33 protein-coding genes and 3 pseudogenes (1 of these 36 running past the window's edge) are annotated in these 41,728 nt (G+C 42.7%); 25 read left to right on the top strand and 11 right to left on the bottom strand.

What is annotated here, in order from left to right:
- Positions 1-732, bottom strand: the 5' portion of a protein-coding gene (locus AACR75_RS09100) for an iron-containing alcohol dehydrogenase (protein WP_026029117.1). Its footprint begins 417 nt before the window's first position; the window shows 732 of its 1,149 coding nt (coding positions 1-732); the start codon lies at positions 730-732; its stop codon lies beyond the left edge, outside the window.
- Positions 733-897: 165 nt separating this feature from the next.
- Here AACR75_RS09100 and AACR75_RS09105 point away from each other — a divergent pair, with 165 nt between their 5' ends.
- Together AACR75_RS09105 and AACR75_RS09110 are read left to right on the top strand one after the other, a co-directional pair.
- On the top strand, positions 898-1,779 hold the full coding sequence (locus AACR75_RS09105) for an AraC family transcriptional regulator (RefSeq protein WP_047689683.1): 882 nt from the start codon (positions 898-900) through the stop codon (positions 1,777-1,779).
- 356 nt (positions 1,780-2,135) lie between these two features.
- Entirely contained in the window at positions 2,136-5,276 is a 3,141-nt protein-coding gene (locus tag AACR75_RS09110; protein WP_047689685.1) for a chitinase C-terminal domain-containing protein, read from the top strand.
- 112 nt (positions 5,277-5,388) lie between these two features.
- On the opposite strand, the gene glgC is transcribed toward AACR75_RS09110, so the two are convergent.
- From glgC to AACR75_RS09130, 4 genes are all read right to left on the bottom strand, one after another.
- On the bottom strand, positions 5,389-6,603 hold the full coding sequence (glgC, locus tag AACR75_RS09115) for a glucose-1-phosphate adenylyltransferase (RefSeq protein ID WP_013867890.1): 1,215 nt from the start codon (positions 6,601-6,603) through the stop codon (positions 5,389-5,391).
- A 168-nt stretch (positions 6,604-6,771) separates the two neighbouring features.
- Entirely contained in the window at positions 6,772-8,682 is a 1,911-nt protein-coding gene (locus AACR75_RS09120; RefSeq protein ID WP_047689687.1) for a sensor domain-containing diguanylate cyclase, read from the bottom strand.
- A 186-nt stretch (positions 8,683-8,868) separates the two neighbouring features.
- Complete coding sequence (locus AACR75_RS09125) at positions 8,869-9,393, bottom strand: hypothetical protein (protein WP_047689689.1); 525 nt, start codon at positions 9,391-9,393, stop codon at positions 8,869-8,871.
- 136 nt (positions 9,394-9,529) lie between these two features.
- Entirely contained in the window at positions 9,530-9,901 is a 372-nt protein-coding gene (locus AACR75_RS09130) for a YgiW/YdeI family stress tolerance OB fold protein (protein WP_047689691.1), read from the bottom strand.
- 157 nt (positions 9,902-10,058) lie between these two features.
- Here AACR75_RS09130 and AACR75_RS09135 point away from each other — a divergent pair, with 157 nt between their 5' ends.
- From AACR75_RS09135 to modC, 4 genes are read left to right on the top strand one after another with little or no spacing between them, the layout of a single operon-like run.
- On the top strand, positions 10,059-11,534 hold the full coding sequence (locus tag AACR75_RS09135; RefSeq protein WP_047689695.1) for a cobyric acid synthase: 1,476 nt from the start codon (positions 10,059-10,061) through the stop codon (positions 11,532-11,534).
- Position 11,535: 1 nt separating this feature from the next.
- Entirely contained in the window at positions 11,536-12,309 is a 774-nt protein-coding gene (gene modA / locus AACR75_RS09140; protein WP_047689698.1) for a molybdate ABC transporter substrate-binding protein, read from the top strand.
- Complete coding sequence (gene modB / locus AACR75_RS09145; RefSeq protein WP_017046414.1) at positions 12,299-12,988, top strand: molybdate ABC transporter permease subunit; 690 nt, start codon at positions 12,299-12,301, stop codon at positions 12,986-12,988. Before modA ends, modB begins: the two co-directional genes overlap by 11 nt.
- A complete protein-coding gene (gene modC, locus AACR75_RS09150; RefSeq protein WP_040122869.1) occupies positions 12,988-14,094 on the top strand; it encodes a molybdenum ABC transporter ATP-binding protein ModC in 1,107 nt (368 codons plus the stop codon). The genes modB and modC overlap by 1 nt, the downstream gene beginning before the upstream one ends.
- Positions 14,095-14,211: 117 nt before the next feature.
- Here the strand turns inward: modC and AACR75_RS09155 are convergent, their stop codons facing one another.
- The gene (locus AACR75_RS09155; RefSeq protein WP_017046416.1) at positions 14,212-14,649 is read right to left on the bottom strand and encodes a DUF3069 domain-containing protein; all 438 of its coding nucleotides are present in this window, start codon (positions 14,647-14,649) and stop codon (positions 14,212-14,214) included.
- Between the two features lie 138 nt (positions 14,650-14,787).
- Here AACR75_RS09155 and AACR75_RS09160 point away from each other — a divergent pair, with 138 nt between their 5' ends.
- From AACR75_RS09160 to AACR75_RS09200, 10 genes and pseudogenes are all read left to right on the top strand, one after another.
- Positions 14,788-15,762, top strand: coding sequence for a diguanylate cyclase domain-containing protein (locus tag AACR75_RS09160; RefSeq protein ID WP_047689701.1), 975 nt, complete (start codon positions 14,788-14,790; stop codon positions 15,760-15,762).
- A gap of 164 nt (positions 15,763-15,926) precedes the next feature.
- A complete protein-coding gene (locus AACR75_RS09165; RefSeq protein ID WP_047689703.1) occupies positions 15,927-16,232 on the top strand; it encodes an Hpt domain-containing protein in 306 nt (101 codons plus the stop codon).
- Positions 16,233-16,236: 4 nt separating this feature from the next.
- The gene (locus AACR75_RS09170) at positions 16,237-17,412 is read left to right on the top strand and encodes an HDOD domain-containing protein (protein ID WP_019282210.1); all 1,176 of its coding nucleotides are present in this window, start codon (positions 16,237-16,239) and stop codon (positions 17,410-17,412) included.
- A gap of 36 nt (positions 17,413-17,448) precedes the next feature.
- Positions 17,449-17,814, top strand: coding sequence for a response regulator (locus tag AACR75_RS09175; protein WP_019282209.1), 366 nt, complete (start codon positions 17,449-17,451; stop codon positions 17,812-17,814).
- Positions 17,811-18,392 carry a chemotaxis protein CheC gene (locus tag AACR75_RS09180; protein WP_013867877.1) on the top strand — a complete coding sequence of 194 codons (582 nt, stop codon included), beginning with the start codon at positions 17,811-17,813 and terminating at the stop codon, positions 18,390-18,392. The genes AACR75_RS09175 and AACR75_RS09180 overlap by 4 nt, the downstream gene beginning before the upstream one ends.
- 9 nt (positions 18,393-18,401) lie before the next feature.
- Positions 18,402-19,044, top strand: a pseudogene (locus AACR75_RS18590) (PAS domain-containing protein); the annotation flags it as partial.
- 65 nt (positions 19,045-19,109) lie between these two features.
- Positions 19,110-19,709: pseudogene (locus AACR75_RS18595) on the top strand (sensor histidine kinase); the annotation flags it as partial.
- Positions 19,710-19,735: 26 nt separating this feature from the next.
- Positions 19,736-21,067, top strand: coding sequence for a sensor histidine kinase (locus AACR75_RS09190; protein WP_047689708.1), 1,332 nt, complete (start codon positions 19,736-19,738; stop codon positions 21,065-21,067).
- Between the two features lie 4 nt (positions 21,068-21,071).
- On the top strand, positions 21,072-22,730 hold the full coding sequence (locus AACR75_RS09195; protein WP_013867874.1) for an EAL domain-containing protein: 1,659 nt from the start codon (positions 21,072-21,074) through the stop codon (positions 22,728-22,730).
- Entirely contained in the window at positions 22,706-24,061 is a 1,356-nt protein-coding gene (locus tag AACR75_RS09200) for an HD domain-containing phosphohydrolase (RefSeq protein WP_047689711.1), read from the top strand. The genes AACR75_RS09195 and AACR75_RS09200 overlap by 25 nt, the downstream gene beginning before the upstream one ends.
- Before the next feature lie 41 nt (positions 24,062-24,102).
- Here AACR75_RS09200 and AACR75_RS09205 read toward each other — a convergent pair whose 3' ends face one another.
- Together AACR75_RS09205 and AACR75_RS09210 are read right to left on the bottom strand one after the other, a co-directional pair.
- Entirely contained in the window at positions 24,103-25,806 is a 1,704-nt protein-coding gene (locus AACR75_RS09205) for an FAD-dependent oxidoreductase (RefSeq protein WP_047689713.1), read from the bottom strand.
- Positions 25,807-25,858: 52 nt separating this feature from the next.
- Positions 25,859-26,044, bottom strand: coding sequence for a YgaP family membrane protein (locus tag AACR75_RS09210; protein WP_017042380.1), 186 nt, complete (start codon positions 26,042-26,044; stop codon positions 25,859-25,861).
- Between the two features lie 132 nt (positions 26,045-26,176).
- Here AACR75_RS09210 and AACR75_RS09215 point away from each other — a divergent pair, with 132 nt between their 5' ends.
- The 5 genes from AACR75_RS09215 to AACR75_RS09235 are packed head-to-tail and all read left to right on the top strand — an operon-like array spanning position 26,177 to position 31,658.
- Positions 26,177-26,506 carry an ArsR/SmtB family transcription factor gene (locus AACR75_RS09215; RefSeq protein ID WP_013867870.1) on the top strand — a complete coding sequence of 110 codons (330 nt, stop codon included), beginning with the start codon at positions 26,177-26,179 and terminating at the stop codon, positions 26,504-26,506.
- 30 nt (positions 26,507-26,536) lie between these two features.
- On the top strand, positions 26,537-26,956 hold the full coding sequence (locus tag AACR75_RS09220; protein ID WP_013867869.1) for a YeeE/YedE family protein: 420 nt from the start codon (positions 26,537-26,539) through the stop codon (positions 26,954-26,956).
- A 10-nt stretch (positions 26,957-26,966) separates the two neighbouring features.
- Positions 26,967-27,425 (top strand): YeeE/YedE family protein, encoded by a 459-nt coding sequence (locus AACR75_RS09225; RefSeq protein WP_047689716.1) that lies wholly within the window; start codon positions 26,967-26,969, stop codon positions 27,423-27,425.
- Positions 27,426-27,481: 56 nt separating this feature from the next.
- Positions 27,482-28,501: an efflux RND transporter periplasmic adaptor subunit gene (locus AACR75_RS09230; RefSeq protein ID WP_443089065.1), complete on the top strand. Its 1,020-nt coding sequence runs from the start codon at positions 27,482-27,484 to the stop codon at positions 28,499-28,501.
- A 1-nt stretch (position 28,502) separates the two neighbouring features.
- Entirely contained in the window at positions 28,503-31,658 is a 3,156-nt protein-coding gene (locus tag AACR75_RS09235; protein ID WP_047689722.1) for an efflux RND transporter permease subunit, read from the top strand.
- A gap of 353 nt (positions 31,659-32,011) precedes the next feature.
- On the opposite strand, the gene AACR75_RS09240 is transcribed toward AACR75_RS09235, so the two are convergent.
- From AACR75_RS09240 to AACR75_RS09250, 3 genes are read right to left on the bottom strand one after another with little or no spacing between them, the layout of a single operon-like run.
- Complete coding sequence (locus AACR75_RS09240; RefSeq protein WP_269413194.1) at positions 32,012-32,848, bottom strand: lysophospholipid acyltransferase family protein; 837 nt, start codon at positions 32,846-32,848, stop codon at positions 32,012-32,014.
- Entirely contained in the window at positions 32,835-33,065 is a 231-nt protein-coding gene (locus tag AACR75_RS09245; RefSeq protein ID WP_047689730.1) for an acyl carrier protein, read from the bottom strand. The genes AACR75_RS09240 and AACR75_RS09245 overlap by 14 nt, the downstream gene beginning before the upstream one ends.
- Complete coding sequence (locus AACR75_RS09250; RefSeq protein WP_047689732.1) at positions 33,062-34,645, bottom strand: AMP-binding protein; 1,584 nt, start codon at positions 34,643-34,645, stop codon at positions 33,062-33,064. Before AACR75_RS09250 ends, AACR75_RS09245 begins: the two co-directional genes overlap by 4 nt.
- Before the next feature lie 550 nt (positions 34,646-35,195).
- Between AACR75_RS09250 and nrdD (AACR75_RS09255) the strand changes: the two are divergent.
- The 4 genes and pseudogenes from nrdD (AACR75_RS09255) to AACR75_RS09270 form a co-directional block, all read left to right on the top strand.
- Positions 35,196-36,053 (top strand): annotated as a pseudogene (gene nrdD, locus AACR75_RS09255) (anaerobic ribonucleoside-triphosphate reductase); the annotation flags it as partial.
- A 249-nt stretch (positions 36,054-36,302) separates the two neighbouring features.
- Positions 36,303-38,444: an anaerobic ribonucleoside-triphosphate reductase gene (gene nrdD / locus AACR75_RS09260; protein ID WP_156117107.1), complete on the top strand. Its 2,142-nt coding sequence runs from the start codon at positions 36,303-36,305 to the stop codon at positions 38,442-38,444.
- A 6-nt stretch (positions 38,445-38,450) separates the two neighbouring features.
- On the top strand, positions 38,451-38,918 hold the full coding sequence (gene nrdG, locus AACR75_RS09265) for an anaerobic ribonucleoside-triphosphate reductase-activating protein (protein WP_040122821.1): 468 nt from the start codon (positions 38,451-38,453) through the stop codon (positions 38,916-38,918).
- A 388-nt stretch (positions 38,919-39,306) separates the two neighbouring features.
- Positions 39,307-41,616 (top strand): P-loop ATPase, Sll1717 family, encoded by a 2,310-nt coding sequence (locus AACR75_RS09270; RefSeq protein WP_047689734.1) that lies wholly within the window; start codon positions 39,307-39,309, stop codon positions 41,614-41,616.
- The last annotated feature ends 112 nt before the right edge of the window (positions 41,617-41,728 follow it).

Genomic DNA, 41,728 nt, shown 5'->3' on the forward strand with positions numbered 1-41,728 from the left:
GTTTGCTGTCCACATCAGGTTTGCTCGCCATCCATCATTATCACGCTGGTCATATTGTTGACCCAATACCAGCAAGTTTTTAAGTAAAGTTTCGGCATAGCCGTCTTGAACCATTGCATTGGTTGGCAAGGTTAAATATTGCTCACAGACGTGTACCCAAGCATCAACAATACCGTTGATCAACTGGCGCTCAGGCAGTGATTTCATTACATCTGGATCAAGCACTGCGAACTTAGGCTGTACCGCTGGAGCCATAAAGGCCAATTTGTCTTGTGTTTGTGCTTTGGTAATGACCGCACCCATGTTGGATTCAGAACCGGTTGCTGGCAGAGTCAGAATTGCACCGATAGGCGTAGCTTCAGTAACTTGATGTTTACCCACCATGATGTCCCAGCCATCCCCATCATACTTAGCCGCCGCGGCAACGTATTTTGAACCATCGATAACCGAACCACCACCCACGGCAAGAATAAAGTCGATGTCCTGTTCTTTGACGATAGCAACCGCTTTATCTAAGGTTTCTTTGGTTGGGTTTGCTTCTACACCTGAAAACTCGACCCATTGGTGGTCAGTGAGTGCACTCACGACTTGGTCATAAACACCATTTTTTTTGATCGAACCGCCACCGTAGATCACCAGTACTTTTTGGTCAGTTGGAATCGCCTGACTGATCGCCGAGATTTGGCCTTGGCCGAAGTGAATTAGAGTAGGGTTAACATAAGTAAATTTCATTATTCTCACCTTTGCTTATAGAAAAGGAGGCGGCGCCTCCAAGGCAGTGTTTTACGATGTGCATATTAGTATTAATTATCCAGTCAATATAGACCAATTTCTCGAAATTAATTGCCTAATTCTCTAATTGTCGTATTCTTCCTTCAGTTTTGATAAGGGGGCATTATGAGTAAACTGGCGCAACTGATGCAGCAATACATTGAAAAACAATCTTTAGATCATTTGGAAGGTATTCACCAAACGGCAGTGCCGAGCGTATTGTTTTATCGCAGCAGCCGCGGTAATGGTAGACAACCCCTTGTGTATCAATCCGGTATCATATTGTTGGGGCAAGGACATAAACGCATTCATATTGGTAGCCAACCCGTAAATTATGGCCCTAATGATTACTTGGTTGTTGGGGTACCTTTACCACTTGAGTGCGAAGCTTTTGCGTCAGAAAGTGAACCGTTATTGGGCTTGACTATTAATATCGATCACTCACTTCTCCTTAAACAGGTTGATCGACTTGAGGCTTCTGGTTTTTTATCTGATTGCATAGACAAATCAAAATGCGGGCTGAAATCAGTAGAAATGGGCGCAAAGATGCAAGCAAGTGCGATTCGTTTGATGTCTGCATTGGTTGATGATCTTGAAGCTAAAGTGCTTGGCGAAAGCTTAGTCGAGGAGATTGTGTTTCGGGCATTAACCAGCGAGCACGGTTATGTGCTTTTTGATCTCGCTCATCAAGAAGGGCACTACGCCCGGATAGCCAAAGCGTTGAGTAAAGTACATCAAGAATATGATCAGTCCATTACCGTTCAGTTGCTCGCCGAAGAAGCCAATATGAGTGTTTCGGCGTTTCACCACGCCTTTAGGCTGGTGACGTTAGAATCTCCTTTACAATATTTAAAAAAAGTCAGGCTTAACAGAGCGAAAGAGCTGATTCGTGTGGAAGGCAAGCGTGTGAACGATGCCGCTCGCTTAGTTGGTTATGCCAGCGCATCTCAGTTTAGTCGAGAATATAAGCGACATTTTAATGAAACCCCAAGAGGAGTACAGCGTTAGAAATCGCGCATAAAGTTAAACTCTACATTTTTGTAACAATTAGTGTTGTTGCATATTTTTTGCTCTTTTTGATAGTGTGTAAGTTAAATAACCGGCAGGCAGTCCGTACATTGTTCTGATTTCGGCGCTTTTTTTAGAATCGGAAAATTAACCAATAATTAGTTGTTGATGCAAAATAACGATGCCTCTTTTGCAGAAATAGTGCAACTTGTTGCGAGTGATTTTTGATATTTGAACAAATTGAGGTGCTTATTTATCGCTCTGTTCTACAGTTGTTTCACGTGAGAATTAAAGTCTGGTTTCTTCTTGATACGAGGCTTTTTACAGTGAAACAATAACTTAAGGAATGAGCAGCTATGCATTTAAACAACAGGACAGTGGCAAAGGGTGTTTTTACACTGAGCACTTTAACGGCCTCTTGCTTGATGGCTTTTAACAGCTATGCAGCCGTTGATTGCACGATACTAAGCCCTTGGGAATCGTCAAAAGTTTATACTGGCGGTAACAAGGTTCAGCACAGTGGTACCGCCTACCAAGCCAACTATTGGACTCAAGGTAACGATCCAGCCAACTTTTCTGGTGATTATGCCCAGTGGAAAGTGTTGGATGTTTGCGCCACTTCCGGTGGTGAGAACCAGCTACCGACCGCGAATCTCTCTTCACCTTCCGCAGCAGATGTGATTGCTGTCGGTGATACCGTAATATTAAGTGCGAACGCAACCGATAGTGACGGCAGCGTTGCTCGAGTCGAGTTTTCTGTCGATGGTGCAATTGTGGGTATAGTCACCACGGCACCTTATAAAGCCACGTGGGTCGCAACCGCTGGTCAGCATGAATTCAGTGTTGTAGCCATCGATGATAAAGGTGATGCCAGCGTGAAAAGTGCAACGACCTTAACGGTGAAAGAGGCACAACAACCAGGCAATCAGGCTCCAACCGTTGATATTACGCTTTCTGCGGCTTCCGTTGATGTGGGGGCTTTAGTCACCTTAACCGCAAACGCTGCTGATACTGATGGAAGCGTCGATAAAGTTGATTTCTTTGTTGCGGGAACGCTGGTTGGAACGGCTGTTAGTGCTCCGTATGCCTTAGAATACACCGCGACAAAAGCGGGTAACTTGGCGGTGTTTGCACGCGCCACTGATAACCTTGGTGCGACGACAGATTCCACGTTAGCGACTTTAACAGTCAATGGCGCGCCAATAGCTAATAATTGTCGTCCTGATGGTTTATATCAAACCGAAGGTGTGAATGTACCTTATTGCACCGTTTACGATGCGGAAGGTCGTGAGATCATGGGGGCGGATCATCCACGTCGTGTGATCGGTTATTTCACCAGTTGGCGTGCGGGTGATGATCCGCAATCGGCTTACCTTGTAAAAGACATCCCGTGGGAGCAGCTCACGCACATTAACTATGCCTTCGTCAGCATAGGTTCCGATGGCAAAGTGAATGTGGGCGATGTGAACGATGCCAATAATGCGGCAGTGGGCAAAGAGTGGCCAGGGGTTGAGATTGATCCTGCATTAGGCTTTAAAGGACATTTTGGTGCGTTGGCAACAGCGAAGAAAAAATTTGATGTTAAGACCTTAATTTCTATCGGAGGCTGGGCTGAAACTGGCGGGCACTTTGATACGGCTGGCAACCGTGTCGCCGATGGTGGGTTTTATACGATGACAACCAACGCGGATGGCTCTATCAACCACGCTGGTATTGAAAAATTTGCAACATCGGCTGTTGAAATGATTCGTAAATATCAATTCGATGGTGTCGATATCGACTATGAATATCCAACCTCAATGGCGGGCGCAGGTAATCCAGATGATAAAGCGATTATGGAACCTCGCCGTGCTTATTTATGGGCGTCGTACCAAGAGTTAATGAAGGTACTACGTCAGAAGCTTGATCAAGCATCGGCACAAGATGGCCACCATTACATGCTGACGATTGCAGCACCATCTTCTGGTTATCTATTGCGTGGTATGGAGACGTTTGATGTCACTCAGTATCTTGATTATGTGAACATCATGTCTTATGACTTACACGGCGCATGGAATGATCACGTGGGTCACAACGCGGCTTTGTATGACACTGGTAAAGATTCAGAGTTAGCACAGTGGAACGTATATGGTACGGCTCAATACGGTGGTATTGGTTATCTCAACACTGACTGGGCTTATCATTATTTCCGCGGTTCTATGCCCGCAGGGCGTATCAACATCGGCGTTCCTTACTACACGCGCGGCTGGCAAGGTGTCACGGGTGGAGAGAATGGTTTATGGGGGCGAGCGGCATTACCTAACCAAGCGGAATGTGCTCCGGGCACTGGTGAGGGTGAGAAAAACAACTGTGGCCACGGCGCGGTGGGTATTGACAACATGTGGCACGACACCGATCCGAAAGGAAACGAGATGGGCGCAGGTTCAAACCCAATGTGGCATGCCAAAAACCTAGAGAAGGGAATTTGGGGCTCTTACGCCCAAGCTTATAACCTTGATCCAGTGAATGAGCCTGCCGATCAACTTGTCGGTCTTTACCAACGTCACTACGACAGCGTTGCTGTCGCGCCTTGGCTGTGGAATGCCGATAAAGGGGTGTTCTTATCAACTGAAGATAAAGAGTCTATCAACACCAAAGCCGATTATGTCATCGATAAAGAGATCGGCGGCATCATGTTTTGGGAGTTAGCAGGCGATTATAACTGTTATGTATTGGACGCTAATGGTCAACGCACTCAAGTGGATTCAACAGAGCAAGCTTGTGCAAGCGGAAATGGCGAATACCACATGGGTAATACCATGACGAAAGCAATTTATGACAAGTTTAAGTCGGCAACGCCTTATGGCAACACGCTTGCAACAGGAACGATTGCCAGTGAAACCGTAGACATCGCGGTCTCCGTTGGTGGATTTAAGGTGGGTGATCAAAACTACCCAATCAATCCGAAAATCAGCTTTACTAACAACACAGGTCAAGAGATCCCAGGTGGTACTGAGTTCCAGTTTGATATCCCCGTATCTGCACCGGATAATGCTAAAGACCAATCTGGTGGTGGTTTGAAGGTGATTGCTTCTGGCCATACTCGCGCCAACAACGTCGGTGGTTTAGACGGCGTCATGCACCGCGTAGCGTTTAGCTTACCTAATTGGAAAGCTCTGCCCGCAGGCGGCGTGTATGAGTTGGATATGGTTTACTACCTCCCTATTTCTGGGCCTGCAAATTACAGCGTAAACATTAATGGTGTCGATTACGCCTTCAAGTTTGAACAACCGGATCTTCCACTTGCTGACCTATCTTCTGGTGGCAGTGACGGTGGAGATACTGGCGGTACCACGAATCCTAGCAATGTCATTACTTGGGTTCCCGGATCCACACAGGTGAAAACTGGCGATGTTGTGACTTACAACGGGAAATGTTTTATTGCCAAAAACAACCCCGGCGTTTGGGAGTCACCGACTCAGTCAAATTGGTTTTGGGATGCAACAACGTGCCCATAACTAAGCGTGATTAATCGGTATGTTTTGAACTCAGTGTAGAGTAAGAAGCCTTAGCGTGTGCTAAGGCTTCATTTTAATGAGGGATAAATTAAGTGGGCAAAAAAATATAAGTTTAGAATTGATAACTTTCGGGTACCACAACAATGCCATTTTCTGAGATACGGAAACGCTGGGCATCTTCAACTGGGTTTAAGCCAATTTGAGTATGTGGAGGGATTTTTACATGTTTATCAATAATACACCTCATGAGCTGACACCCTGCGCCGACTTCAACATCATCAAATAAAATGCTATCGACCACTGTTGCACCATCATCAATTCTGACGTTTGAAGAAATAATAGAGTGTTGTACAGAACCTCCAGAGTTAATCACACCGTTTGAAATAATCGAATTAATGAATATACCTTCGTTACCTGTTGCAGAAGAAACCGTGCGCGCAGGTGGGTATTGCGCTTCGTAGGTACGAATGGCCCAGTTTTTTTGGTATAAGTTCATTGGTGGAACGGGTTCGAGTAAATCCATGTTAGCGTTATAAAAAGAATCAAGTGTTCCGACATCACGCCAGTAACAATCTTTAGCGACTCGCCCCCGGTCACCGCAAAACTCATACGCATAAACAGCATGGCTTTCAATCAATTTGGGAATGATGTCATTGCCAAAGTCGTGACTCGAGTTTTCCAGCTCAGCATCATTAATCAAAGCACTTTTTAATACTTCCATATCAAAAATGTAGATCCCCATAGAAACTAAGCTGCGATGAGGATTATTGGGCATGGAGGGTGGGTCACTTGGTTTTTCGATGAATGAGGTGATCTTGAAGTCATTATCCACATTCATCACGCCAAAGGCAGAAGCTTGTTCTCTTGGGACATCCATGCAGGCGATAGTCAGTGCAGCATTTTTTTGCTTATGAGCTTCGAGCATAGAAGCATAGTCCATCCGGTAGATATGATCACCAGATAAAACAACGACGTGTTTGGCATCACTGCGTGAAAGTAGCCACATATTGTGGTAGATAGCGTCCGCCGTTCCTTCGTACCATTTTCCGCCTTTTCTCATCTGCGGGGGGATCACAGAAATGAATTCGCCGAGTTCTGGATTGAAAATAGACCAGCCATCACGTAAATGTTTTTGTAATGAATGAGATTTATATTGAGTCAGGACCAAAATCTTTCGCAGCCCTGAGTGTAGGCAGTTGGTGAGTGTAAAATCAATGATTCGATATTTTCCACCAAAGGGTACAGCCGGTTTTGCTCTGTCATCGGTTAGCGGAGATAGCCGCGAACCGACGCCACCGGCTAACACAACGGTTAGTGTTTCTTGCATCTTATTTCTCCCTAAATATGTGCAATCTATTTACCATATTAGAGAGTAGTACAAGTTTTAAGCCAAAAGTAAAAATGATAGCGAACAATACGTTACAAACTAAGTTTGCGATAATTGCACGAAAATAAACCCATTTTATTTCTCGATGCACTTAAATGGTGCTAATTGTTAAGCAAATTCTTCCATCTCGACACTGGTCAATACCGAGACAAGATTACGCCCCGAAGCTTTTGACTCATACAATGCAATATCGGCCCGTTTATACACTTCTTCTGGTTTTTCTGTAATGTCAGTGATGCCACCGCTGATCGACACTTCTAAACGATGATTTAAGTGAACGGCTACTCGTAAACGGTGCATGACCAACTCAGCTTCTGCCAGTGGTGTATGAGGCATAATGATGGCAAACTCTTCGCCTCCGATGCGAGCTAAAAAGTCCGTTTCTCTTAGGTGCTCACTTAATTGTGTTGCGACAGAACGAATGATTTTATCGCCTTCTGCATGGCCTAATTTATCATTAATACGTTTAAAATGGTCGATATCAATAATCGCTAAGCACGACTGCACTTGAGCTTGGTAACGTTTTACGCGTAAGCATTCTGAACGCATTTCTTGATCAAATTTCCTGCGGTTCCAAATGTTGGTGAGTGCATCTTTCTCGCTGAGCTCACGCAGGCGATTTTCTAGCTCTTTGCGATGACTAATATCAACAAAGGAGGCCACATAAAACTGAATAATTCCGTCTGAATCACGGATGGTTTGAATACGTAAGATCTCGGTTTGCATTGAGCCATCTTTACGCTTATTAATGACTTCACCTTCCCATAGCCCTTCGTCTTGCAGCACTTTCCACATATTCATGTAAAAAGCTTGATTGTGCTTACCGGAGGAAAAAACGGAAGGTTGTTTACCTCTTACCTCGGCTAAGGTGTAGCCGCTGATCCGGGTAAACTCATTGTTTACTTTGATAATGCGGTTATTACGATCGGTAATCACCATAGCGGACATACCATTCATCGCCGCCCTAGCCAGTTTGCTCTCGATACTGTTTTTATCGTGGTTTGCGTTCCAACGAATAAAACCGGCGGCAATCGTCATTACTAATAGCGCGATGCCAACCGCTTGAAAGCCAATTTTTAGCTCTGTGGCAGAAAGCAATTTATTGAGGGCATCACCATTTAATGACTGAATTAGGTAAATTGGCTCCATTTCTGGGAATATGGATTGCAAAGGAACTTGAGTAAAACTATACCAGCAGTTGTTATCCCATACCGTGCCAGAAGCTTGCTCTTGCATACTTTTCCATAGTATAGGGGCGACACTGTTAATATTCAGCATGTGGTATTTCGACGGGTTTTCTTGTTGAGATAAGATCTCATTTTCATGATGAATATACTGCCCCTTGAAACTGATGATGTCTGGGCGACTCAGTGAATTTAACCTCTGGTTAAATTTTTTGTACAACTGGGTTAAATTAAGATTTGCTACAAAATAGCCTTGCCTTTTTCCATCAAAATCTATTGGTGCAATAATCCTAAATACTGCGGTTATCTGGGAAGTAGTACCATAATTTTCTTCTTCTCTTTCACTATCAACACCGAAGATCCCAATTTGGTTTGGGGAAAGGTTTTGCGCATACTGAAAATAGTCTCGGTGCAATTTGTTTTTTAGTTGTGATCTTGGTACTGCTTCTGTTGATCCATTACTCTGATTCACGCGAATTAATTCGTTACCCGCTATATCAAAAAGCCTGAGCCGAGAATAAAGGGTTTGAATACGAGCTGCTAATAACCAAAACGCCTGTACCGCTTCGATATTTTCGGTGGAGGGAAGACGTAATGCGCTGTACAACATGGTGTTGTTTGACAATATTTGAGTTGAATTGTAAACGTCATTAAACGCAGTAAGCAGTTCGTGCTTATTGTATTCGAGTTGAGCATGGCTTTTTTGTTCGATCATTTGCACAGTTTGTTCATGAGCTTTGTCGAATTCTTTGACGAAATAAAGAAAGGGTACAACCCCAAGCACGACACTAACAAATAGCCATTGAGCTAAGTATTTATAGAAAGAGCGAAACATAGCGGCACATATAAGTTATTGAGTGCATAGTATATCGCTGATATATGAGAAGTCGCTTCCAAATATCTGATATCGCGGAGTACATCAAATTTGTGGGGTAATTCTATTGATATAAAGAGTAAAAAGAAGCGCACACCAAGTAGTTAAGAAGCATTATGCGCTTAAGCCTGAAGGCCGTTTTACGTTTTAGAATTGAAAACGAACATTCATGACGATCTGTGAGCCGTAAACGCCGTTGTTTTTGGTTTCAGCTCCTAACGATAATTGTTCGGTAGAGTGAAAAAGTAATCCAGCGCAAAATACCGAGTGTTCATCGTTCTTACCCAGTTTAATATTGGCTTCAATTTGGCTCGATAACCAGATCCGGCTACCAATATTAAACTCCAACTGGGTTTCACTTTTGCCACCCTGTTCATCGGTAGGTCTAATGTGGTGAATAAGCACTTGTCCGTAGACATCAGCAAATTGGCTTATTGGGCCGTTAAAACCAATTCCGCCAGCGGTATCCCAATCTCCGTCAAATCTCGAATCGTAATGAACGATCAGGTGTGTATTATCGGTTAAATAAGTACTAAATTCTGCACCTGAGGATTCAGGGCTGATAGCGGTTCTGACTTCAAAGAAGTTATAATTAAAATTGTTAGCTTGCGCAGAGAAAGAAAGAACGCATGACAAACCGACTAGGCCTAGTGAGTACGCTTTTTTATACATGTACGCTTCGTCCTGAAAAGATGAAAATTAAGCTGAATAAGATACAGCAATGGCCTGCAAATTACAGGCCATTTTCACAAAAAAATCCATCTTATTTTTTGTGTTTTACCATCAAGAGAGCAATAAACAATAATGATTATAGAACTTGGATCTGATCCACTTCGATTTCAGGTGTCAGTCCTCCTTCATATTCGCCATAAAGGCGAACCTTAGTCTCAGCATTGAGTGGCGTTGTGAAGTGGATATCATCATCCAGTTCTACTTGAATCTCACCGTTGCCATCACTGAATACGAATGTGTCTTTTCTGATTTGACGAATCAACTTTCCTTCAACCACAACATGCTTTTCTGTAAACATATTGGTGTCTTTTAGCAACGATTCCACAGACGTAAGTTCGATAGGACCATTGTAATTGATGGTATTACTGTTTTGGTTATGGTTACCTGCAAAAGCGAAAACAGGAGCAATAATCATCGAAGCTGCTAGGGCTAGTGTTGTACGTTTCATTTTTAATTCCTCTATGGGTTTGTTGTTTTGATGAAGCGATTTAAACACTAAGATGTTGAACACACTCTGAGCGGAACATTAATATTCCATTCATTTTATTGAGTGAGTAGCAGCTGTGACGGTATGATTACCAGCAAACGCCTATCGTAGAGTTAATATGGAATCAACATTAAGGTCATTGATGGTGCAGGGCACCACTTCCGACGCTGGAAAAAGTGTACTAGTTGCAGGCTTATGCCGAGTGTTAGCACGTCGAGGAATAAAAGTAGCCCCTTTTAAGCCGCAAAACATGGCGCTCAATAGTGCGGTGACGGCCGATGGTGGCGAAATCGGGAGAGCGCAAGCTGTTCAGGCTCAAGCGTGTGGCGTTGAGCCATCGGTACACATGAACCCTGTATTACTCAAGCCAAATTCAGACACGGGTGCGCAGGTTATCCTGCAAGGCAGAGCGCTCTCTAATATGGAAGCAACGGGTTATCACGATTATAAGAAAGTCGCGATGAATACTGTGCTTGATTCCTACGCTCGGTTACAAGCCGAGTATCAAAGTGTCATGATTGAAGGGGCGGGAAGCCCGGCTGAAATCAACCTACGCGAAAATGACATTGCTAACATGGGGTTTGCTGAAGCGGCCGATGTACCTGTGATTATCATTGCCGATATTGATAGAGGCGGTGTATTTGCTCATCTGTATGGCACGTTAGCACTGCTTTCTGAATCGGAACAGCTGCGTGTAAAAGGGTTTGTGATTAACCGCTTTCGAGGTGATATTGCGTTACTGCAATCTGGCCTTGATTGGTTAGAAGCAAAAACGGGTAAACCCGTCATTGGTGTGCTGCCTTATTTACATGGCTTTGATTTAGAAGCTGAAGATGCGATCACTCAAGCGCAAACCCTCAGCAGCAACAGTAAATTGAATATTGTGGTGCCAGTGTTGACTCGCATTAGTAACCATACTGATTTTGATGCGTTGCGTTTAAATCCTGATGTTGACTTACGTTATGTGGGAAAGGGTGAACGGATCGAAAATGCGGATCTGATTCTGCTTCCGGGCAGTAAATCTGTAAGGGACGATCTTGCGTATCTTCGCTCGCAAGGTTGGGATCAGGATATCAAACGTCACTTGCGTTTCGGAGGCAAAGTGATGGGCATTTGTGGTGGTTACCAAATGTTAGGTCGGGTAATTCGCGATCCACTCGGTGTTGAAGGTGAAACGGGCGAAAGTGAAGGACTGGGGTTGTTGAACGTCAGTACAGAACTCACCGCTGAAAAAACGCTCAGGAATGTTCAAGGCGAGCTTATTTTACCGCAAGGTAAAGCGAAGGTCTCAGGCTACGAGATCCACGTTGGACGCACAACGCTCGATGATGCATCATCCTCAGCAATCATCACGTTAGACAATGGCAACCGTGACGGTTTATTAAGTGATTGCCAGCAAGTGTTGGGGACTTACATGCACGGAATTTTTGATAGTTTTCCTGCAACTGAGCTTATCTGTCGCTGGGCTGGTGCCGCTGATATAAGTTATTACGATCATGTGGCGCAAAAAGAACAAGCCATTAACCGCATTGCGGATGCGATTGAAGAGCATTTGAACTTGGCCTTATTATGGCCAGAATTAACGGAGCGTTAACATGAGAAAAATACTGCTCTCTATCGTCGCCATGCTGTGCTGTACGGCGGTTTATGCACAAGAGAAAATCACTGTTTATGCAGCGTCATCCATGACGAATGCGGTTAATGAATTGATTGCGGCTTACCAGCCGAAACAACCGTTAGATATTGTGCCCGTTTATGCGGGTTCATCCGCGCTTGCTCGTCAAATTGAGCAAGGTGCACCAGCGGATATTTTTATTTCAGCCAATGATAACTGGGTTACTCACTTGCTTAACAAGAACATTGTGACGAGCGATAAGGTCACATTGTTGGCTGGAAATCAGCTGGTGCTTATCGCCCCTCAATCGTCGAAGCTCAATTCGCTGGTGGTAAATGATGTTGCGGCATGGCTTGACGCCTTGAACGGTTCACGTTTAGCGATAGGTAACACAATGGCAGTGCCTGTGGGAATGTATGCCAAAGAGGCACTAGAAAAGTTAAAAGTGTGGTCGTCGCTCGCCCCTATGCTGGCTCAAACCAATAACGTACGTTTAGCGCTTGCGCTAGTGGAACGTCAAGAAGCCGCACTTGGTATTGTATATAAGACGGATGCATTGATGAGCCATAAGGTCAAAGTGGTACACGAATTTGATTCAAGCCTACACAGCGCCATCCATTATCCTTTAGTGCAGCTAACTGAGCGTGATACGGTGAATCAATTCATGCTTTTTTTACGCAGCGATCAAGCAAAAAGTATCTTACAGAACTACGGTTTTAGCGTGATGATAGGAACGGATTCCTTTGCTTTCTGAGTACGAATGGGTTGCACTGCAACTGAGCTTAAAAGTCGCGATTTATACCGTGCTTTGGCTCTTACCGCTGGGAATGTTTTTTGCGTGGCTACTCGCCAGAAAGCAGTTTTGGGGTAAAAGTATACTGGATAGTCTAGTGCATTTGCCGCTCGTATTACCGCCAGTGGTTGTGGGGTATCTTCTGCTGATCACCATGGGTAAACAAGGCGTAATTGGACAGTGGCTTGATAATATGTTTGGCTTGCGTTTCAGCTTCAGTTGGCGTGGAGCCGTGTTGGCGTGTGTCATCATTGCACTGCCCTTGATGGTTCGTGCGATTCGTTTAAGCCTTGAAAGCGTCGATCCTAAGTTAGAGCAAGCGGCTCGAACCTTAGGCGCTTCACCACTCAAAGTTTTTTTGACCATTACATTACCCTTAACGATACCCGGGCTGATCACTGGCGCGATGCTCTCTTTTGCTCGCAGCCTAGGTGAGTTTGGAGCCACCATTAGCTTTGTGTCCAATATTCCCGGTGAAACACAAACGCTTCCTCTTGCGATGTATAACTTTTTAGAAACGCCAGGAGCCGAAATGGAAGCGATGCGTTTGTGTATTATCTCCATCGCGATTGCCTTGGCTTCGTTATTCATTTCTGAAGTGATTAGCCGCCGAATGACGCGGCGCTTAGGGACTCAATGATGAGTGGGTTAAAGATTCAATTTGAAAAACAGTTAGGTGATATCAAGCTTAATGCGGATTTGGTTTTACCAAGCCGTGGTATTTGTGCGGTTTTCGGGCGTTCAGGGGCGGGGAAAACCTCCTTCATCAATATTATCAGTGGATTGGTGAAGCCTGAACTTGGTGAAATCGAGATCAATGGCCGCATCCTTTTTAGCCAACGAAAAAAGATTAACTTGCCTGTTGAAAAGCGCAATGTTGGTTACGTTTTTCAAGATGCTCGATTGTTTCCACATTACACCGTTCATGGCAATTTAAACTATGGTGTCAAAAAAAAGGATGCCGACCACTTCGCCGCCATCGTAAAATTATTGGCTTTAGCGCCATTACTTACACGTTATCCGCCTGATTTATCTGGTGGGGAGAAACAGCGAGTAGCGATTGGCCGAGCCTTACTATCCAAGCCAGATATTTTATTGATGGATGAGCCGTTGGCATCGCTCGATATGCCGCGCAAACGTGAAGTGATGCCTTTTTTGGAAGAGCTGGCTCATAGCGTACATATTCCCATTCTCTATGTGACGCACAGCATGAATGAAATTTTGCGTCTGGCTAATCATTTAGTTGTGTTAGAGCAGGGCGCTGTGCTGATAAGCGGTGAGCTAGAGCAAGTGTGGTCTTCAAATTATATGCGTCCTTGGCAATCATTTGCCGACCAAAGTAGTCTGTTTTCTGCCCACATCTGCCAGCACAACAAAGATTATGCGCTCACACAGGTCTCGCTTGCAGATGATGTCAAACTTTGGGTGCAATATGTGGAAGGCGAGGTAGGCTCTGCACTGCGATTACAGATCCGTGCAAATGATGTTTCGGTGGCGCTTGATAAGCCAAACCGGACGTCAATTCGTAATATTCTGCCTGCGCAGATTTGCCAGCTTGAAAAGCAGCCTCTAGGTACTGATAAACAGAGTGTGGGGATAAAACTCAAGTTAGGCGAAGGGTGTTACCTGTGGGCTACGGTAACCAAATGGGCGGCCGATGAGCTACAACTGGATGTTGGTGATTCGCTGTATGTGCAAATTAAAGGCGTGAGCGTGTCGCAGCGTGATATCGTCTTAACGCATTAATGTTTTTCATTATTAATGTATTGATTCAATAACCTAAGTCTCTCTTATCTCGAGTTCAGGTTCAATAGAAAAAGCCGTCATATAAAATTGACGGCTTTATGCTCAATGGTGTGCGTTTTATTTTGCAAACACGTCTTTAAAGTCGCGTTTTAGAATCGGGTCGCGGCGTGCTTTTTTGATCTGTTTAACCATATCTTTCACACAGTTATGCAGCACTTGATCAAGAAGCTCTGCTCGGTACTCTTCTTTATCTTGGTCTGTCATCTCTTTCGGTAAATTCAATGTTGGGAACTCCTCCATGACATTGACACCAGCAAAAGCTTGGCTAACAGAGATCAACGCATGAAACTGTTCAAAATTATCCAACACATTTTGCGCACTGGCTGGTAGAGAGTTCCAAGACTCTCGTACCGCTTCTTCAGAGACTTCATGTATAGACACGACCATGTAGTACATCTCTTGTGGCACTTGATCAAATTCAATTACTTGGCGCAATTCTGGCGAGATGGCGTCTAAGTCCACTACAGGTTGTTCGGTTTGCTTTACTTCAGACATGAAGATATCTCTTTAGGGGAAAAGCTACATGCTAAAAATTTATAGCGAAAAGTCAATATTGTGCGCAAAATTAAACAAAGAAAGTGAATAAATCTATGTTATACGTAAGCATATGATTGAAATTTAAAGGGGTTACAGATGGTAAGTTCGGGCTCTTCTATGAGGATCTTACTGGTCGATGATGTACAACTGGATCGAATGCAACTCACCATTCGTCTTAAACAGCTCGGTCATCACGTGGAAGCGGTTGCCAGTGGACAAGCGGCACTGGATATTTATCGAAAATTTGATCCAGAATTGATTTTGATGGATATTTCGATGCCCGGAATGAATGGTTTTGAATTGTCGAAAAAAATACGTTTACAACACCATGAATGGGTGCCGATTATCTTTTTAAGTGGACATGATGAACCATCGATGATTGCTAAAGCGATAGAGGCAGGTGGGGATGACTACTTAACCAAGCCAGTTGATAAGCTTGTGCTTAATTCCAAATTACTCGCGATGCAGCGTATTGCCAGCATGCGTCGAGAGCTGAAGCGAGCGACAGTCAAATTGGAAGAACTCAATCGAGTTTTGCAGCAGCAAGCGAATGAAGATGGTTTAACGCAGCTCTTCAATCGCCGATTTATGGACGATAAACTTAAAGAGATGATCAGCTGGCATGGGCGGCACAAATTTCCAATGAGCCTCATTTTGATCGATGTGGACTATTTCAAACGGTTTAACGATAACTACGGCCATATAGAAGGAGATAACTGCTTGATTAGCATTGCGCAAACGGTGAATCAGTTATTTGTGCGCACTGGTGAGTATGTAGGGCGATATGGCGGTGAAGAGTTTTTAGTGCTGCTGGGCAATGCCAATTATGAACAAACACTGATTGCCGCTGAGCGAATCCAACAATCAATGATCAAGGCACACTATCCTCATCAATACAGCGAAATTGCTGATCATGTCACCTTATCTCAAGGTGTCATCTCGTTAACGCCGAATGGTACTGAGTCTATCGCTAATATTTACAATCTGGCCGACGAAGCCTTGTACCAAGCAAAGCATCAAGGTAGAAATTGCTTTATTTCTTACGATGTTACCAATGCAGTATTAAGCTAATACATACACTTCACTCGCTCTTTTTTGTTAGCACTTAAGCAATATGGTCTACACTAGTACTAACGCTTTGGATTAGAAGTCAGGATGCATATATCAACTTTTTTGGCTTATGGGTGCACTTTATGGACAGATTGCAGTATTTTTCACCAGAGAGGGTGGCGGATATGGTTGGTGAAGAGAATGTGAATGAGATGCTGTGCAGCTATCGAAAAAGCCTGTTGGAAGCTTTGAACAAACTTAGCAGTGCGCTTTGTTGCAACCAAGTTGAGGTGATTCACCACATTTCACACACCATGAAATCGTCATCTCGGTTTGTCGGAGCGGATGTATTAGCATCTGAATTCCAGAAACTTGAAGCCGCAACTGATAATCTAACCAATGTTACTCAAGGCACCGAGTTTTCAATCAGTTCGATCAATGATCAAAGTAAGCTGTTGTTGGACGAAATCAACCAATATATGAATAAATAAAACGATGAAGCTAAGTGAGAATCAAATGGAAAAAGTACATTTGAAAGTCATGTGCATAGATGATGATGTTTTTATGCTTAAAGCCATTGCTCGTTTGATCAGGCGTATTCGTCCAGAATGGGAAATTATACTCGTTTCAGAGCCACTAGATTGGTTGTCAGAATGGAATAAGCATAATTGCCAACCGCCAGCCATTATCATTTCAGATTTACTCATGCCGCATAAATGTGGCGATGAGCTTTTAAAAGAGGTAAAGCAGTCTTACCCGCAAGTAGTGAGAGCTCTTTTAACTGGGAATACGCAGGAGAATTTGCCTCAAAAAGCGCATGCGTATTCCCACTTCGTACTGCCTAAGCCATTCACACAAGAGGACTTTGAACGCTTATTTGAATGTACCGAACGTCTTTATCAAATGCCGTTTAACAGTGAGTGTCGAACTAAACTCGGAAGCTTGAAAGATCTTCCGGTGTTACCCAATTCGATACATCGTTTACAACAAACTATCGCCTCTCCTACTTGTGATCTTCAATCGATCGCAGACACCATTAGCCATGAGCCTGTATTAGTCGCACGAGTGTTTCAAATTGCCAATTCTTCTTACTTAGGTTTTCGTCGAACTACAGATTCACTATCGGAAGCTGTTGGACGTTTAGGCGCGACTTTAGTGGAGAGCATCGCCATATCGTTATTGAGCCATCACGCTAACAGCTTAGTTTCAAAAAAGGCCCACCAAGATATTTCAGAACAGGCGCTGAGGGTGAGCTATATATCCCGTTTACTGGCTAAAAACTTGGGGTACTCCCTACAAGATAAAGATCGGGTGTTTGTCTCAAGCTTGCTTACCGCAATCGGAAAATTGATTTTGATGGAGGAAGGCGCTGATATCCATAATGTTGATTCTTTCTTGGAGCTTCAACAAGAATATGCTGATTACTACATAGTAACGGCATATATGCTGATGATATGGGGATACGGTTCAGAGATTGGAGAGATCGTTCTTAATCAAAGTAAGAGTGATTTTTTTTCAGATGACAAATCTGTTGTACTTGGCAGTATTGTGGGGCTTGCAAATCGTATAGAAGCATGTAAGGAAAATGAGAGCTACCAAACACTGATTGACGGTGTACCAAGTTCCATTGCAAGCGTATTAGTTGAGCTAAAACCCATATTTATTGAGTAATTATATAATTACTTTTTTTGGTTAGAGGGAGCGAGCATGGCAATTAAAATTACAATAGCAGACGATTCAAAGATGTCGAGAAAAGCGGTAATGAGGGCGATTCCTGAAGAGTGGGATGTAGAAATCAACGAAGCCCAAAATGGCAAAGAAGCCCTAGTCAATTACCAAAATGGGTGCGCTGAAGTGATGTTTTTAGATTTGACGATGCCAGAAATGGATGGCTTCCAAGTCCTTGAATATTTGCATAGCATTGATGCTAAAAGTATTGTCATTGTCATTAGTGCCGATATTCAACCTTTTGCTCAGCAGCGCGTAAGAGAACTCGGTGCAGTCACCTTTTTGCAAAAACCACTTGACCCAGCACAGCTAAAACAAACATTGCACGAGGTAGGACTATTATGACAATGGCACTTTCAGAAGACCATAAAGACGCCCTGCAAGAATTTATGAATATCTCAATGGGCAGAGCAGCAAATAAACTTGCTACCTTGCTTAATTTGCACGTCACTATATCTGTACCCAGTATTGGAGTGGCAACGGATGAGGATTTAGCGCAACTGCAATCTTATGAAACCGATTATTACTACACTCGGCAGTCTTTTTTTGGTGGCATGGATGGTGAGTTAGTGACCTTAATGAGCAGAAAAGGCTGTGAACAGATAGTGAGCGATCTAAAACAATCAACAGGTGATGCTCAAGATGTCGTGAGCCTAGAAGAGAGCATTTTAGATATCTCGAATATTTTATCTGGTGCAAGTCTAAAGGGTCTATGTCAGCAAATAGACATAAAAACTAAAATTCAGTCTCCAGTGCTGTTTTATCCGTCAACACAGCCGCTCCCCATTTCTCAGTGGAAGCTATCTTTAATTATGGAAATCTCTTTTTTAGTCGAAAAAGCGTCATTCTCTGCTAAAACCATCATCTGTTTTGCAGACAACGAATTGGATAAGGTACTCATTCACCTCGATGAGTTGATGTAGGAGTTTGGAATGGGAAAAAGCCGCTTACTGCTTTCTGATCTGCTGGATCAACTCTCTTTTGCGTTGTGCATAGTACGGCAGGATTACATTATCGTGAAAGCGAATGACTATTTCCAATCCCGAGTCATTTTTGATGGTGATGTGATGCAAGGAAAGAACATACTTGAACTATTTCCCCATTCCGCAGACTACCTTAAACGAAAAATTGATACGGCATTGGTGATTGAAACTTCAAGCTTTAGTAGCTGGGAGCAAAAGCCTCATCTACTGCCCTTTAAAAGCTCCCGCCCTGTATCGGGCGAAGAAGATCAGATGTATCAAGATTTGGAGATCATCCCTATTCATAGTGAAGATGGGACCATCGAGCATGTTTGTATATGTGTCTATGATGTAACGATACAAGCTAGCCAGCAGCAGGAACTTAAACGCATTTCTTATCAATTAGAGCAAGAACATCAAGCGCAAAAAGTGTTAATTAAAAAACTCGAAGATGCTCAAGGACAACTACTGCAATCAGAGAAAATGGCCTCTATTGGGCAGCTTTCGGCAGGCATTGCTCATGAGATCAATAATCCAGTGGGTTTTATCACATCCAATATTCAAACACTTAGTGACTATTTTCAAACGCTAGCCGCCGTTTTAGAAGGGATAAAACAACAGGTTTCACAAGCAAATAATACCGTTTTAGCGGCAAAGTGTGAGTCATTACTACAAGAGAAACAGATTGATTTTATTTTAGAAGATACGGCTGATTTGATTTCAGAATCACTAGAAGGTTCATCTCGAGTAATGGCCATTGTGAAAAATTTAAAAGAGTTTTCACACGTTGATGGTTCTGAATGGAGCTACGCAAATTTGGAAAACTGTATCGAATCAACGCTGAAAATCATCAATAACGAAATCAAATACAACATTACTTTAGAGAAAATATATCAAGAAAACGTGCCTGAAGTGTATTGCCAGCCAATGCAGATTAACCAAGTCCTTCTTAATATTCTTGTCAATGCAAGTCAGGCGATTGTCGGAGAAGGCACCATCACCATCTCATTAGCTAAGCTAAATGAGAAACAGGTTGAAATTCGCATTAAAGATACGGGAAGCGGTATTCCTGATGCGATTAAAGATCGCATCTTTGAACCCTTCTTTACCACCAAAGCGGTTGGGTCCGGCACAGGATTAGGTTTATCAGTTTCGTACGGGATCATCAATGGTCATAAAGGCACCATTGCAGTTCATAGCGAAGTGAATAAAGGTACTGAATTCATCATTACGTTGCCGATAGACGCAATCGAATTGGCTACACTAGCAATAGAGTGAAAATTATCGTTATTTGATTAGGGAGTATGCATGTGAGTAAAACCCAGCAACAGGAAGAGAATAGACGCTTTCAAGAAGAACACAGCTTGGACTCAACATTTCACTACGTCGTACTTTCTTTGCTAGGAGTTATGTTTTCAAATCAATCACAAGAAGACAAGTTAGATCAGTTTATTACTCATGTTCAGCCTTTATTCCCTAATGCACATATCGTGCTATTTTCTTACAATTCTGAGCAGAGGCTCAAGATACTGCGTTCTAGTTTCCCAATCACCGATGCAATGAAGTCAGGCACATACCCGGCCTTAGCCGATACGGAGTTTAGTTACTTCCCTGATTTAGCTAATGATGCGGGGAAATTCTCAGACTATCACAATGACTTTCCTGTTTGGAAAAGTGGCGTTACCTTTTCCGTCTCCTCACTGACGCGGCGCTATAGCCTGTTTCTTGCGCGAACAACGCTGAATGCTTTTGACTTAAGTGAATTAGAAAAAATCCGAGAAGGCATGTTACTGGTTGAGATGGCCTTAAAATTACTGTCGTCTATGCGGGAGAGTAGTAGTGATCTTCAACGAAATGAGCAAGATGCAAAAAGGGTTTCTTTAGGTAAATTGGCCGCCGGTGTTGCGCATGAAATCAATAATCCACTCGGCTTTGTGATGAGTAATTTCAACACGTTAAGTTCCTATCTTGCCCAAGTGAAGGCACACCCAGAGATCCAGCAGATCAACGACCGTCAGTTGGCAGAAATACTTGATGATAGCGAGTCTATCATTGTGGAAAGTTTAGAGGGGCTTTCGCGTATTAAAAACATTGTAGCGAGCTTGAATGTGTATTATCACGAGTCCAAATTATCAGTTGGAATGGTCGATTTAAGAGACGTGGTTAGCTCTGCGACTAATATGGTGTTGGGTGAAATGAAGCTGAAAGCACGCTTAAATTATGAACCTCCTCAAATACCATTTTATGTTCTAGGGCAAACCCATAAGCTCCAACAAGTACTGATTAATTTGTTAGTCAATGCGTTACAGTCATTCTCTCATACTGATGGTGAAGTCAATGTCGCCTTGTATATGGAAAACAGCTTATTAATCGAGAATAAATCTAGTATCTGTCTATCGGTATGCGATAACGGTAAAGGCATTTGTTCGGAAGATTTAGTGTACGTTTTTGATCCTTTTTTTACCACCAAGCGTATCGGTGATGGCGCAGGACTTGGATTATCTGTTGCGAAAGAAATCATAGAAGAGCACCTCGGGAAAATTGAAATTCAGTCGACGATAGGTCAAGGAACCTGCGTCTATATTCGTTTACCGCTTTATGTTGCACCTCATCATTCGATGAAAGGATTGGGGTAATTGTATGTTTCGATATAAAGAAATTCTGCTTGTAGATGATGAGCCAGCGGTACTTAAAGCTTTAACTCGTGAATTCAAACCGCATTTTTCTGTGGTTCATTGTGCGAGTAGCGGCCTTGAGGCTCTGACTATTTTAGAGCGGCACCCTATCGAAATTGTGATTTCTGATTATCGAATGCCTAATATGGATGGGACAGAGCTGGTCGTCAATATTCGCAATAAGTATCCTCATGTTGTAACCATTATTCTATCTGGTCAAGCTGACATCAAAGGTTTGTCTCGTGCTTTGAACGAAGGGAAATTGCATCGTTTTCTCCAAAAACCATGGGATAGAGAGGAGCTGATTGAAACCATACGTTTGAGTTTATTGGAGCGTGAAGCATTGCTAGGTAGTGATGTGCTGACGAACTTAAAAAACCGGCGTACGTTAGATGAACAGATTATCGAATTGAAAAAACATGGTGACTCCTCATACGCTTTGGTCATGGTGAATATTGCTAATCTAGACGAAATTAACCATCAATACGGCGGAGCGCTTGGTAATCAATTTATTAAAACGCTGGCGTGGCATCTGAGTGATGGTAATACAGAGCCGGAAACCATATATCGCTACAAAGATAAGCTGTTTATGTGCATTCCATACAGCCCCAAAGGTTATCAAGTTGTGATGCGCCTATGTTCGCGACTCTCTCAGCCTGTTGAAGTCGACACACATCTTATTAAAACCAGATACACGGTTTTGCTCTGTGATGTCAAATCGTTGCATCAAGTCGATGATATATCTATTGCTGACCTTAATGAACGCTCGCGAGTGCGTTTGCACCATCAACTGCCAATTTACTGGCTCGATAATGATCCTCAATCCCGAGAGTTATTGGCGCTATTTTCTGTATTAAACGATATCGATAGACGCTATTTCTGCGCGTTTTATCAGCCGCAACTGTCGACGGTAACTGGTGATGTTTGTGGATTTGAAGCATTAGCTAGGCGCAAAACAGTTGAGAATGAGTGGCAATATCCAGCCAGTTTCTTACCCATAATTGAGCAGTATGGTTTAACTAAAGTGTTGACCGAAAAAATATTGGAAGACGTACTGATGTTCATCAAACAACATCAGAAACTAATTAAAGATCGAAATATCAGTGTTAATGTGCCTGGGAACATGTTGATAAATGGGCAATTTTACGAATTATTGACTAAGCTAACTACAAAGCTCAGTTGCGGTTTGAATAACTTGTCAATAGAGATAACGGAGCATGACTTTATTGAGGATTTTATTCAGGCGAAACAAGAACTCAGTAAACTGAAAGGGTTGGGATTGAGCTGTGCACTGGATGATTTTGGAACTGGATATGCGGGCTATGAATATCTGTGCGAAATGCCTTTCGATGTACTTAAAATTGATGGACGATTTGTTCAAGCAATTGGCAAATCAGCGTCCAATGAAGTTATTCTGAGGGCAATGATAGACAGTGCTGAATCACTTGAAATGGGAGTGATCGCCGAATGGGTTGATACTCAGGAGCAAGCGGATAAATTGAAAACCTTGGGCTGTTCCATTATCCAGGGGCATTTGGTGAGTCAGGCATTATCATCAGACGACGTGGTCAGTTATTTGTCTAGAATGGAGGAGGAACGATGGAAAATGTCGCACAAAAAATAGAGATTGGTGGTGATAGACTTAGCCTTCTGCTGCTAGATGATGAGAGCGAAATTCTAAAATCACTAACGAGGGTTTTGCGTACAGATTATGACATAGTTTCTTTTAATAGCGGAAAGGAAGCCTTGGAATATTTAGAGCAACATGAGGTCTCTATTATTATCTCTGATATGCGGATGCCAGAGATGGATGGTGCCGATTTTCTCGCAAAATCAAAAGAATTATATCCTGAGACGATTCGTATCCTGCTTACTGGATATAGTGATATTCAGTCAACCGTCAGGGCAGTAAATTCCGGCGGAATTCATACCTATATTGGCAAACCATGGGATAACGAAAACCTAAAATTGATCGTTTCAAAAGCAGCGGAGTTTTATCGTCTGACAAAAGAGCGAGAACATTTGGCTATCGAGTTAGAAAAACGCAATAGCGAGCTCGAAGTGGTGAATCTAGCCTTGGAGGACAATAATCGTAAGCTGGCTGAATTTAATCAAGATTTAGAGCAGAAGGTAAAAGAGAGAACGTTAGAGCTGCAATCATCTAATAAAAAGTTAGAACATTTATTGATAAGTCGTAACAAGACGTTTAAAGATATACTAGGTATGGTTACTGCGATCATTCAATATCGAACGGGACACCCAGCCGATCACGCAGAGCGTATTGCCAACCAAGCGAAGGTAGTAGCGCAGCGGTTAAAACTACCTGAAAGCCAAGTCAGTCATGTCTATTTGTGTGGTTTGATGCACCAAATAGGATTAATCGGTGCGAAAGATAAAGAACTTGAAAAGTTGATTGTTGATCCAGAAACCTCAATTCCTCAGAGTCCTAACGCCAATTCTGTATTAGGCGCCGAGATTTTAGGCCGAATTAAGCGCTTTGAACCACTAGTTGAGATCATTCGCCACCAAGATGAGTTGTATGACGGTACTGGTAAGCCAGGCCATTTACATGGTGAAGAAATACCTTTGTGTTCACGTATTATTAAAGTGGTTAAAGATTATGACTACTATATTGCATCACCAAATAATCCACGTCGTATGCATACCAAAAGTGCGCAGAGTTATATAAAAGAGCAGGCTGGAACCTTGTATGACCCCACTGTCGTGGATGCTTTTTTAATGGTAGTAACTTCGTTAAAACACTTGGAGGATGGCCTAGAATTGTGCATTGGTTTGAGTGAAGTGAAACCGGGTATGAAAATTAAGCGTGATTTGTACTTACCCAATGGAAACTTAATGTTGACCGCTGGCAATCAAATTAACTCAGCTTTGTTGGCGAAATTAAAAGAGCTTGAAGAACAGACTAATATGCCAATCGCGGTTTACATCGGTTAATTTAAAAAGAGTGCCGCATCAGCAGCACTCAATTGAATCTTTTATTGTTTTGCAAACAGATAAGTACGGAACCCACCAATCAAGTTACGTGCTTTAAAGCCATTATTGGCCAGTTGGCGGTAGGCTACATTACCGCGCAACCCGACTTGGCAATAAATGATGATCTCTTTGTCTTTGGGCAGTTCATCCATACGTTGACGAAGTTGGTCAACCGGAATATTGATGTCGCCTTTGAGATGATTACCATTTTCACGTTCACTTGGATTACGTACATCCAAAATAATATGCGTGTCATTTAGCGAATCGATTTGATCAAAATGAATGGCTTTTGCATCGCCTTTCATTATATTTGTCGCGACAAAAGCTGCTTGGTTAATCACATCTTTCGCGCTGCCGTATGGTGGCGCGTAAGTCAGCTCTAAGTGTTGTAGTTGTTCTACTGTCATACCTGCACGTTGAGCGACAGCCATCACGTCGATACGCTTGTCGATGCCATCTTTACCCACCGCTTGTGCCCCGAAGATTTTGCCTGATTTTGGATCGAACAGCATTTTGAACGACACCACTTCAGCGCCCGGATAGTAGCTCGCATGGCTGGCTGTGTGAACGTACACTTTTTCGTAATCAACGCCGTCACGTTTTAGTTGCTTCTCATTTTTGCCTGTGGATGCCACGGCTAAGTCGAATATTTTACAGATTGCGGTTCCTTGTGTTCCTTGATAGGTTTCGTTACGACCAAGCATGTTATCAGCTGCCATGCGACCTTGGCGATTGGCAGGACCTGCGAGTGGAACCAGCGTTTGTTTGCCTGTAACAAAATCCTTTTCTTCGATCGCATCGCCGACAGCGTAAATCGCTGGATCGCTGGTCTGCATCTGTTCGTTCACCCAAATACCACCAAGTTCACCGAGTTGTAAGCCCGCTTCAGCAGCCAGTTTGGTTTCTGGACGCACACCAATCGCCATAATCAGGATGTCAGTGGTGAGTATTTCACCATTGCTGAGCACAAGATCCAGTTCACCTTCGATGTGTTTGTGCTCCAGAGTTTCACCCGATTCTGTGCTAGGTAACGTCGTCGCTGGTTTATATTCGACCGATTTCAAGGCAACCCCTAAACGTAAATCGATGCCTTTAGCGCGAATTTCCGCATGAGCAAAGCCCGCCATTTCACTATCGACAGGTGTCATTACCTGATCAGCCATTTCGATCAGCGTGGTTTTGATACCAAGGTGATGGAACGCTTCCATCATTTCCAAACCGATAAAACCACCGCCGACGACAGTTGCATGCTCAGGTTTATTCATTTGCAGCGTCTGGATGATTTTATCCATATCTGGAATGTTGCGCAGCGAATGGGTCAGTGGGTTTTGAATCCCAGGAATCGACGGGACAATAGGACCCGCTCCAGGGGAAAGCAGCAAAAAATCATAACTTTCTTGGTACTCTGACTGATCCAGCAGATTGCGTACAGTGATGGTTTTCGCTGCACGATTAATGCGCAGCACTTCATTCATAGTGCGCACATCTACATTAAAACGCGCTAAAAAGCTTTCCGGTGTTTGTAGCAGCAAATTGCTGCGCTCTTTGATGTCACCGCCGATGTGATATGGCAAGCCACAGTTAGCAAATGAAACGAAGGGGCCCCGCTCAAACATAATGATTTCAGCTTCTTCGCTGAGTCGACGAGCACGAGCCGCTGCGGATGCACCACCCGCGACACCACCAATAATCACAATCTTAGTCATAAATTACTCCAGTAAAATTAAACAAAAGCGGCATGGTAAGGTAAGTAAATCCTCAGTGCAGGCCAAGCTTTTTCAAGAAAAAGGCCGCTGGACAAATCCCTGTGAAAGCGCTTTGAATTAAGTTCACTCCAACAAATACCGTTAGCCAAATAAAGTTTGAATGGACAAACACAGTTAAAACGATCGACAGCAGTACCATGCTGCCCGCCAATATTCTTACCCCATTTTCAATCGTCATGTTGTTACCCTCCGTTGTAAATTAAAGTCACTATAAATTTATTGATTAGCAATGTCTAATGTTAATTTATCTAATTTTGAATAAGCTAAATAAGCGTTGACTAAATCTCATTCATTAGTATTATCTAATTAAATGCAATGCGAAGGGGGAATGATGGAGATCACATCAGTCAATGTGGAGCAAATGAAAACAAATGCGATAGAGGTTTCAGAGTTGCTTAAAACGATGGCCCACCCTGAGCGTTTGATGGTGCTTTGCCAGTTAATTAATGGTGAGGTGGGCGTTGGAGAATTGCAGCAAAGCTCGATGTTAAGTCAATCAGCCTTTTCGCAACATTTAACCGTGCTTCGTAAGCAAAATATGATCAAAGCAAGAAAGGAGTCACAGCAAGTCTTCTATTCGCTATCGGATCCGCGGGTTGTACAGCTTATTCAAAGTTTGCAGACCGTTTTTTGTAATTAGTTCATTTGTCATAGGTTAAAAGGATAAATAATGTTGTTTTCTATTCCTTGGGAATCGTTGTTAGGTGGTGTTTTACTAGGGATATCGACTTCACTCATGTTGCTGTTTAACGGCAAAATTGCTGGGATAAGTGGGGTGTTAACGGGATTGATGACGCCTAAAACGCGTGATTTTGCATGGCGTTTGTTATTTGCACTTGGCATGGTAACCGGTGGTGCTATTGCCGTTTGGTTTTTAAATGCACAAGTGCCGCAAACTTTTAACTTTAATAACGGTGTTTTGGCGCTTGCTGGCCTATTAGTTGGGGTAGGCACTCGATTAGGAAATGGTTGCACCAGTGGCCATGGTATCTGTGGTGTTGGCCGACTATCCACTCGCTCTATTGCGGCGACAGGTACCTTCATGGGCGTTGCTGCCATTACTGTGTTTGTACGCCTTCATCTTCTATAAGTGAGTCAAAATGAATCAGATGTTGTTTAGATTAACCTCGTTAGTGGCAGGTATTTTGTTTGGTGCGGGTATGGTTATCTCAGGAATGGCCAATCCAGCCAAAGTCGTAGGTTTTTTGGATGTGGCTGGTGCTTGGGATCCAAGCTTAATGTTTGTGATGGGAGGTGCATTGGCCGTTTTTATGCCGACCTATTTCATCGTTATTAAAGCAAGACAGCAGCCTATAAACGCAGAAAAATTCTGTTTAGCGACGACTCGCAGTGTTGATACCCGGCTTATCTCTGGTGCTGCGATTTTTGGGTTAGGTTGGGGATTAGTGGGCATCTGTCCAGGGCCAGCACTATCAAGCCTTGCACTGGGTAATATTGAGGTATGGCTATTCTTTATCTCAATGATGGTTGGGCTTGGTGCAACTAATTTGTTGATCTGCATTAAGAATAATAAACAACAGCAAACGCAAACGGTTTAATCTAACTAGAATTCAATAAGCAAGTGGAATCGTAACGATCAACATGAGGGATGGGTATGAAAAGGCGAATTTGGATTGCGTGTATTGCCTTAATCACGAGCGGCTATTGGGCCGTTGGCTATGCTGATGATCGTTATATCGTGACCTATGAGCTGATACCACAGCAGATTGCATTTGAAGGTGTTGTCCAGCCAGTTAACAAAGGGACAGTTGCGGCTCAAACCTCTGGTCGAGTCGTTGGTGTGTATGTCGACGTTAACGATTTTGTTAAAAAGGGCGACGTGCTATTAGAAATCAGCGCTATTCAGCAATCGGCTTCTTTAGACGCATCTCAAGCTCAGTTAACCAGTGCAGAGGCTCGAAATCGTGAAGCTCAAGCTCAACTAAAGCGTTATCGACTGCTGTTTCCTAAAGGTGCGATTTCACAAGACCAAATGGATGGCGCTGAAGCTCAAGCTCGAAGTGCTGCTGCGGCCGTCAAGGCGGCAAAAGCCGCAGTCGTGCAGGCGAAGGAGTCACTTGGATACACCAATATTACCGCCCCTTATGATGGTGTCGTGACGGAGCGACATGTAGAGCTGGGTGAAACGGTGGCTCCGGGTACTGCGCTGCTCAGTGGTTTCTCATTCAATGAGTTGCGTGTTGAAACGGCCATTCCGCAGCGCTATCAGCCTGCAGTCACCAATGTTGCTCAATTCCAAGTCATTATGCCTACGGGCGATAAAATAACCCCAATCGATTACAGCTTATTCAGTTATGCCGACCCTCAATCACATACATTCAAAATCCGTCTTGAACTGCCTCGTGTAGATCAAACTAACAAGCTCGGGCAAGTGATGCCAGGAATGTGGGTCAAGACAGAGTTTAATTATGGTCAACGTGAGGTGATGCTCATTCCTGTTGCCGCTGTGATTCGCCGAGCAGAACTGAGTGCCGTATATCGCATCGTTGATGATAAACGACTGCTAAATCCAGTGCGATTAGGGCAAACCTATGGTGAATATGTGGAAGTATTATCTGGCTTGGAACAAGGTGATACGGTCGCAAGCCGTGTATTTACACAAGTAGGTGAGTGATATGGATAATCGTTTAGGCGTCTCAGGACGTATTGCCAAAGCTTTTCAGACTTCAGCGATGACGCCGTTGCTCGCGATTGTTGGGTTACTGATGGGCGTTTTTGCGGTAATGGTTACCCCTAAAGAAGAAGAGCCGCAAATCGATGTGACCTTTGCCGATGTGTATATTCCTTTTCCCGGAGCTTCTCCGGCGGAAGTGGAAAGTTTAGTGACGAACCCAGCAGAGCAGATCATCTCTGAAATTGAGGGAATTGATAAAATTTACTCTTTTTCACAACCCGATGGTGCGATGATTGTGGCTATCTTTGATGTCGGCGTTCCTAGAAACGACGCCGTGGTTCGTATTTATAATAAACTCTATTCCAATAAAGATTGGATGCCAAAAGGCGTTGGGGTGGGCGAGCCGATCATTAAACCTAAAGGCATTGAAGATGTGCCTATCGTCAGCATTACGTTATCCGATAAAACGGGTACTTTGGACAACCAGCAGTTAACGCAAGTGGCCCATGGTTTAGAAACAGAGCTCAAACGCATTGATGGTACACGAGATATTTATACGATAGGTCGCCACCCTACTATTGTTGATGTACGTTTAGACCCCGTTAAAATGAACAGCTTTGGCATCACGTTAGATCAACTGAATCAGCATCTTCCTGCGGCGAACCACAGCTCTCCAATGTTGAAACTAACGCATGAAAATCAGCAGTTTCCCGTCCAAATTGGTCAGTTTTTAACAAAAGTTGAAGAAGTAAAGCAATTGGTGATTGGGCTGCATAACCAGGCACCGGTATATTTAGCGGATGTCGCTACGGTTCAATTGGGTGTTGATACATCAACCCAACAAGTTTGGACCAGTGATAAGCAAGGTATTTATCCAGCAGTTACTTTAGCCATCGCTAAAAAAGGAGGCGAAAACGCCGTTCGTGTAGCTGAGATGCTTGAAGCTCGAGTTGCAGAACTTGAAAATCAGTTAATTCCACACGGAATCAGTGTTGAAATCACGCGTGACTACGGGAAAACCGCCGCCGATAAAAGCAATACATTGATCGGCAAATTGATTTTTGCAACCACTGCAGTCGTTATTTTGGTAGTTATTGCGATGGGATGGCGTGAGGCTATCGTGGTCGGTATGGCTATTGTTGTTACCTTGATGATGACACTGTTTGCATCATGGGCATGGGGTTTTACACTCAACCGGGTCTCGCTTTTTGCGTTAATTTTCTCTATTGGCATTTTAGTGGACGATGCCATTGTTGTTGTGGAAAATATTCACCGTCATATGGCGTTAGGTAAGCGCAAACTGGCGGATCTCATTCCTACGGCGGTTGATGAAGTGGGTGGACCCACAATCCTTGCTACCTTAACCGTGATTGCCGCACTGTTGCCAATGGCCTTTGTCTCTGGGCTTATGGGCCCGTATATGAGCCCAATTCCCATCAATGCTTCGATGGGAATGCTGATTTCATTGGCGGTTGCATTTGTCTTTTCACCTTGGTTAGCGGCCAAGTTTCTTAAGCCTTCATCGCATCAAGCACAATCTCAATCAACTCAAGGCATCTTTCACCGAATCATGAATCCTTTCGTGGTCTCGGCTGCACAAAGACGTAACCGCTTTTTCTTGATGCTTGCGGTATTTGCGCTTATTGCTGGCTCCCTATTACTGCCAATCACAAAGGCCGTGGTTTTAAAAATGCTGCCTTTCGATAATAAATCAGAGTTTCAAGTGGTATTGGATATGCCTGAAGGGGCGTCGCTTGAGAAAACGCAACGCGTTTTATTTGAACTTGGCACGGTGTTAAATAGCGTGCCTGAAGTCAGTGGGTATCAGATTTACGCAGGTACAGCCGCACCGATCAACTTCAATGGCCTTGTGCGTCATTATTTTATGCGCAATCAAGCCAACCAAGGCGATATTCAGGTGAACCTGTTAGGGCGAAAAGAGCGCGATAAAGATAGTCATACGATTGCAAGTGAGGTACGCCCTAAGCTTAATGAGGTTGCCAGCCGATTTGGCGGTAAAGTCAAAGTCGTTGAAGTTCCACCGGGGCCACCCGTTTGGTCACCTATTTTAGCGGAAGTTTATGGTCCGACACATGACATTCGGGCACAAGCGGCAAGGATGCTACGCGGGATCTTCCACGAAACAGCGGATATTGTCGATATCGATATGTATCTACCGGAAGTGCATCAAAAATGGCAAGTAGTGATTGATCGCAGCAAAGCGTCACACTATCAAGTACCTTATGCTTCGATAGTCGATGCTTTGGCGACGGCAGTCGGTGGAAAGCCGATCACCTATTTGCACAGTGAGCACAGCAAGTACCCAATCCCCATTCAAGTGCAAGCTAGTGAAAACGTCAAAGTCCGATTAGATCAAGTGTTGAACATGAAAGTAGGGAGCACTGCGGGCAGTGCATATCCATTGTCTGATTTAGTCACTATTCGCCAAACTCAAATGGATGACTACATTGTGCATAAAAACCTGTTACCAATGGTGATGGTGGTGGCGGATATGACGGGTGAAACAGACAGCCCCTTATACGGTATGTTTGAAATGGCGTTCAACATCAATGCACTTGGTCTACCTGTGGAACAGTATTATATCCACCAACCTACAGGGTTAAATGGTGTCGAAATATTCTGGGATGGTGAATGGACGATCACTTATGAAACATTCCGCGACATGGGCATTGCCTACGCGGTTGGGATGATCCTTATTTACTTACTGGTTGTCGCGCAGTTTAAGTCCTACCTTGTTCCGTTGATCATTATGGCTCCAATTCCACTGACGATTATTGGCGTCATGCCCGGCCATGCGTTACTTGGTGCTCAGTTCACCGCCACGTCGATGATTGGGATGATAGCACTCGCGGGGATTATTGTGCGTAACTCCATCTTGCTGGTTGATTTCATTAATCAGCAGGTTGAAGAAGGTGTGGCATTTTCCGAAGCGGTTATTCAGTCTGCGGCTGTTCGTGCTAAACCCATCATGCTTACCGCTTTAGCGGCCATGATCGGGGCGGTATTCATTTTAGATGATCCCATTTTTAATGGCTTAGCCATTAGCCTGATTTTTGGTATCTTTGTTTCTACCGTCTTAACTTTATTGGTTATTCCTGTTTTGTACTACGCTGTCATGCATCGACGTTTTAGCTAACGATTACAGTGAAACTCGACACTAGCAAGAAAGGCGTTGAATATTCAGCGACTTTCTATTGGAGCTTCTTCAGATTATTTATCACCTTCCTACTTGAAGCTCTATCGGTGTTGGCTGCGTCGTTCATCCTGCTTACATAGTAATATCTATACTCATAGTGTTTCATTTGCATGTCTACCTGCAACTCCAAGTTTTTTGGCTATAGTCGGATTAAGTTATTGAGCAACTGGATATATCGAGAGACTGTTTACCCAAAATATTTTTCCCCTGTCGTCATTGGTGTTGCTTTGACGATTCTTTTTATTTACATTTTGATGTTAAGGCGAGCTGTTAGATATAAATAAAAAAGAGTCTTACTTCCATCTTCTATATTGCCATATCCATTGGGCAGGATGTGTCCTAATAACAATTTCCATTGCACTTGCTAGTTTCTGAGCATCTTTTACTATTTTTTCACTTAAGGTACCTTCATGTTCAAGCTTAAAGGAAGAGAAATGCATTTTCTGTATATTTCCTGATGTTAAAGCATAGTGAAAATATATAGGGCACCCTAGTTTGTGAGCTAGAAAAAAAGGAGTCGGTGCGAGTTCTGTTTTTTGACCAAACCATTCGACGGGGACACCTTTAGTACGCATATCCATATGCAGTACAATCCAGTAGCCTTGTTTGATTTGCTCCAGTAATGCAATCAACAGGTTATCTTGGCGCAAAAGATGTGGAATTTTAGCTAAGTGAGCAGCCTGAGTGATCATGATATTTTCATCGATACGATCGCCAGACTTACCTGCACCAAAAATAGTTTTTGTTCGAATGCCTTTCTGGTTAAGTAACCAAGTTACTCCATCATAAACCCCCATGTGTGGACACATAATGATGCCTCCAGTCGTCGCACTAGCAATGTGGCTAAAAGCGGATTGGTCAATAATTTCATAAGCATAATGAGCGTGGTGACAAAACCCAACCAGATTTTTGAGGGAAATAAGAGCAGCCTCTTCAGCAATTATTTTTTGTTGTTGATCATTCAGAGCGGGTAATGCGTATGATAGCCCTTGTTGGGCTATGTGCATTTTTTTTCTCGCTAATATTCTTGCACCTAAATGACAAAGTGCTACTTTAAAAGAGAGAGGCAGATAGAAAATAACAGTGACGAGGTGTTTTAATATCAAGTGGCGCATTTTAATTCTCGGCATATTGAGTAAACCATTCAATAACTTCGTTTACACTGGCTTTTTGATCGAAGGTGATATCCATTAAATCAACGAAAATATTAAACTGATTTTCTACTTGGGCGATAAGATCAATAAAAGCAAAAGAATCTATTTCATCAAAAAATCGAGTTAATTTACGCTCATTTATTTCTGACTTATCTATGCCAAGCTTATCAATAATAAATTGTTCAATATTCATAATATTTGTGTCTCTAGCTGTTTTTGTAATGCTTTTATGTCTGTTTTGCCATTGATGTTGAGAGGTAATTTATCGAGTATGTACCACTCTTTCGGAACAAAAATTGGATTTAATCTCTTTTTACATTCCGAGATCCATTGATTGGGTTGCCATTGCTCTGGTTTACTGACAAAGGCGACGGTGCCGCTAGCATAACCTGACGGGCTCAATGGCCAAGGAACAATGGCAATACTGTGTGATTGTGTTACCTGACGGGCGATGGTTTCTATTTCTCCTAATTCCACACGTTGCCCTGCAATTTTAACTTGGTGATCCAGTCGTCCTAGATGAATGAGGTGAGAATCGCGTATTGAAACTAGGTCGCCGGTACGATACCAACGTATACCGTCTTTTAAAAAATAAGCTTTAGCGGTATTGGTTTTATCGTTGAGATAACCTTCGGTTAATTGTGGACCTGATAGACATAATTCACCGGTAGTGTTCGCCAGCGTATTAGTGATGCGGTGCCATTGTTGTTCTTCATCAATGATGGCAAGTTGATGATCGGAAAAGCTATTTCCGATAGGAACGCTATTGAAGTGCAAATCATCACATGATTGGTATAGATGAGAGGTTACTGCTACGGTACATTCGGTTGGACCATAGAGATTAATCACCGCACACCCCGTCGCCATTTCCCACCGATAAGCCAATTCAGGGAGAAGCGCTTGCCCGCAGAAAAAGCTTAGCCTTAGTGAAGGCATTGAGTGTTCGACGAGATTATCTCGCTGCAAGCAGAGCTCAATGACTGTTGGGACCGATAACCAAGCGGTTAATTGGTGATGGCGAATGAATCCGACAGGGTTTAATTTAACCAATTCAGGAAGGCTATATAAGCAAGCACCGGACATCATCGCACAAAAAATATCATGCACTGAGAGATCAAAACTTAAGTCAGAGAATTGAGCAACACGATCATCACTTGTCATGGGCCATCTGTGGTAAATATTCCCCAAATAGCTGTGCAGATTATCGTAGTTGACCGCTATTCGTTTTGGTTTTCCTGTGGAACCCGAAGTTTGCATAATATAGGCGTAACGGCTTCCGTCTGGAGCGGTCAATTGCGTTTTCCAAAATGAAAAGTCATCTTCTGTTGAGTCGATAGTATAGAACTCATGATCGGGGTATCGCGCACTTATCTCACGGACATCAACTCCAGATAAACAAAATATCTGATAATGGATAGGGGCTATTTCAAGAATGTCAGAAAGACGGTGTAATTGGTGTTTATCAATCACTAGAGCGGTGCAACCTGTCTCTTCAAGAGTTTCTATGATTTGTTTCGAGGCCAGCCGTTGGTTCAATGGGATATACGTTTTACCGCCTAAATAGCATCCCCAAATAGCGGCGTATGCGCTGAGGTCGCGCTGCGACAAAATAGCAATATTAGTAATGGAAAGTGACTGCCACTGTTTATTTAAAGCGCAAGCAATTGCGGTCATTTGTTGGTACGTGTAGCTGCACTTATCCACCCAAAGAGCAGGTTTATGGAGATGGTTCTGGATTGCATTAAGCACAATTGAACGTATATCAAATAACATAAGGCACTATTTTTACTTAAAATATTGAACGTCTGAATGGGTGTAATCATAGAGGGTTATTGAGTAAATTGATTGTAATGAATTGTCTGATCGGTGTAAGTGTTTGTCAGTTTCAACGCATGAAACCGGGGCTTATATAGTGCAGGCTAGCGAAAAATCACGCTCCTTAGCGGGCAATGATCCCTTAATTGATGAGTTAATACTTGCCATTTAGGGCGGTTCTGCTGCTAATCGACACATACCTTTTGATTTTAACATCGCAATCCCTCACTGATCGAATGTGAAGGCTTAGCCCATCAGGTTTGGTGAAATTTCAAGAGGAAAAATCAAAAATTTGCAATTTTCATCGTTTCTTTTCTAAGTGAGATCTACTACTCCAAGATCGCATTGATCTTGTTCAATGCTCGGTTTTTATTGATCCAAATCAATACCCTAAGTTGGGAGTTTTCGTTAAATGCACCACAATATATTGTGTCAGTCGGATAATAAACTGCTCTATATAGTGTATTTGTGGATAACTCTGTGAGTATGCTAGGGGTAAGGAGAAATGGTGAAACCTATCGTAATCAAACGTGACGGATCGAGAGCCCCGTTCAACCGTGATCGCATTCAATCTGCCGTGGAAAGTGCAGCTGAACATATTGATAAAGAGATCGCTATTTACGCACTCAATGTGGCGTTGGCGGTAGAACTGAAGCTCAAAGATTACGATGAAGTCCATATCGCCGAGATTCAAACCTTAGTAGAGAACGAGCTAATGCAAGGGCCCTATAAAGCATTAGCTCGTTCATACATCGAGTACCGACACGATCGTGATATCGCGCGTGAAAAGCAAAGTGCCTTGACGCAAGAGATTGAAGGCCTTATCGAAGAAAGTAATGCCGATCTGCTCAATGAAAATGCGAATAAAGACGGCAAAGTTATCCCAACGCAGCGTGACTTACTGGCTGGTATTGTGGCGAAACACTACGCTAAAACCCGCATTTTACCACGTGATATTGTGCAAGCGCATGAAGAGGGTGATATCCACTATCATGACTTGGATTACGCTCCCTTTTTCCCAATGTTTAACTGCATGCTGATTGATTTAAAAGGCATGCTCACTCATGGCTTTAAGATGGGTAATGCGGAAATTGATACGCCAAAATCAATTTCAACCGCCACCGCAGTGACCGCGCAAATTATCGCTCAGGTTGCGAGTCATATTTACGGCGGCACCACCATCAACCGTATCGATGAAGTGCTTGAACCTTATGTGACAGCCAGTTACGACAAACATTTAGAAATAGCAAAAGAGTGGGATATTCATCATCCCGAAGCCTTTGCTATGTCCCGTACAGAAAAAGAGTGCTACGACGCATTCCAGTCACTTGAATATGAAGTCAACACTTTGCATACCGCGAATGGGCATTATGTAGTAAAGAACTTTATGAAACTACTATGTGTGTGTGCGTACTGCTTCTCTCAAGGAAACTTTTCACTTGCACTACAAGCCTCTAAACTAGTGGATTCAATGACACTACAGAATTCATTTCACCTTGTTGAACTGGCTGTTTTTTCACGAGAGCACTCTCGTGATTTTGCGAAAAAGCAAAACCTTCAAAAACAAGCCTTCCAAATTGCAGCTTAAAAACTAAAACTATAAGGAGAAATGAACATGATTATGAAGCAACACGAATCAGTAGTTGTGGTTAAACGTGACGGTGCAAAAGCAACCTTTAACGCACAACTAATTAAGAATGCTGTTCAATCAGCAGCAAAAAGCATCAACTGCCCTAAGCGCGACCTTGGCGATATTGTTGCCGCTAACGTATGCGAGAAGATGAATGGCAGAACCGAGATCGAGATTTGTGATATCCAGTCTCTAGTAGAAAAAGAACTAATGCATGTCGATGAAGATGTAGCTCGTGCTTACATTGAGTATCGCCATGACCGTGATATACAACGTGAAAAAGCAAGTGCATTAAGTGCTGAAATTTCTGGTTTGGTAGAGCAAAGCAACGCTGACCTACTGAATGAAAATGCAAATAAGGACAGCAAGGTAATTCCGACACAGCGCGATCTTCTTGCTGGTATCATCTCTAAGCATTACGCAAAGCACCATATGCTACCGCGTGACATCGTACAAGCACATGAGAATGGTGAAATCCATTATCATGATCTGGATTACTCTCCATTCTTCCCGATGTTCAACTGCATGATTGTAGATCTAGAGAACATGCTGAAGAACGGTTTCCGCATGGGTAACGCAGAAATCGACACACCTAAGTCAATCCAAACAGCTACAGCAGTTACTGCCCAAATAGTAGCGCAAGTAGCTAGCCATACTTATGGTGGCACTACATTGAACCGATTAGATGAGGTACTAGCACCTTACGTTACTGTAAGTTATGAGAAGCACCTAGCTACTGCGAAAGAGTGGGATGTGAAGAATCCTGAAGAATATGCATGTAAGCTGACTGAGAAAGAAGTCTATGATGCATTTCAATCTCTAGAATATGAGATCAACACGTTATTCTCAAGTAATGGGCAGACGCCATTTTTGTCGGTGAACTTTGGATTGGGTACAAGTTGGGAATCCAAGCTGATCCAAAGGTCTATTTTTATAAATAGAATCAAAGGATTGGGGAAAAATAAGAAGACTGCTGTTTTCCCTAAACTACTATATACGATCAAAGATGGTATTAACTTAAAAAGAGAAGATCCAAACTATGACATTAAGCAACTTGCGCTTGAGTGTGCCTCAAAACGCATGTACCCAGATATTCTTAACTATGACAAAGTTGTTGAAGTGACTGGCTCATTTAAGGCTCCTATGGGTTGTCGCAGTTTCCTCGGTCTTTATGTGGATGAGAATGGAAATGAGATTCATGAAGGACGTAACAACCTGGGCGTAGTTAGCCTAAACTTGCCACGTATTGCGATAGAAGCTAATGGTGATGAAGCTAGGTTCTATGAAATCTTGGAAGAGCGAACCGAACTTGTTCGTCGAGCACTTGAGACACGTATTGATCGCCTTCGTGGGGTCAAAGCTCGCGTTGCACCTATTTTGTACACGGAAGGAGCACTAGGTATTCGCTTAAATCCTGATGATGAAGTCCTGGATATCTTTAAGAATGGCCGAGCGTCTATCTCAATGGGTTACATTGGTATTCACGAGACTATCAATGCACTATATGCCAAAAATGGCGAACATATCTTTGATAATGAATCTCTGCGCCAGAAAGGCATCGAGATTGTTAAATTTATGAAGAGCAAAGTTGATGGCTGGAAAGAAGAGAGTGTGTGGGGCTATAGCTTATACAGCACTCCCTCAGAAAATCTATGTACTCGATTCTGTTCACTAGACACCAAAGAATTCGGTGTATTGGACGGAGTCACTGATAAAGGTTACTACACAAACAGTTTCCACCTTGATGTGCAAAAGAAAGTTAATCCATATGACAAGATAGATTTCGAAATGCCATACCCTGAACTTGCAAGTGGTGGTTTCATTTGTTACGGCGAGTTCCCTAATATGCAACGTAACATCGAAGCTCTGGAGGACGTATGGGATTATAGCTACGAAAGAGTTCCATATTATGGCACCAACACGCCAATTGATGAGTGTTACGAGTGTGGCTTCTCTGGAGAATTCACATGCACCAGCAAAGGTTTTACTTGTCCTAAATGTGGTAACCATGACCCTAAGAAGGTTTCAGTTACGCGTCGCGTGTGTGGTTACTTGGGTTCTCCTGACGCTCGACCATTTAACTCTGGTAAGCAAGAAGAAGTTCTTCGACGTGTGAAACATATGTAGGTTCAAATGAACTACCATAAATATCAGCAAGTTGATGTTGTAAATGGCGAAGGCACACGTTGCACCCTGTTTGTCGCAGGGTGTGAACACAATTGCCGAGGCTGCTACAACAAGTCAACGCTAAATCCAAATTCAGGTCATCCATTTACCAAAGAAATGGAAGATCAGATAATTGCAGACCTCAAAGATACTCGTATTAAGAGGCGTGGGTTGTCACTATCTGGTGGTGACCCTCTGCATCCTGCAAATGTAAACAGTATCTACAAGTTAGTTCTAAGAGTGAAAGAGGAATGCCCTGACAAAGATATTTGGATGTGGACTGGATACACTATTGATGAGTTGTCCTCAGAGCAAAGGTCTATCATAGAGCATGTTGATGTTCTAATTGATGGTAGGTTTGAGCAAGATAAGTATGATCCTGAACTGCTATGGCGCGGAAGCTCGAATCAAATCATACATAAGTTTAATATTTAGTGCCATAATTCTGAAATGTAGTTGTAGGCTCCCCCCGACTTCAGAAAATTAAGGGGGGCAGCAGTTTGATTTCTCCCTTTCATAAATCAATGTTTTTACTGAAATAGTAAAGCACTGAATCAATTTTCTCCACGATCTAGCTTACAAGGCTGTTTACCAAACTTTGCCTATGTAGGCAAAACTGACTTTAGAGACTTCCTCCGAAGATAGACCAGTATCATTAATGTCTAATCCTTGCGAGCTATTTTTATATGCAGCTTGCTTCTTTGTTATTTTGCCGTTGACCATAATCACACAACAAATCGCCTAGTGTTGAGTTTCATATAAATCGAGCGCAATATGAACTCTATACCTTGCATCTTCAAAAAGCTCTATAAGGAAATCGTTTGTGAGCAATAATAAATCGGGATTTTATGCATACGCTTCATCGCCAGCAGAAATTGGCCAAACGGTAGAGTTGGCTGTAAAAACCTCTAGTTCACAAATAGAAACTTGGCGAGCACTAGATATACCAGGCCACTTTATCTCGGAGAAAGTTTTGGAGGGCATTGATGCTTGTGAATTCCTTGTTGCAGACATCTCAGTACTAAATTTCAACGTTACATATGAGATTGGTTATGCAATAGGCAAAGGTAAGCGTGTACTTTTGACAAAAAACAAGAGTATTAAAGAGGGAAGCCCTTCAATAAAAGAGGTGGGTATTTTTGACACACTTGGGTATCAAGAGTATCAGAATTCTTCCGAGTTAAGTGGATTCCTCAATTCAGCAATTCCAGATCGCCCACTTAGTTTCTCCAAAAAAATTAATATTAAGTCTCCAGTATATCTACTAGAAGGAATGCATAAGACTGATTGGGCTACACGTATAGTATCTCGGATTAAGAAGGCGAGATTTCTGTTTAGATCGTTTGATCCGAATGAACAGCCTAGATTATCTGCAAATGATGCCATAAACCAAGTTTCTCAGTCTCACGGGATAGTTGTGCCGCTTTTGTCCAGTTCAGCAGTTGGTTTTGAAGTTCACAATATGAGAGGAGCTTTCATTGCTGGTTTGGCAGATGGTATGTCCAAAGCTCTATGTATACTTCAGCATGAGGATGAGCCAGTTCCTTTGGACTATCGTGACTTTGTATCAATGTCCTATCATCCAGATGATATAAATGATCATATTGCTGATTTTGCAGGTAAAGTCGCTGAAGCATTTCAGCAAGATGTGAGGGTTGTTACACCTCATAATGATACATTCCTTCAGTCAGTTGATTTAGGGGCTACCTCGGCAGAAAATGAGATGCGTTCTCTAGAAAGTTACTACTTAAAAACTGACCAGTTCCTCAAGTCTTTAAGAGGTGAAGCAAATATAGTTGTAGGGCGAAAAGGTTCTGGTAAATCTGCAATTTTTTTGCAAGTAAGGGATAGAGAAAGAAATAAAAAAGGGAATATTGTTTTAGATCTAAAACCAGACGGATACAAACTGATCAAATTCAAAGAACTTATTCTATCTTTTCTCGAAGAAGGAACTTTTCAACATACAATAATGGCTTTTTGGGAGTATGTATTACTTTTAGAAATATGCTACAAAATCCTAGAAAAAGATCGAGAACAGCACACTCGGGACCACACATTGTATGACTCGTACAGGACTTTAGCTGACTTGTACCATGCAGACGGATACGAAACAGAAGGTGACTTCTCAGAGAGGATGAGTTCGTTGATGGAGAAGATATCTACGGAGTATAGATCCAAGCATGGAGATCAAACTAATGTTAGATTAAACACTTCTAAGCTAACAGAAATGCTCTACTGTCATGATGTAAAACACTTATCTAACCAATTAATCGAGTATATGAGTCGGAAAGAAGTTTGCTGGCTTCTTTTTGACAATCTTGATAAGGGTTGGCCTACATCAGGACTTGAACATGAGGATTTGTTAATTATTAGGGCATTAATTGATGCTACTAAAAAGATAGAGCGACAGTTTGGAAAGTCGAATGTAAATGTAAATACAATTTTATTTTTAAGGAATGATGTTTATGAATTGCTTGTCAAGGAGACATCAGACCGAGGAAAAGAGGCTCGAGTTCTTCTTGATTGGACTGATCCTGATTTATTGAGGGAACTAATTAGATTGAGAATTGCATCCAACAACATTTCTGGAGATGAATCGTTTCATTCGTTATGGCCCAAAATATGTGTAAGTCACTATGCAGGAGAAGAAAGCTCTCAATATCTTATTGAACGATCTTTGATGAGGCCTAGATTTTTATTAAATCTCATAAGCCAATGCAAGAGTTATGCGATTAACCTTAACCATGACCGAATCCTAGAAGAGGATATAGAAAAAGGGCTAACTGCATACTCTACAGACCTTCTAACGGATATTGGCTATGAGATAAAAGATGTCGAAAGCAGTATTGATGATGTTCTATATGCATTCATTGGAGGAAAGTCAAGAATTAGTAGGAAAGATATTTTTTCGACTTTAGATGAGTTTGGTGTTGATGATAAATTATTCAATAGAATATTTGAACTCTTACTCTGGTATGGTTTTATCGGTTTAGATATTAATGGCGAAACTAAATATATTTACGATTTCAATTACAGCATGCAATTAATGGCTGGGATGATAAAAAAGAAGGGTGATATTGATTATCATATAAACCCTGCCTTCTGGCCTGCGCTAATGATTGAAGAGGCTTGATGGACCCTGTAAATAATTCTGTGTAACTGTCGGGGTTACATGTATTGAGTGAGTCGGTCTTCGAACATAATCATAAAGCGGTTTAGAGCTTGTCGCCAGTTTCTGATCGGCA

It is taken from the genome of Vibrio sp. ZOR0018 (assembly GCF_963865925.1).
GTDB lineage: Bacteria > Pseudomonadota > Gammaproteobacteria > Enterobacterales > Vibrionaceae > Vibrio > Vibrio anguillarum.

Bases quoted from the DNA above. Each gene is read 5' to 3' on its own strand.
- AACR75_RS09125 (WP_047689689.1), bottom strand. From the start codon at position 9,393: ATGTATAAAAAAGCGTACTCACTAGGCCTAGTCGGTTTGTCATGCGTT.
- nrdG (WP_040122821.1), top strand. From the start codon at position 38,451: ATGAACTACCATAAATATCAGCAAGTTGATGTTGTAAATGGCGAAGGC.
- AACR75_RS09250 (WP_047689732.1), bottom strand. From the start codon at position 34,645: ATGTTATTTGATATACGTTCAATTGTGCTTAATGCAATCCAGAACCAT.
- AACR75_RS09160 (WP_047689701.1), top strand. From the start codon at position 14,788: ATGGTAAGTTCGGGCTCTTCTATGAGGATCTTACTGGTCGATGATGTA.
- AACR75_RS09120 (WP_047689687.1), bottom strand. From the start codon at position 8,682: ATGTTTCGCTCTTTCTATAAATACTTAGCTCAATGGCTATTTGTTAGT.
- AACR75_RS09130 (WP_047689691.1), bottom strand. From the start codon at position 9,901: ATGAAACGTACAACACTAGCCCTAGCAGCTTCGATGATTATTGCTCCT.
- AACR75_RS09165 (WP_047689703.1), top strand. From the start codon at position 15,927: ATGGTTGGTGAAGAGAATGTGAATGAGATGCTGTGCAGCTATCGAAAA.
- AACR75_RS09210 (WP_017042380.1), bottom strand. From the start codon at position 26,044: ATGACGATTGAAAATGGGGTAAGAATATTGGCGGGCAGCATGGTACTG.
- modA (WP_047689698.1), top strand. From the start codon at position 11,536: ATGAGAAAAATACTGCTCTCTATCGTCGCCATGCTGTGCTGTACGGCG.
- AACR75_RS09230 (WP_443089065.1), top strand. From the start codon at position 27,482: ATGAAAAGGCGAATTTGGATTGCGTGTATTGCCTTAATCACGAGCGGC.
- AACR75_RS09205 (WP_047689713.1), bottom strand. From the start codon at position 25,806: ATGACTAAGATTGTGATTATTGGTGGTGTCGCGGGTGGTGCATCCGCA.
- AACR75_RS09190 (WP_047689708.1), top strand. From the start codon at position 19,736: ATGCATGTGAGTAAAACCCAGCAACAGGAAGAGAATAGACGCTTTCAA.
- AACR75_RS09195 (WP_013867874.1), top strand. From the start codon at position 21,072: ATGTTTCGATATAAAGAAATTCTGCTTGTAGATGATGAGCCAGCGGTA.
- AACR75_RS09235 (WP_047689722.1), top strand. From the start codon at position 28,503: ATGGATAATCGTTTAGGCGTCTCAGGACGTATTGCCAAAGCTTTTCAG.
- AACR75_RS09225 (WP_047689716.1), top strand. From the start codon at position 26,967: ATGAATCAGATGTTGTTTAGATTAACCTCGTTAGTGGCAGGTATTTTG.
- AACR75_RS09110 (WP_047689685.1), top strand. From the start codon at position 2,136: ATGCATTTAAACAACAGGACAGTGGCAAAGGGTGTTTTTACACTGAGC.
- AACR75_RS09170 (WP_019282210.1), top strand. From the start codon at position 16,237: ATGAAGCTAAGTGAGAATCAAATGGAAAAAGTACATTTGAAAGTCATG.
- AACR75_RS09175 (WP_019282209.1), top strand. From the start codon at position 17,449: ATGGCAATTAAAATTACAATAGCAGACGATTCAAAGATGTCGAGAAAA.
- AACR75_RS09240 (WP_269413194.1), bottom strand. From the start codon at position 32,848: ATGCCGAGAATTAAAATGCGCCACTTGATATTAAAACACCTCGTCACT.
- AACR75_RS09215 (WP_013867870.1), top strand. From the start codon at position 26,177: ATGCAATGCGAAGGGGGAATGATGGAGATCACATCAGTCAATGTGGAG.
- AACR75_RS09155 (WP_017046416.1), bottom strand. From the start codon at position 14,649: ATGTCTGAAGTAAAGCAAACCGAACAACCTGTAGTGGACTTAGACGCC.
- glgC (WP_013867890.1), bottom strand. From the start codon at position 6,603: ATGCAAGAAACACTAACCGTTGTGTTAGCCGGTGGCGTCGGTTCGCGG.
- modC (WP_040122869.1), top strand. From the start codon at position 12,988: ATGAGTGGGTTAAAGATTCAATTTGAAAAACAGTTAGGTGATATCAAG.
- AACR75_RS09180 (WP_013867877.1), top strand. From the start codon at position 17,811: ATGACAATGGCACTTTCAGAAGACCATAAAGACGCCCTGCAAGAATTT.
- AACR75_RS09220 (WP_013867869.1), top strand. From the start codon at position 26,537: ATGTTGTTTTCTATTCCTTGGGAATCGTTGTTAGGTGGTGTTTTACTA.
- AACR75_RS09135 (WP_047689695.1), top strand. From the start codon at position 10,059: ATGGAATCAACATTAAGGTCATTGATGGTGCAGGGCACCACTTCCGAC.
- AACR75_RS09200 (WP_047689711.1), top strand. From the start codon at position 22,706: ATGGAAAATGTCGCACAAAAAATAGAGATTGGTGGTGATAGACTTAGC.
- AACR75_RS09245 (WP_047689730.1), bottom strand. From the start codon at position 33,065: ATGAATATTGAACAATTTATTATTGATAAGCTTGGCATAGATAAGTCA.
- AACR75_RS09105 (WP_047689683.1), top strand. From the start codon at position 898: ATGAGTAAACTGGCGCAACTGATGCAGCAATACATTGAAAAACAATCT.
- nrdD (WP_156117107.1), top strand. From the start codon at position 36,303: ATGATTATGAAGCAACACGAATCAGTAGTTGTGGTTAAACGTGACGGT.